The organism is Halostagnicola alkaliphila (assembly GCF_055379965.1).
In genome coordinates, this window is record NZ_AP043826.1 from 1 (window position 1) to 57174 (window position 57174).

Below are 57174 nucleotides of genomic sequence, written 5' to 3' on the forward strand. Positions count from 1 at the left end.
TCCATCTCCGAAATATCGTAGATCGGGGTGATGTCCGATTCGGCCGCCGATTCGACGTGGCTGATATCGTCGACGCGAACCCCGAGGCGGTGTTCGTCCTCGACTTCCTCCTGAACGATGATGTAGTCCCCACCCATGCCGTTTTCGTGGCTGGCGTTCGAGAGGTCGACGATCACTTTCGGATTCAAGACGGCGATGATCTTCCCTCGCATATCCGTCACGCCGTCGATCGGTTCCGGTGAACGCGGGTAGCGAGTCAGTCCCGACAGTTCCTCGACGGAACTGATGCTCTCGAGGGGAGCGGCGAACAGTTCGTCGTTGAGTTCGAAGTACAGCAGCTTCGTCTTCTCCGTTTCTTTCGTTTCAGTCTCCTCGCCCGTAACGAAGTCGATTTCCGTTTTCGTAACGGCCATTCGTTCGCCGGTAGCGACGCTGCCGAGTCCGGCCGTCGGTCCGTCGGCGGGTTCATCAGCGACCGGCTCGGCCGTCGTCTGCTGGGTATCGGTAGCTGTCTCGGGTTCGTGTTCGAGTTCCGCATTCATGTCGTTGTACTCGTAGACTGTCCCCGAATCGGAGCCGGTATCAGCGGCTTCGTTCGGTGACGAGGGGGGCTGCTCGGTCGAATCGCTGGACCCTTCGGGACCCGTACCGGTGACGGCGGTCGGTTCATCGCCGGTTTTCGTCGCTTCGGTAGTTTCGTCGGAGTCTTCAGTGGCTTCGTCGGTTGGCGCTTCAGGTGAGGATGTCGCCGACGTGCTCGGAGAGACGCCGAGTTTCTCGGCCTTCTTCTGTTCTTCCGCCGATAACTTCTCTCGAGTTCGAGAGCCAACGTCGGAGAGTTGATCCTCGAAATCGTCGTCTGGGTCTGTTGGGTCTTCGCTCATGCGTTTGCCTCCTGTTCGTGGTTCCGTTCTCGACGACGGCGGATACCATCGATCGAGAGCTCTTTCGCCGCCTCGACGTCGATACCGAACGCCGGTGGCTCGGTCTGTGCCATGACGAGTTGGACCAACTGATCGTAGGTCTCGAGTTCCGCGTTGGATAAGGACTCCTCGTAGGCGTAGAGCGACTGTTGGTTCTTTTTCGCTCTCGCGAAGGCGGCCCTGTGGTCCGTGACGACGCCTTTCTCCGCGAACGTCTCCTCGAACCAGTCGACGATCCGCTGGTGTTCTTTGGTCATCTTCGTCGAGTTGACCGTCATCAACGAAGCGAGATACTCGATATCGAGGTCGTGCATCATCTCGAGAACGTCGTACTGATCGAACAGCAGATCGACGGAGTGGGGCATCTCCGTTTCCGGAATCATCGGGATGACGATCTTTTCGCCGGCCGTAACTGCGTTCTTCGCGTACGGGGAGAAATCCGGCGGACAGTCACAGATAATATAGTGATACTCGTCCTCGAACTGGTCGAGAACTCGGCCGAAACGATTTTCTCCGGCATCCGCCGCGTCGAGTGGCGTTTTGTTCCCGTTGTACGATTGGTTCGCGGGAATCAGATCGAACTCCTCGTGGTCGGTTTCTACCAGTTCGGTGACCCGCTCCCACTTCGAGGGGTCGAGTAATACCTCATCCAGCGAGAGCGTGTCGAGATCAAAGTACTGCTCGCGTTTGCCGAGGTTCGCCGTCAACGTTCCCTGCGGGTCGAAATCGACCAGAAGAACGTCGAACCCGCGAGCCGAAAGCCCACCTGCGAGGTTCATGGCGGTGAACGTTTTTCCAGTCCCACCCTTCTGGAGCGACACGGCGATCACCTCCGGTGTCTGCTCTTCCGTAGTCATCCTCGCAGTTCCCCCGTTTGGTTGAGTGATAGAATCGTACTGTTATAGTGGTTCGTCATAAAACGACTCCCTCGGACACTGATAGTTGTATTCTCTCCTAATACGACGTTCGTGTGCTGTTACACGAGAACTGTCAGACGCAATCCGGATAACTGTTCTGGCCCCCTCTCCGGGGGATAGCAGGCCGTTCCACGAGACGGTGGTTCGAAGGAGGTGGCCAACCAGTTGTCGTTCAATCGAGTTGATGGATCGCGGATAGAATCAACACCACGATCAGCCCCAGAGAGGGGTTTTCAGGACCTATAGCGGCCGTGGACAGCCAATGCCGAAAGCATATCCAATCTGGTAACTCAGCCAACAAGCCTAAATCATTGGTATTCAACGTACTACGTATCAAGGTATGAGTGACGTTTTTGATACATTCATTCGCGAAAGTCAGGACGACCTTCTCCAACTCAATAACTCCCTGTTGGCTCTCGAGGACAACCCGAGTGACGCAGAAGCCATCGATGCGGTATTCAGGGTGAGTCACAACCTCAAAGGGAACTTCGGTGCGATGGGGTTCAAAGCGCCGTCAAATCTCGCACACGCGCTCGAGGACCTCTTAGACGAAGTGCGTGAGGGCGAGATGGCGGTGACGAACGACCGGATGAACCTCCTGTTCGAGGCGGTCGATTCGCTCGACGAGATGGTCACACAGATCGACGAATCTGGCGAGGTTCAACTCGATCCGAGCGCCACGGTCAATCAACTCCGAGCCGAAATCGACGGGAGCGACGGTGCGGAAGTCACCGCCGAAGCCGAATCCGGAACTGCGGCGGACTCCGATACTGAAACGGAAGCGGCGTCGATCGACATTCCGTTCGAGGCCCTCGCAGAGACGGACGCGACCGAAGCCGATTCGGTCTTCCACCTCGATCTCACCATCGGCGACGGGGAGTCGAATCTCGTCGACGCGATGTTTATTCTGGGGGACATTCAGGACGGCTACACCGTTCATGTGGGAGAGCCGCCGATAACCGACATCGAGTCCGGCGAGTTCGATAACGGGTTCGAGCTGTACGTCTCTCCGGACGAGCAGGCGGACGCCGAGGCGATCTTCGAGGAGTACGACGGCCATCGCTACCTCGAATCGGTGGAAGTCGTCGACGTAACCGGCGACGTCCGCGGCCGGTTCGCGGACGAAGAACCCAGCGACGATGACGATTCGTCGGCGGACGAAAGCGGTGGGTCGGTTCTCGATAATCACGATACGGAGATCGAATCGATCCGCGTCGACGTCACGACCATCGACGAGCTGTACAACCAGGTCGAGGAGATGGTGACGAGTCGGATCAAACTCCGGAACACGATCGAGGATCTGGGGGTCTCCGAAGTCGAAAAGGAACTCAGCGAACACGACAAGATCACCTCCAGAATTCAGGATACCGTCCTCGAGATGCGGCTCGTTCCGGTCAGGACCATCGCGGGACACTTCCCGCGACTCGTTCGCGATATCGCACAGGACCAGGGCAAAGAGATTGACTTCGAGATGACCGGCGTCGACATCGAGATGGATCGGTCGATCTTGAACGAGATGCGCGACCCCCTCGTCCACCTCATCCGAAACGCGATCGATCACGGGATCGAAGAACCGGACGTGCGAGAGGCAAAGGGGAAACCCAGAGAGGGGACCATCGAGCTTCGCGGAACGCGCGAACGGGATACGGTGACGCTGGCGATCGAAGACGACGGGGCGGGGTTGGACCCGGAACGGCTTCGCAAGAAAGCCGTCGAGAAGGACGTGATGAGTCCGGCGAAAGTCCAGTCGCTCGAGCGTTCGGAAGTCTACGAGCTGATTTTCCATCCCGGCTTCTCGACGAACGAAGAGGTCACCGATATCAGCGGCCGCGGCGTGGGGATGGACGTCGTCAACCGCGTCGTCCAGAGCGTCGACGGCGATATCGACGTCGAGAGCGAGCCCGGAGAGGGGACGTGCGTTACGTTAACCCTCCCGGTGAGCGTCGCGATCGAACGCGTGCTGTTCGTCGAGACGGGCGAGGAGGCGTACGGAATCCCGATCAAGAACGTCGACGACATCTCCGTCATCTCGGATCTGGACATTCAGTCCTTCGACGATTCGAAGATCCTCAGTCACGATTCGAAAACGTATCCGATCATCGACCTCGGCGAGTCGCTCTCCGTGCCGGACACCGAAAAACGGGACGACGACCTGATCGTTCGGGTCAAAGACGGCATTCGAAAAGTCGCACTGCGCTGTGACGGGATGAACGGCCAGGAGGAGGTCGTCATCAAGCCGTTCCACGGCTCGCTCAGTAGCACCGAAGGGATCAGCGGCGCGTCCGTCCTCGGGGAAGGCGACGTCGTGATGATCCTCGACGTCGAATCGTTGTAGGCGGTTTCTGAAACGAATCGACGCGATCGGACGGTTCACGACCATCGGTATCTCGTGAGCGGAAAAAGTACCGGGTTCAGGCGGTCTGGGCCAGTAAACCTAAACCCCGATAGTAACCAGATAAACACCAACGACTGACATGAGCGACGATTCATATCGAACGGATGGTGGGGGTGCAGTCGCTGTTGACCAGCTCGAGACGCTCGGAGTCGACGAACGGTCGCTGGCCTGGCGAAAAGAGTTTACGAGGTTCGACGAGAGCGACCGCCAACGACTCGAGGATATTTCTCCCGTTGTTCGGTCGAAGACGGACGAAATCACTCGAAAACTGGCCGACCATTCCGAACGGATGGGGACCGTCGAATCGGACGGTATCAGCGATCTTCGACGACAAGCGGCCGCGTACCTGGACGATATCGGCTCGGGAACGTACGATAAACGCTACTTCGAAAAGCGGGCGAAAACCGGCGAGTACCACGAGGAGATCGGCGTCGGGCCGAGCATCGTGATCGGAACGTACGGTCTGTACTACGAGGTGCTGGCCGAAGAGATCGCAACCGACGTCCTCGAGGAGATCGGCGTCGAGGGAGTCGACGCCGATGCCGACGTTTCCGTCGGCGACGTTCAGGACGGCGTCGAGACGATCGTCCAGCGGATCGTCTCGATGTCGAAGCTACTGAACCTCGACCAACAGGTCGCGGTTGACGAGTACGTCGAATCCTATACCGGCCTCGAGGAAGGTATCGAACGTCGCGAATCGATCGCCCAGAACACTCAGGAAATGATTGCCGAACTCCGAGACGCAACCGAGGACGTTCGGGAAGCGACCACGGAAATCGATTCGATGACGACGAACCAGTCCGAATCGATCTCGACGGTCACCAGCGAGGTCTCGACGGTCTCTGCGACCGTCGAAGAAGTCGCCTCGAACGCCCAAGAAGTCAGTTCGACGAGCGATGAAAGCGCCGAGTTCGTCGAAGACTCGCTCGAGAACGGCGAGCAGGCGATCGAGAGTATGAACAGCGTCGAGGACGCGACAGAACGAGTTTCCGAGGACGTCGAAGCGCTGCGCGAGGGCGTCGAAGAGATCGACGAGGTCGTCGAAGTCATCAACGATATCGCGGACCAGACGAACCTGCTGGCGGTCAACGCATCCATCGAAGCGGCAGATAGCGGACAGACGGGTGACCGATTCGCCGTCGTCGCGAACGAAGTGAAGTCGCTGGCCGAAAACTCGAAAGAGGAGGCCAAAAACATCGAACGCACGGTAAACGAGATCCAGCAGGATACCGAACACACCGCAACGAGTCTCGAGACGGCCATCGAAGAATTGGACGAGAGCGTACAGATGGTACAGAAAACGGTCGACAACCTCTCACAGATCGAGGAACTGGTGAGCGACACGTCCGAGGGAATCAATCAAGTTGCGGAGGCGACCGACGATCAGGCCGCGAGCATCGAGGAGGTCGCGAGTATGACAGAAGAGGCAAATCGTCAGACTAAAGAAGTATCCTCGAAATCCGAGGAGATCTCCGATGTCGCGGGCGAGCAGTTCGAACTCATGAACGACCTCGAATCGGAAGCGAAGCGGCTCACAGAGGACGAATAAGGCGAATACGTTCGGTTCGCAGTCCACTCCAGAGAGCGATCAGTTCCGTCTTTAGAAACGTGATCCGTTGGAATAACAAGTGGATTTATATACGTAACAGAGAATTACAAACGCGTTATTATGACCGGCGATGGGAGTGAGTATAAAATCTCTGATGACGAGAGGAGGAACGTAATCGGATCGCAGTTGACTAACGAACTCGGCATCGATGCGGGCCGAATCGAATGGCGAAAAGAATACACGCGGTTCGACCGGGAGGACGTCGCTCGCCTCGAGTCGATGTCGGGCCTGTTCGACGACATCGCGGACGACCTCGTCGACGAATTCTACGCGCATTTGCAGTCTCACGACGAGACGGTCGCGATAATAGACTCCTCGAGCAAGCAGGTCGAGAGCCTCAAACGAACGCAGGCGGAGTATCTCAGAGACCTCGGTCGCGGGGAGTACGGGAAAGAGTACGTCGACCGGCGGGCCAAAATCGGGAAGCTTCACGATATGCTCGATCTCGGTCCGGAAATCTATCTGGGGGCGTATTCGATCTATTACGAGGGGATTCTGAGCGAGGTCGGCGCTGTAGCCAAAGAGCGACCGAAGCTATCAGACGCCGCTTCGACTTCGGTCACGGACGGCGGCGCGACGACCGCGGAAACGCAACAGGATGAACCGATGCTCACCGCGAGCGAGGCACAAGAGGCGGTCGACGACGCCGTCGACGAGGTCGTCGACCGGGCGCTCTCGGCGCTCAAACTCACCAACCTCGACCAGCAGGTCGTGATGGATACGTACATCCACTCCTACGCGGATATCGAGGAAGAACTCGAGCGCCGGGAACGGGTGACCGAAAGCGTCGAAGAGAGCGTTTCAGAACTTCGTGATTCGGCCGACAGCGCCGTGGCCCAGTCGAACGAAGTCGGTCAGCTCGCCGAGGACCAGGTCGAATCGATGTCGCAGGTTTCGGGCGAAGTCTCGAGTCTCTCGGCCACCGTCGAGGAGATCGCCTCGAACGCGGAGGAGGTCAGTTCGACCAGCGAGAACGCGAAAGATATCGCCGACAACGCCTCCGATACTGCCGAAGACGCACTCGAGAAGATGGAGAGTCTCGAGGAGGCCGCGGCGGAAGTCTCGGACGACATCGAGAAACTCAGAGAACGGGTCGAGCGCATCGACGAGATCGTCAAGGTCATAAACACGATCGCTGACCAGACGAATCTGCTCGCGGTGAACGCGTCGATCGAGGCGGCGACTGCGGGGGAAGCGGGAGACAGCTTCGCCGTCGTCGCCGACGAGGTCAAATCGCTCGCCGAGGAGTCCCAGGAGGAGGCCAAAAACATCGAACAGATGGTCGATCAGATCCAGAAAGATACCGAAAGCACCGTCGAAAGCATCGATCGGGCGGGAGCGGAGACCGACGACGCGGTCGAGCTCGTCGAGGACGCCGCCGAGGATCTCAGTCGGATCGAAACCTCCGTTCGAGAGGCGACGACCGGTATTCAGGAGGTCGCCGATGCGACGGACGATCAGGCCGCGAGTACCGAGGAAGTCGCCAGCATGACCGACTCATCAATGGGGAAAGCCGAAGAAATCTCCGCTGCGAGCGAACAGATCGCGAGGGCCAACGAACAGCAGGCCGAACTCGCAAAGGAGATCGAGGAGGAAATCGACCGATTGCGCGACAACGAGTACTGATCGGCTGTTTCCGATCGGCTTCTCAATCTCACACCGTCTTCATCGATCGGCTTCTCCCACCGTTGTCCCCGGTCAGTCGTCGGTCAAGATATCCGCGGAGAGACCCTGCGCCATCTCGATGTCTTTCGAGTTGTTGAGCGTGAACGCGGTTCGTTCAGTAACTGCTTCGATGGCCTCTCGAGCGCTCGGGTAGCCGTTGCCCGACTTCTTCACGCCGCCGAAGGGGAGGTGGACTTCTGCGCCGATACACGGCAGGTTCGCGTAGGCCAGTCCGACCTCGCCGTCGTCGCGGAATTGGTGGATCTTGCGGTAATCCTCGCTGACGATGGCCCCGGCGAGTCCGTAGTTCGTGTCGTTGTGGATCTCGAGTGCCCGGTCCATGTCGCCCGAGTATTCGATCAGGGCGACGTGCGGGCCGAAACACTCCTCTTGCAGACATCGCAGGTCGGAGTCGTACTCGAGTTCGTAGACGAACGGGCCGACCCAGTGACCGTTCGCGAAGCTCCCGCTTCGCTCACCATCGGCGGCAGTGGCCGCCCCTTCTTGATGACCGTCGGGTATCTCCTCGTCCTCGAGTTCGAATCGATCGACGAGCACCTCGGCCCCTTCCTGTCTGGCCAGTTCGTTGTGCTTTTCGATCTTTTCGACGTGCTGGGACTCGATGGCGGGACCCATAAAGGTCTCCTCGGCTAGCGGATCGCCGACGGAAATGCTCTGTGCGACCTCGACGAAGCGCTCTTTGAACTCGTCGTAGACCTCCTCGTGGACGATAAGTCGCTCGCTCGAGACGCAGCGCTGGCCGGTCGTCTTGAAACTCGACATGATCGCCGAGTGGATCGCGATGTCCATGTCGGCGTCCTCAGCGATGATAATCCCGTTTTTGCCGCCCATCTCGCAGGCCGCGAGCTTGCCGGGTTCGGCGCCGACCTTACCGGCGATCTCGTGGCCGACTTCCGCGGAACCGGTAAAGAGGACGGTATCGACGCGCTCGTCGTCCGTGATGGCCGCGCCGGCGTCGCCGAAGCCCTGAACCATGTTAAAGACCCCGTCGGGAATATCCGCGTCTTCGAACATCTCGGCGATGATCTGACCGCACCACGGCGTCTGTTCCGCGGGTTTCCAGACGACCGTGTTCCCCTCGACCAGCGCGATGGCCATGTGCCAGAAGGGGATCGCGACGGGGAAGTTCCAGGGGGTGATACAGCCGACGACGCCGCGTGGTTTTCGCCGCATGTAGGCGTCCTTCGAGGCGATTTCGCTCGGAACGACGTCGCCGTGGGGATGGCGGGCGTTGGCGGCAGCCCACTCGACCATGTGGTAGGCCTCGATAACGTCCGCTTTTCCTTCCGAAATCTCCTTGCCGCACTCTTTGGTGACGATTTTCCCCAGTTCGTCCGTCCGCTCGCGCAGTTCGTGGTAGATATCCCAGAGGTACTCTGCCCGGTCGATGTAGGAGAGCGCTCGCCACTCTTCGGCGGCTTCATCGGCTGCCTCGAGAGCGGCGTCGACATCCGCCTCGGTTCCCTGCTCGAACGTCGCGAGTGTCTCACCCGTTGCCGGGTTTTCGCTGTCGAACGTTTCCCCTCCGTTACCGTCGGTCCACTCGCCCGCGATATAGTGAGTGTACGTCTCGTTGGTAGATTGCTGATCCATAGTTGTTCATCGGTCTCCAGCGAATAGTAGCCTCCCCTCCCATGGTCGGGAGGGAGGTTTAAACGTACGTGCGTGATACTAGCAGACAATGGCGACGACAGAGCCCGCGGACGAGTATCCGGCGGGGGGTGCACGGCTCACGCTCGAGATCTGGCATCCGGACTGCTGGACGCTCGAGGTAACGGAGGCGACCGACGCCAGTCTCCTCGCACATACCGTCTACAACGCAACCGACGGCCAGGTCAAGGGTCACTTTACGGCCTACGGGGACTCGCTGGCCGAAACGAAGGAACTGATCGAGGCGACTCGAAACTCGCCGCTGACGGACTCCGTCGTCGTAATGCAACGCAGGTACGAGTTCGACGAGTCCAAAGCCGTTCCGGGAAACACCGCCCGCGAACTGTTCGTCGAGTATGATCCGATCCACACGATCAGCGACGCGCTCGCATCGGAGGGGTTCATCCAGGAGTCGGCGGTTCGGATCCGCGACGGCACCGAGTTCTGGTCCGTCTTCGTCGGCGATACCGATCGCGACCGGCTTCACGAGCGACTCGAGGCCGTCAGGGAGAAGGGGTCGGCCGAGATTACGGTCACGAAGATTACCACGAACGACGCGTTCAGCGACGAGAGCCCCGGTCGCGTCGCACTGCTTTCGACGCGCCAACGCGAAATCTTCGAACTCGCGTGCGAGCACAACTACTACGCCTGGCCCCGAGAAATCACGACGCGAGAACTCGCCGATAAGGCGGACGTTTCGAAGACGACGCTGCTCGAGCACCTCCGAAAGGCCGAGGCGAAACTCCTTGACCCGGCTATCGAAGAAGTAACCAACCCACTGTGAGTGAGAGGGACGCGATCGACGGGGATAATTTCTGGAGAAAGTTACTGAATCGTTTGGTCGGTGTTGCGGTTAAGAGTACGCCCCCGCTAGATTACGCTAGATGATTCCACCGATCGCCAGTCGGTTCGTCGCCGGCGAGTCGCCTCCGGAAGCGCTCGAGCACGTCAAAGAGCTCAACGACGACGGCGTCGGGGCGATCCTTAACTTGCTCGGCGAGCACCACGAGGACCCGGACGTGATCGCCGAGGACACCGACGCGTACTGCTCGCTCGTCGAGTCGATCGCACGGTCGGGCTTCGACGCCTGTATCTCGGTCAAACCGTCGCAGATCGGCCTCGATATCGGCCCGGATACGTTCGAATCGAACCTCGAGCAGATCGTTTCGCACGCGGTCGAACGGGGCGTTTTCGTCTGGGTAGATATGGAAAACCACACGACGACGGACGCCACCATCGACGCGTACGAACGGATCGCTCGAGAGTACTCCCCCGCAGAGACGGACGAATCGATGGAATCGGCGGAGCTCGAAGTGGTCGAGACCGTCGACGGCGGGGCAGGCTCCGAAGGAGTGGTGCTCGAAGAGGATGCGGCGCTCGAGGAACGAACGACGGTCGAGGGGGTCGTCGGGCTCTGTTTGCAAGCGAACCTGAAACGCACGCGCGACGATCTCGACCGACTGGCCGACGTTCCGGGAAAAGTTAGACTCGTCAAGGGAGCCTACGACGAGCCGAAAGCGATCGCCTACAAGGATAAAGACCGCGTCGACGAGGCCTATCGAACCCTGCTCGAGGACGCCTTCGAAAACCGCGACGGGGGCATCGCGATCGGAAGTCACGATCCGGCGATGATCGCGTACGCTCGAGAACTCCACGAGGAGTACGGAACGCCGTACGAAGTCCAGATGCTGATGGGCGTTCGGGAGGACGCCCAGCGCGAACTGGCGGCCGAGGGCGTCACGGTCTATCAGTACGTTCCCTACGGCTCGCGCTGGCTCCTGTACTTCTATCGCCGCGTTCGCGAGCGCAAGGAGAACCTGTTATTCGCCGCTCGAGCGATCCTCTCGTGAGTGAGGATGGGGGCTCGAGCGATCGGTGTTGACGAACAGCCAGATCGTACACGCGAAGGCGATCACGCCGGCGACGGTTGCGATCCCGAAGGCTAGCTGGTAGCCGGTCTCCGTGTAGACCCGGACGCCGCCGACGAGTTCGCCCGTCCAGTAGGCGTCGAGCACCGAGCCCATCACCGTCGGGAGCATCGCGGCGCCGAAAAAGGAGGCCCCGTTTATCGTCCCCGTCGAAATGCCGCTCGCACTGCTCGGATGTCTGTCCTTGACGATCGCGTAGCCGAGCAGGAACGAGCCGAACAACACTCCGGTGAGGAAGAAGGCGACGGCGACGATCGGGAGCGGCGGGTCGCCGGTAACGGCGATCACCGCGAGCGTGATCGCGAAACAGGCTCCGCCACCGATCATCAACTCGACGCGGCGCTCGAGGCGGTCCGAGAGCCAGCCGAACGCGGGCGGCCCGACCATCACGCCGAGACCGCCGAGCAGGGTGAACACCGAGGCGTAGGTCACCGAGACGTCGTACAGCTGCACGACGTAGGGAACGCCCCACAGCCCGAAGATGGTGAGGTTGACGCCGTTCGCACAGAACAGCATGATGCTCACGACCCAGATCCAGCGGTCCCGGAGGATGGCCGAGAGGTGGGTGCGAAGTTCGGCGTTGGTGAGCGTCGACTGGCCGGGGACGCCGTCGATCTGCTCGAAGCCGGCCGCCTCGGGCGTGTCTCGAACGAAGACGAACACGGCGATGGCACAGAGGAGCCCGAGAGCGCCGAGCCAGCCGATCGAGACGCGCCAGCCGGTCGCGTCGACGGCGACTGCGAGCGGGGTCGTCGCGAGGACGCCGCCGACGCCGGAGACCGCGAAGCTCAGGCCGCTCACCGTCGCGAACTCGTCCGCGCGGAACCAGTTCGCACAGAACCGAAGGATACAGACGAAGATGACGCTCCCGCCGAGGCCGACTAGCCCGCGGGCGACGCCAGCGGCGAGGTAGCTGTCCGCGAGGGCGAACCAGATCGCGCCGACGTTCATCACCACGCCGCCCGCGGCCGCCGTCACGCGGGGTCCGACGCGGTCCGCGAGGATTCCCGTGGGAATCTGCATGAACGCGTAGACCCAGAAGAAGACGGCGTGGAGCGTCCCGAGTTGGGCACCCGACGTGCCGAAGGCGACCATGAGATCCTCGGCTAACACCGCCGAAGAGAGTCGGTTGATATTGACCAGAAGGAATGTCACGCCGAGCGTTCCCCAGAGTAACCAACGACGTCGGAGCGGATCCTGCCAGAGACGCATTCGGTCGAACTCTCCCTCCGAGCACCGAAAGTCTCTCGAAAGTGAACTCGAAACCGAACGCGAACCGGGCCGCTATCTCCCAGCGGTAGATGGATTACCCTCCCAGCCACAAGCAGTATCCATGCGCGAACTCGACGGCGCGGACGCCGGCGGCCAGTTCGTCCGGACGGCGCTCTCGCTCTCGGCCCTCGAGAACGTACCGATCCGGATCGAGAACGTCCGAGGGGATCGGTCGACTCCCGGGCTCAGGCACCAGCATCTCGCCGTCCTCGAGACGATGGGTGCCGTCTGCGACGCCGACGTTTCGGGCGACGAGGTCGGCTCGGACACCGTGACGTTCGAGCCGAGCGGTGGCTCCGTGGGGGACCGAACCGGCATCTCCGGCGGCAATTACGCCGTCGACATCGGAACCGCGGGGAGCATCACGCTCCTATTCGACGCCGTCTTGCCGCTCGCGACGGCGCTCGAGGAACCCCTTTCGATCACCGCCACGGGCGGAACCGACGTCGCGTGGTCGCCGCCGATCGAGTACTCGAGGGAGGTCAAATTCCCGGTGCTCCGAACCTTCGGACTCGAGGCCTGTCTCGACGTTGACCGGCGCGGGTTCTATCCGGACGGGGGCGGGAAGGCGACGCTCCACGTGGCTCCCTCGAAACTCGAGCCGATCGACCTCGAGACGCGCGGCAGCGTCGACGGCGTTCGGTGTTATTCGACCGAATCGGCGTCGCTCGCTGACAGCGACGTGGCCGCTCGGCAGGTCGAGGGCGCGCTCGAACGCCTCTCGAATACGAGTGGTTCGTCGAACCGGAACGGCGGACCCGAGGTCCGAACCCGACGGGAGACCACCGTCTCGAGCGACTCGCCCGGCTCGGCGATCGTCCTCCGGCTGGAACACGCGGGTGGACTGGCAGGCTTCAGTTCGCTCGGAGAGCGAGGGAAACCGGCCGAGCGAGTCGGCGAGGACGCGGCCGACGCGGCGAATCGATTCCTCGAGTCCGGAGCGGCGGTCGATCGGCACCTGGGCGACCAGTTGCTCGTCTTTCTCGCGCTCGCCGGCGGACGGGTTCGGATTCCGGCCGTGACCGAACACGTCGAGGCCAGTTTGGACCTGCTCGAGCGGTTCGGCTTCGATTTCGGTCGCGAGCGTGCGGACGACGCCGTTCTCGTGAGTCGAGCGTAGGTGGAGGACAGTCCCGACGAACCCCTTCGAGAGATCAGTATACCTTTTATTACACCCCTTCGTTTTGCCAGACATGACCGAATTACGGCGGACTGAACGACCGCTGGGAGGACCGAACCCGTGAGCGAGCTCGTGACGTTCGGCGAGACCATGCTTCGACTCTCGCCGGCTGGAAGCGAGCGAATCGAAACCGCGGGCGAGTTCGAGGTTCGCGCGGCGGGTGCAGAGAGCAACGTCGCGATCGCGGCCGAACGCCTCGGCGCGTCGGCGGCCTGGTTCTCGAAGCTTCCGGACAACCCGCTGGGACGACGCGTTGCCGGCGATCTCGACCGATACGGCATCGACGCCGATCCGGTCTGGACCCAGGAGGGACGACAGGGAACGTACTACCTCGAGCAGGCGGGCAAACCCCGCGGAACGAACGTCGTCTACGATCGCGAGAACGCGGCGGTGACGACCGCCGAAGCCGACGAATTCGACCTCGAGGAGATCCGAAACGCCGAGGTCTTTTTCACCTCGGGGATCACGCCCGCGCTTTCCTCGACGCTCGAGGAGACGACGGCGAGGCTGCTCGAGACTGCAAGCCGGGCCGGGACGACGACGGCGTTCGACCTGAACTACCGGCAGAAACTCTGGAGCGCGTCCGAGGCGAAGGAGACGCTGACGGCGCTCTTCGACGATATCGACGTACTCGTCGTCGCCGCTCGAGATGCCCGGCACGTGCTCGATCTCGAGGGCGACGCCCGGGAGTTGGCGGAGACGCTCGGAACCGAGCACGACTTCGAGACGGTCGTCATCACCCGCGGCGCGGAGGGGGCACTCGCCTGGCACGAGGGCGAGTTCCACGACCACGACGCCTACGAAACCGACACCGTCGACCCGATCGGGACCGGCGACGCGTTCACCGGCGCGTTCCTCGCTCGACGAATCGACGGCGACGGCGTCTCGAGCGCGCTCGAGTACGGCGCTGCGACCGCGGCGCTCAAACGGACGATTCCCGGCGACGTAGCGGTCGTGACACCGGAAGAGGTCGAATCAGTCATCGACGAACAGACATCGGACATTTCGCGGTAACCGGCTGGAAACGGGTTTTGCGTCTCTTTGCGGTCTTCCGGAGGAAGCCATCGTCGCTGCGAGATTGCGTGTGTGCGAATGTCGATCACAATTGGACGGTTTTGTCAGAAACTGCTTTACGGTACCATCGGAAGTTGAGACTGTCATGTCCAGAATAACGGCGATCGCACTCGCAGTATTAATGACGACCGCGACGCTCTCAGTCGCCGCCGTCGGTGGGGCTGTGGGCGCAGGTGCACAGGAATCGACCCAGTCGGTCGACGCGAACGGCGAGGCGTACGTAGGGACGCACGTCGAATTCGGAACCTCGAGTAACGCCGTGACCGGCTACAACGTCGGCGGCGAGACGGTGTTCGAAAACGTCTCCGTCGAGTCCCAGAGCGAACACGAGAGTGAGACGGGAATCGGCGGGAGTTCGAGCGTCGATGCGGTGACGAACGTCTCCGGACTGGGACTCGAGTTGAGCGCCCAGACCGAGACGCGAGCGGAAGTCGAATCCGAAGGCTCGGCTTCGATGACCGCTCACGATAGCGACCGCGGGATCCTCACCGTCGACGCTGGCGAGGAATCACAGTACGTCGAAGCGACGCTCTCCGGCGAGCACAACACGACCGCAGAGAGCAACGGCGACGCCGTCGTGATCGAGAGCGACAACCGAAGCGGGGCGTTCGTCGTCGCCGGCGACGGCCAGGTCGACGTCAACGACAACGGCGACGTGACCGCCGAACTCGAGAGCGACTCGACGCTCGTCTACCGGTCGTACGACGACGGCCAGCGCGACGATGAGGCCCAAGAACAAGAGCAACTGATCGCCGACGGCACGGCGACCGCCGAAGTGTACGTCGACGAGCAGGACGGCGAACGGGTCGCCGACGTGGCCACGTACGGCCAGGACATCGCGATCGAAACCCAGGCCGAAAGCGAGGAGCGTCTCGAGATGACCGCCGAACGCGCCGAAAGTGAAGGAACGGTCATCATCACGAGCATCTCCGAGGCGGCGATCGCGGGTGCCGAATCGGCTGAGAACCTCGAGGTGACCGTCGACGGCGAGGCCGCAGTTGAAGCCTCGTCCTACAGCGAACTCGAGGGTGCCATCGGCGGCGACGAATCCGCGTACATGGTCTCCCAGTCGAGCGAGGCCGACGCAGCGGTCGACGTCCTCATCGGCGTCAACCACTTCTCGGAGCGCGACGTGGCGGTCCAGAACGCGGGCGACGACGACGGCGCACTCGGCGACAGCGTGCCCGGCTTCGGCGTCGGCGTTTCGGTTATCGCGTTGCTCTCGGCCGCGGCCGCTCGAGTCGGTCTCTAATCGAGACGGTGAGTATAGGGACGAATTGATCGGTTGTGTTCGTATTTTCTTCTCGATAGTATCAGGTCTAGAGGTACGAGAGAAGAGTAAACGCCCTCATCGGGCCCGAGGTCCGCGGACTTCGCAACTCCGGGCTGTGGCGCGCGCTGGCGAAACGGCGGGTGTGAGCCGTTTCGCCGAATTTGTGCGAGGGGCGAATGAGCGAACAACGTGAGCGAATGAGTCGGCTGGGGAGGGCGAGGTGCTGGTGGGTGGGATTGAAAGGGGCCAACGGGCTCGAGGAGTCCGACGGCCGTTAGCACTGCAAACGAGCGACTATCGGGAGCGAGTTGGGGAGCGCACGTCGTCAGACGACTCGAGCCCGTCGGGGGCTTTCTGGTTCGTGGATGTGAAGACAGCATATCGGAAGAACACGATCCCAATCTCGACGAACAAACAAACCACTAGCAAACAAACTACTAACAACCAAACTACTCGATTTATACTCTGGCTGTTCGGAGCACGTTCTAGGCGCGGAACGACTTTTTGTATCGCCCCGAAAGAGATGGTATGGTACACGTCGCGATCGTCGGTGGGTACGGGAGCGCGGGCGTCGCCGTCGCCGACGAACTGGTCGAACGCGTCGGCGACGACCCGGAGCGGGACCTCGAGTTGACCCTGATCGACGACGGCGATCCGGGCGGCGGGCTCTGTATTCTGAAGGGCTGCATGCCCTCGAAAGACGTCCTCTCGGCCGGACAGCACCGGTATCAGGTCAGACACGACGACCGACTCGAGGGAACCCCCGAGGTCGTCCCCGAGCGCGTGATCGCACAGAAAGACGAGCACATCCACGGATTCGCACGGCACCGTCGGGATCACGTCCACGACCTGGCCGAGCGGGACGATGTCGAGTTCATCCACGACACCGCTCGGTTCGTCGACGACCGCGTACTCGAGGTGGACGGGCGAACGCTCGAGCCCGACTACGCGGTGATCGCGACGGGGTCGGTCGTCGACGTGCCCGATCTGCCCGGCATCGACGACGTTTCGTTTTCGACCAGCGCGGACGTACTCGACGCGACCGAGTTCCCCGACAGCGCGATCGTGATGGGCTTTGGCTACATCGGCCTCGAGCTCGTCCCCTACCTCTCGGAGGTCGGCGGCGTCGACCTCACGGTCATCGAACACGACGAGCGGCCGCTGGACGAGATGGAGCCCGAGTACGGCGAGACGATTCTAGAACTCTATCAAGAGCACTTCGGCGTGGAGATTTTGACGAAGACCGACGAGCGGCGACTCGAGTCGGTGGAGGAAAATGACGGCGTCCGCCTGCACGTCGACAGGGACGGTATCGAAGAAACGCTCGAGGCGGAGGAGCTGTACCTCTTTACGGGTCGTCGACCAAACGTGGACGGCCTGGGCCTCGAGAAGACGCGACTCGAGATCGACGAGGGGTGGGTCGACTCGACCATGCAGGCCCGCGACGACGACCGCGTCTTCGTGGTCGGCGACGTCAACGGCCGGGAGCCGATTCTCCACGTCGCGAAAGAGCAGGGCTTCGCCGCCGCCGAGAACGTCCTCCGGCACGCTCGAGGGGAGGAACTCGAGCCCTACGCGAACGTCCCCCACCACGTCATTTTCTCGGGACTCGGCGTCTATCCGTTCGCCCGGATCGGCCACACGCCGGCGACGGCGAGTGAGAGCGAGATGAAGACGGTCGTCGTCTCGAGCGAGGCCTCATCCGAGGGCGTGTTCAAATCGAAGAACCACCCGGAGGGGCGGGCGACGCTCGTGGTCAACGCCGAAGACGGCTCGGTGCTGGGGTACCAAGGGTTGCACCTCCACGCGGACGTGATGGCCAAGACGATGCAACTGGCCGTGGAGATGGCACTCGACGTTCGCGAGATTCCGAGCCGCGCCTATCATCCCACGACGCCCGAAATCCTCGATAGTCTGCTGCGGGATGCCTGTTCCGAACTCGCGACGCGTCCCGACTGCGTCGCGACCGATCCGCCGTCGGGTTTCGAGCGGACCGAGTGACGGTCGATCGCCGTTCTGTCGGAACGATGGAACGTAGCCGTACGTCTTAAGCGACCGGACTTTCTTCGTGTGGATAATGTCGGGTTTTTCGACTGATTGGGGCGGGGAGCGTGGGATCCTCCCGGCCGCTGTGGTGGTAGTACTCGCGGTTTCGCTTGCACTCGCGACCGGCCCGGCCGCCGTCGCCGGGAGCGTCTCGACGGCGGGCGCTGGTACTGCAACAGGGACGGAAGCGGGAGCACTCGAGACGAGCCAACTCGAAACAGGCCAATTCGAGTCGAGCCACCTCGAGACGGCGATCGACCCGGCGCTCGAGAACGCCTCCGGGAACCAATCCGTCCTCGTCGGGTTCGCCGACGACGCCGGAGAATCGGACCGGACGGACGACGCCTCGATCTCGACGCGGCAAGCGACCGCCGAGGAGACGCAGGCCCCGCTCGAGACGTACGCGAACGCGACCGGCGGCGTCGATTTCGAAGACGGGTTCTGGATCGCCAACGCGGCGACGGTGACGATCGACGCCGACCGCGCGGATTCGTCGACCGTCGCGAAAGAACTCGCCGAACTCGACGGCGTGACGGAGATAGGACTCGAGGACGAGGTTGTTATTCAGGCGGCGACGGACGAGCAGTCACAGACTGAAACCGACGAAGCCGACCTCGTCTCGACGGGCGGCAACTCGGTCCCGTACAACCTCGAGCAAACCAACGTGACGGACGTCTGGGACGGGTTCCACACGAAAGGCGAGGGGACCACGGTCGCCGTCCTCGATGCGGGCGTCGACGAGAGCCATCCGGATATCGACCTCGAGGCGTGGAAGGACTTCACGACCGATCCGTCGGACGAACCGACCGTCCACGACGAGCACGGAACCCTCGTCTCGGGCGTCGCGACGGGCGGCGACGAGAGCGGGACGCCGATCGGCGTCGCGCCGGATGCGGATCTCATGCACGGCGCCGTCGTCTCGGATTGCGATAGCGGAACGTGTGCAACGTCCGAATCGGCCGTCCTTTCGGGAATCGAGTGGGCCGTCGAGGAGGACGCGGACGCCGTCAGCATCAGTCTCGGCTGGTATCGCTACAGCGGGTCGTTCGTCGACGCGGTCGAAACCGCGAACGACGCCGGAACGGTCGTCGTCGGCGCGATCGGTAACGAGGGAGAAGGGTCCTCGCTCACGCCGGGGAACGTCTACGATACGCTGAGCGTCGGTGCCGCGAACGAGTCGGCGGGAGTCGCCTCGTTCTCGAGCGGTGAGGAGATCGATACCGCCGAGGCGTGGGGATCCGACGCGCCCGATAACTGGCCCGAAACATACACCACGCCGGACGTCGTCGCGCCGGGCGTCGGCATCGAGAGTACGATTCCCGACGGCGAGTACCGAACGGCAAGCGGAACCAGCATCGCGACGCCCCACGTTGCCGGCGCGGTCGCACTCGTCCAATCGGCGACGACGGCGGATCTCGAGGCGACTGAAATCACGGATGCGCTTCGAGAGACTGCCTGGAAGCCCGAGGACGCGTGCTCGCTCGAGGACGAACCCGCGAGCAGTCAGAACGAATCGCCGAGCGATCGAGACGAAAAACCGGACGAGTGCGACGCGGAGACCGACACCCGGTACGGAAACGGCATTATCGACGTGTACGCCGCAATCGACGCGGTCGGAACTCACGCGACCCTTAACGGTACCATAACCGATCAGGAAACCGGCCATCCGGTTTCGAACGCCACGGTTGCGCTCACCGCCGACGACGGGACCGAGTTCGAGACGGCGACGGAATCGGACGGAACCTTCGAGTTCACCGGCCTCGTCGGCGATCGGAAGTACACGACCGCGATCGAGGCGGAGGGGTACGAGGACGTCACCGAGACGAACGACGTTCCCGCCGACGAGACGACGACGATCGATTCCTCGCTGCGCGGGGACGGCGAAGCCGAACTCGCGCTCACGGACGACCACTTCGGGGCCGGAATCGACGCCGCGACCGTCGAACTCGTCGGCGATCACGGAACCTACACCGCGAGTCACGACGGGAACGGAACGTACACCGCCGCGAGCGTCCCGAGTTTGGGCGAATACGAGTTGCGCGCGATCGCCGAGGGGTACGTAAATGAGGAACGAAGCGTCTCGCTCGAGACGGCGGACGACCGAGTCGACGAATCCGTTTCGCTCGAGGGAGATGCAACCCTCGAAATCACCGCAGAAACCGATGGCGGCGATCCGGTCGACGGCGCAGAAGTCACTGTTTCACGCGAGTCGGGAGACGCCTTCGAGCCCGAAACTCAGAGCGACGAGGACGGGATGATCGAGATTACGGTCCCCGGAACGGGTGAACGGTACTCGATTAACGCGTCAGAGCCGGACGCGGGATCGGGAACGGCCGAGAGCAACCCGGTCGAGAGCCAAGAAACCGAGACGGTGACAGTGGTGCTCTCGGACGGTGTCCTCCCGACGCCAGGGTTTGGGGTTGCGACGTCGGTAATTGCGGTGACTGCGGCAGTTGCGGTGGTTATGACGACGATTGTCCGCCATCGGCGAGCGACGTAGTTGCGAAAATCCAACCCTCACGCGAGCGAACGCGCATTGCGTGGTATTTCTCCCGAGTAGCTATACGCTCGAGGAGCCACTTACGATGCCTGCGTCGCGCCGCTACCTGCCCCAGCCGTCTCGAGGTCGAAACGGGCGAGGCGGGTTTCCATCTCGGCGGCCATCTCGTCGATGGTTTCCGAGATGTCGGCCATCCGGTCGATCGTCTCCGTCTGCTGGTCGATGTTCGTGGAGACGGCCGCCATCCGATCGTCGATCTCGGCGCTCCGCTCGGAGAGGTCGCTCACGACGTCTTGGACGGCCTGAGCGTCGGATGCCTGATCTTCCGCCGCTCGAGCGATGTTCTGGATTCCCCGATCGGTCTCCTGGACCGCGTCGTCGATTTCGTCGATGTGATCGACGACGCCGTCGACGGCCTCGGCGCTCGTTTCGACCGTGTGATTACTCCGCTCGATCGTCTCGACGGTCTCTTCGACGTCCGACTGGATTCCCTCGAGGTCTTTCGAGATCGTCTCGGCGGTGTCTTTGGACTCGTCGGCGAGGCGCTTGATCTCCTGTGCGACGACCGCGAACCGATCGCCGGAGCCGTCGGCGCGAGCCGCTTCGATATTGGCGTTGACCGCCAGCAGGTTCGTCTGGTCGGCGATCTCGCCGACGAGTTCCGCCATCTCTCCGATCGTGCTCATCTGGTCTCGAAGCGTCTGGACCTGCGTCACCGTTTTCCCGGACGCGTCCATCGACTCGTCCATTCGCTCGAGTGCGGTTTCGGCCTCGGTCGCACCCTGGTCGGTTCGGTCGCTCGCCTCGGCGGCACGTTGCTCGATCGTGCCCGCGTTCGCCGTGATCTCCTCGATCGCCGCCGAAAGGTTCGAGACGTTTTCCTCGGCGACGGCCGCCCGTTCGGCCTGTTCGCTCGTTTTGGAATCGACGGCTTCGCTCGCCCGCTCTATCTGTTCGGTCGCACTCGAGGTCTCCTCGGCCGCCTCGACGAGATCGTCGCTGATCTGCGCCAACTGTCCGGAATTGTGTCGCACTTCCGCCAGCGCGTCGTGAATGGTGTCGATCGCGCTCGAGAGATCCTCGGCCATCGTCGAGAAGCGGTCGTAGGCATCTCGAATCTCCTCGGAATCGCCTTCGGGCTCCGGAACCTCCGGATCGATGGTGAAATCGCCGTCACTGAGTCCGTCCATCCACCCCTGGAAGGATTCGACGACGTCCTGCTGGTAGGCCTGGTACTGCTCTAAGGTCTCCTGTCGGTTGACCGCCTCGACCCGTTCGGAAACATTGCGGTTGATTTCGATCGCGCCCGTGAGGTCGCCGGAGGCATCGAACAACGGGAAAAACGTTCGGCTGACGTGGATCGTCTCGTCGTCGACTTCGACGACCCCCTCGAGGTTCTGGATCGATTCCTCCGTCTCGAGGACTTCTTTCATCACGGAGTTGTCGGCCTCGTCGAGGTCGAACAGGTTCTTCTCGAGCAGTTCGCCGGGAACGCGCCCGAAGAGGTCGCGACATTCCTGGTTCGAATGGGTGAAGTTTCCGTCCGAGTCGATGACGAAGATGGGGTCAGTCGACCCTTGCAGATAACTGACGATGATCGACTCGGCGGTGGCCTCCCCGAACGGTGTTTCCCTCGAAACGCGCTCGACGTCGCCAGCGGGGTCTACCAACGCTCCGTCGGTGGCCTCCCAGTTGGCGGTGTGGCCGAGTTGCTCGGAGGAAGCGGTATTCCCGGTCGGTTGCGCGGCGTCCGCAGAAGCACCCTTCGATTCTGCTGAGTTGGTGATCCCGACCAAACCCAGTAACGAGTTTCGCATGACAGGCGTTATGTAGGGCCATTATTTAAATCGGATGGCAGATTTCGTCAATGGGTGAACATATGGGCATATGCCACACGATTTATCCGGCCGATGCTGGGTTCGGTCGTGAGACGGGGAATCAGCCGGCAATACGCACAATCATATTCAATATCTGTTAGCTCTAATTAGTTATAAGGCTGATTTCAGTAGTCACCTACGTCGTCGGATGAGTTGGTAACACAGGGGATACCTGATAACCATAACATCAGGAAGAGTATATGTTCATCGGGCACTGACGTTGGTACCGTAATGCAACTGTTATACGAGACAATGGAGAGTTGGATGAAGTCGAACAGTGCCGTCGCCCAATCGCGGGTGAGCAACTGATGGTGCTCGAGAATTCCATGAGCGGGGAACTGCTGTTGGTCGGGCGAATCTTGTTCGGTCTCGTGATCGCGTTTACCGGACTCAATCACTTCCTCGACATGGAGGGGATGATCGGGTACGCCGAAGCGAAAGGAGTGCCGGCACCGTCGATCGCGATTCCGGTATCGGGTGCGATGTTGCTCTTTAGCGGATTGGGGATCGCCCTCGGCGTCTTCCCGGTTCTAGCCGCAGCAGCCCTCGTCGTCTTCTTCGTCGTCGTCACGCCGAAGATGCACGACTTCTGGAACGCCCCTGAGGAGCAAAAACAAGGCGAAGTGAACAGTTTTCTGAAGAACGTCGGCCTGCTCGGTGCGTCGCTCGTGTTCCTCGCACTCGGTGCCGCTTCGTGGCCGTACGCGGTCAATCTCGGTCTCTTCTGATCGTCGGTCGAAGCTGAGCCCCCGACCGTTCCGAATCATCGGTTAGTTCTACGTAGCTCGTACGACGTTCTGACTCGAGGTTCGAGCCCATCGATCGAGTCCGCAGACGACGGTTCGTCGTCGGTAGCGCTTTCCACACCACCAGAACTTGTTTATCAGTTCCCAGCGATATTCGAACCGAATGCCACAGGTTAGACCGGTGACACTCGAGGACGTTTCGGCTGTTCGTCGGATCGCTCGCGAGAGCTGGCACGCGGCCTACGACGAGATACTCGGTCCCGAGGGAGTCGAAGCGCTGATCGACAAATGGTACACCGAGAGCACCCTCGAAGAAAGCATCCAGCGAACGGCTCGTCGTGAAACGGACGTCTTCCTGACCGGGTTCCTCGAAAATACCGCTACGGGTGGGGTCGGGACGGCAGTCGAACCCGATGAAGACGACCGATTGATGCCGCCAGTCGGCTTCGCACAGGCAACTCCTGCACGCTGCGGAGACGGCACAGATCAGCGCGCGGAGACGACCGCCGAACTCAATCGAATCTACGTCGACCCGGACGCGTGGGGCAACAGCGTCGGTTCGACGTTACTCGAGGGCGTCGAGCAAGCGCTCGCGGAGTCGTTTGAACGGCTCCAATTGAAGGTGCTCGCGGGCAATACGGTCGGAATCTCGTTCTACGAATCGACCGGATTCGAACGTCTCGAGACTCAGACGAGTGATCTTAACGATATCATCGATGACGGAGACTCGATCGACGACCCGATCGAGGAGCACGTGTACGAAAAGTCGCTGTAGGTGCATGTCTACGAAAACCGCTATCAGAGAGCGTTTGGAAAAACCATCTCGGGATAGACAAACTCGGAAGAGGCTACCTCGAGAGCAAAGTCCTCTCAGAGCGTGTTTTCGGCGTCACTCCCCTCGACGATTTCGATGCCGCGGTTGTTGACCGCCGTCGGATCGAGGCCGACCTCTTGCAGGAACGTCTTGTACTCGCGTTCGCACTGTTCGGCGTCCTTCTGCCTGTCGCTGGCTCGATCGCAGAGTTCGATGAGGTTCTCCGGCACGTCGTTCTGGTAGACGATCCAGTGGTTGATCAGATCCGATAGCCGCCGGATCGGGCTCGTGAAGTGGCCGTAAATCTCGAAGTTCAGCGCGTGGTGACCGCCGAAGGGGTCGTTCATGTATCGAGCGCGTGGCATGACCTTCATCACCGCCCACTGAATCTTATCGAGCTGTCGGGCCGGGGCGTCCTCGAGCGTCGCGTTGACCGCCATCCGCGGATCCTCCCACTTGTCGCCGGGGATCGAGACGCCGTCGAGATCCTGAATCTCCTGAAGCGCCTTCGACCACTCGTCGGGGCTGGGCTGGGGATGAACGCGGTACATCGCCTCGACGCCGCGAGACCACATGAGTTCGTGCGTGACGGCCTTGTTCGCTTTCAGCATGCACTCCTCGATGATGGTGTGGGCGCGATCCCGGCTCGGATTTAACACGAGGGAACCGTCTTCCTTGCGGATCTCGTGCATCCGGTCGGCGAGCTTGTGAACGAGTTTGTTCACTTCGTGTAACGGCGCATCGGGGTCCTCGAGCCGGTTTTCGGCCTGCGAGTAGGTGAGTCGCTCGTCCGATTCGATGACGGATTTGTAGATGTCGATCGTTTCGTAGGAGAGGTTCTCCTTGTCGAGGTGCATCTCGACGGTGTGGGCGAACCGCTCCTCGTTGGGAACGAGCGAGCAAACCGATTCGGCCAGAACCGGCGGCAGCATGTGGATGGTGTATGCCGGGAGATATACCGTGTTTCCGCGCTCAACCGCCTCGTCCCACATCGCCGTTTCCGGGTTGACGTAGTGGGTCACGTCGGCGATGTGGACCCAGAGGACGTACTCGTCCTCGCGCTCTTCGACCGAAATTGCGTCGTCGAAGTCCTGTGCGTCGATCGGATCGGTCGTCCAGGTCGTCAGGTCCCGAAGATCCTCGCGGTCGTCGATCTCGTCGCTAATTTCGGCTTGAACGTTCTGCGTGCGTTCTTCGGCTTCGTCGAGGACGTTCTGTGGGAACTCGTCGCGGATCTCGAACTTCTCGAATAACTCCTCGCGCTTGTTCTCGAGGTGACGGGCGAGATCCTCAGAGATCTCGACCGGGCCCTGCCCTTCGGCCGTCCCTGCGTCGGCCTGTGTCTCGTCGCTCATACCGGTTCGTACGGACGTGTCCCTGAAAGCCGTGTCGGGACGACTTCCCCGCATGCCGAAAAACGACTTCCCTGCGCGCTGAAAACCAAAACCGCACGAACTGAGCCGCTCACCGCTCCTCGAGCGGCCCGTACCGATCCTCGACGGTCGCGACGTAGCGAGTCAGAAACTCGAGTTGGGAGCACTCTCCCGCGTCGATTTCGACGAGCAGGTCCTCGAGCTCCGTGCGGGCGTGGTGGCAGAGATCGTCGTGGCAGGGCGAACAGAAGTGCTCGAACTCCTTTCCGTCGCGCTCCCAGCGATTGCCGTACTTGTCGTACTCTCGAGCCATCTCACGATCGACGGTCTCGCCGCAGGCGATGCAGGTGACCGTCTCGGTATCGGTGCTGACGGACCACATACGAATCGGGTGGGTACGAGTCCACTTAGCGATTACCACACCCGTTGGTGGTGGCGATTGTCCGCCGGAGCGAGCATTCGGGCGGTCTATAGCGCCGGAGAATCCAGGGCCCGAGAACGGTCGTTTTATACACGAACCGCCCGTCCACACGAGCATGGAGGTCAAATCTCGACACCATCTCCGCAGCGATGCCGTCTCCGATCTCGAGACGACGCTTGCCAACCAGCTCGGCATCGAACTCGACGGTGACACCTACGAGCGCGTCGAGTTCGAAACGGTCGACTGGGAGGTCATCCTCGTCGACGGCGAGCCGCGAATCGCGTACTTCGACGAAGAGCCGTTCCTGACGGTTCGAGGGGCCAACGTCTACGAACCCGAGAAACGACTCGTCACCGTCGACTCCGGTGCGATCTCGTTCGTCAGCGACGGGGCGGACGTCATGCGACCCGGGATTACGGAGGCAAGCGGCGATATCGACGACGGCGACCTGGTCGTCATCGCCGAGGAATCACACGGGAAAATACTCGCGGTCGGTCGCGCCCGCGTCGACGGCACGCAGATGGTCGGAGACGAAGGAAAGGTCGTCGACTCGCTCCACCACGTCGGCGACGATCTCTACGAGTTTTCGGGATAACCTAAAAAATAACCGCCGACAATCGCGACTCTCGAGGCCGGTTTCGCTTACTCGTGAATGCCCATCGCTTCGATCTGTTCCTGATAGCGATTTCGGATCGTGACCTCGGTAACCTGTGCGACCTCTGCGACCTCGCGTTGGGTCTTCTTCTGGTTACAGAGCAGTGAGCTGGCGTAGATAGCCGCAGCGGCGTAGCCCGTCGGCGACTTGCCCGAGAGCAGTCCCTTCTCGGTCGTCGTGTCGATGATCTCGTTCGCTTTCCCCTGTACCTCTTCTGAAAGCTCGAGCTCCGAGCAAAAGCGCGGGACGTACTTCTTCGGATTGACCGGCTCCATTTTCAGCGACAGCTCCTGTGCGATGTACCGGTAGGTCCGGCCGATCTCCTTGCGATCGACTCGGGAGACGGCGGCGACCTCCTCGAGACTGCGTGGGATCCCCTCCATACGACAGGCGGCGTACAGCGTGCTCGTCGCCACGCCCTCGATCGATCGACCGCGGATGAGGTTTTCGTCGAGCGCGCGACGGTACATCACGCAGGCGACTTCCCGAACGGAACGGGGAATCGCGAGCGCAGAGGCCATCCGGTCGGTTTCCGACAGCGCGAACTGCAGGTTGCGTTCGCCGGCGTCCTTGGTCCGGATCCGTTCTTGCCACTTGCGAAGACGGCGCATCTGACTGCGCTTGTCAGCGGAAAGCGAGCGGCCGTAGGCGTCCTGATTTTTCCAGTCGATCGACGTCGTCAGTCCCTTATCGTGCATCGTCTTCGTCGTCGGCGCGCCGACGCGGGACTTGTTCTGGCGTTCGGAATGATTGAACGCGCGCCACTCCGGACCGCGATCGATGTTCGTCTCTTCGGCGATCAACCCACAGTGATCGCAGACGAGTTCGCCCTGATCGTCGCTGTTGACGAGTGTCCCGGATTCACATTCGGAACACACCCGTTCTCCATCCGACTCGTGCGCTTCCTGCTCCGTTTCGGTTTCACGCTCGCGCTGACGGGTGGGACTTTCCATTTCGTATTGGTACTCGCCTTCTGGTACCTTAACACCTCGCCACCGAAAGACACCCGAATCGACGCATGCTCGAGAGCGAAAAGAACCGGCCATCGCCAGTCTGTAGCGATGTTGAACGACATCGGTACCGCGATATATTGACAGGGGGCTCTGCGTTCGGCTCGTAATAGCACCGGCCTCGAAGAATTGTTCGCGCTGCAGTAATTCGTTCAATCCAGACGGTGTCTGACGTAAGAACTATACTCACGGCGAGGCTGGATTTTGTCAATGGGACTTATGACCAAAATTCTCGGCGGGGACCAGTCCCGATCCGCTGGGGATTACGTCGAATTGAACCTCGACGACGTTACCGATAACACGACCGAAGCGGCGATGCAGGTACACGTGGCAGAGGTCGATGGACAAGAGGCTGCCATCGATATCAAAGATACCGTCTACGACGGCGACATCGTTATCGCCGATATCACGCGATTGCGAACCAACGATAAGACGGTCGAACACATCGTTGACGAACTTCGACAGGTCGCGAACGAAGTCGACGGCGACATCGTCCGGAAAGGTGACGACCAGATTATCATCACCCCGACCGGCGTGAAGATCGGACGCGAGAAGCTCGGACACTAGTATCGGTTGGACCTTGTATCGGTTCTGTAGGATTCGGTCTGGTGCTTGCGCCATCGCTTCGTTCGGTGGCTGTCTCGAACGATCGGAATCGGTCTGTGCGTTCAGTAACCCTCGGTTTTCGTCTCTTTCGACACGTATTTGCGTGCTGTCGAACGAGCGAGAATCATGACGCTGACCGATTCTGTCCCCGACTATCTCTGGCAGGCGGCCATCTTGTTGCTCGCGATTCTCGTCTTCCAGATCGTCGTTCGCGGCGAGCTAACGCTCTCGATCGCCGTCATCGCTGTCGTCGGGTTTCTCTTCGTCTCGTGGGCGGTTGAATCACTCAGAAACGAGTAACACGCACTCGACGCACGATTGCTTCACATCCACACGCTTTTCGTACGATTAACTCGGGAAACAGTTCTATTCATGGCAAAGTCGACGAAATCGAGATATTCACGAAAAATCCGGTGTTCCACCCAGTAACCGGAACATCGCCCGCGTTCGGCCGTCACAGCGGACAAACGACAATACTTTTCCATCGGGGTCCGAAACGACAGGTATGGCAGACGACCTCAAGAAAGGGCTGGAGGGAGTGTTGGTCGCAGAGTCAGGACTCAGCTCCATCAACGGCGACGAGGGTCGCCTGGTTTATCGCGGGTACACCATCGAAGACCTCGCCCGCGGGGCGAGCTACGAAGAAGTCGCGTACCTCCTCTGGCACGGCGAACTTCCGGACGGGGATGAACTCGAGGAGTTTTCCGAGGCGATGGCCGCAGAGCGCACCGTCGACGACAGCATCCTCGAGACGGTTCAGGCGCTCGCCGACGCCGACGAGCAGCCGATGGCGGCGATGCGCACCGCGGTTTCGATGCTTTCTGCATCCGAGCCCGAACCCAACGCGGATCCGGCCGATCGCGAAGCGTCACTCCGAAAGGGTCGTCGAATCACCGCCAAAATCCCGACGATTCTTGCGGCGTTCGAGCGGTATCGACAGGGCGAAGAGCCCGTCGATCCCGATACGGAACTCGGTCTCGCGGCGAATTTTCTCTACATGATGACCGGCGAACGGCCGGACCAAGTCGCCGCAGAAACGTTCGATCAGGCGCTGATCCTTCACGCCGATCACGGCCTCAACGCCTCGACGTTCACCTCGATGGTCATCGGCTCGACGATGGCGGATATCTACTCCGCGGTCACCGGCGGCATCGGTGCCCTCTCGGGACCGCTCCACGGCGGCGCGAACCAGGACGTCATGGAAGTCCTCATCGAAATCGACGAGAGCGGACTCGACCCCCTCGAGTGGGTCGAACAGGCGACGGAGGAAGGCCGACGCATCCCCGGATGGGGACACCGCGTCTACGATGTCAAAGATCCGCGGGCGAAGATCCTGCAGGAACGGAGCCGTGAGCTCGCCGAAACCGGCGACTCGAAGTGGGACGACATCACCAACACGATCGAGGACTACCTCACCGAGGAAAAGGGACTCGTCGAGAAGGGGATCGCCCCGAACGTCGACTTCTACTCCGGCTCGGTCTACTACCAACTCGGCATCCCGATCGATATGTACACCCCGATCTTCGCGATGAGTCGCTCGAGCGGCTGGATCGCCCACGTCCTCGAATATCAGGAGGACAATCGGCTCATCCGGCCACGCGCACGCTACACCGGCCCCGAGGATCAAGGCCTCGTGGCGATCGACGAACGATAGAGCGACTTTCGGACTGATTTTTGCGAGCAGGAGGCTTCTGGGCGATACGAGCAAGGTCCTCGAGAGTGAGGTGTAAAATACATGTACGTCTTCGTCTACGGAACACTCACAAATACCGCCCGAGCCGAAGCGGTGCTCGGCGAGATGGCTCGAGGAGCCGGAACGACCGATCCCATCGAATACGAGTTCGTCGGCAACGCGACCCTCGAGGGACTCCATCGCGTCGAGGGAGAGTATCCGACGCTCGTTCCCGGCGGAAGCGTCGACGGGCGAATACTCGAAGTCGACGAACGCGGTCTCGAGGCGCTCGACGCCTACGAGGGAATCGATCAGGGGCTGTACGTTCGTGCAGGAATCCCCCGGATCGATGGACCCGAGAGCGCAGTGTCGAAGGACATGGTCCCCGTTGAAGATCACGAGGTGTCACCGAACGTCGAGTCCGGTAGCGGTGACGTACAGGAAACGGACACCGAGGACATCATCTGGACCTATATCGGTGATCCCGACCGGCTCGAAGTCGGGGGCGAACGCGAGGACGGCCAATACTGGCCAGAAAACGAACCGTTCCGTAAACGGGTCCGTCGGCATCTGGCGGAGAACACCGTCGGCGTGTACAGCTTCGAATGACGACCGTCTGCTCAGTGTCAGACATCAGTTTCACCACGCTTCCCGCTTGCGGTTACACTTCCACCGCGGAGGCATGAGATTTATATGTTCCCGGTCCTCCTGTATAATCGCACGTCACACGCCGTGCATTCCCTGTATTCCCGTAGTGCTGTTCTTTTGACGGCACTACCTTCCAACAATTCTGGCGAGCGATGTGTAGTGATCGGGCGACGATAGACAGCATTCGACAGCAATCCTTACAATTCGTCCCGAGTACTCGAGTATATGCTCGGATTGGACGCTATTCTCGACGCCCGGCCGCGAGTACAGGAGACGTCACGACACACCCCGTGTGAGTACTCGCACACGTTTTCTGCGATGACCGACGCCGAGATCCACCTCAAACTCGAGAACCTCCAGCGAACGGGAGCCTTCAAGATTAGGGGGGCAACGAACCGAATCGCGACGCTCACGGAGGCTCAGAAAAACGCCGGCGTGGTCACCGCGAGCGCGGGAAACCACGCCCAGGGAGTCGCTCTAGCCGCCACTCGAAGCGGCGTCGACTCGAAGATCGTCATGCCCGAAAACGCACCGATCGCGAAAGTCAAGGCAACCAAAAACTACGGCGCGTCGGTCGTCCTCCACGGCGTCGACTACAGCGAGGCCGCCGAACGTGCACACGAGATCGAACGCGAAGAGGACAGAACCTACCTTCACGCCTTCGACGACCCGGACGTGATGGCTGGTCAGGGAACGATCGGCCTCGAGATCCTCGAGGACTGTCCCGACGTCGACACCGTCGTGGTTCCCATCGGCGGCGGCGGACTCATCAGCGGCATCGCGACGGCGATCAAAGAACAGCGTCCGGACGTCCGCGTTATTGGCGTGCAAGCCGATGGAGCCTCGAGCGCGGCCAGTTCGCTCGAGAAGGGCGAACTCGTCACGATCGATGCGGTCGACACCGTCGCGGACGGCATCGCGACCCGAAGCATCGGCGAACAGACGTTTCCGATCATCCAAGAGCGCGTCGACGAGGTGGTCACGGTCTCCGACCCGCAGATTGCGACCGCGCTAGTGCAGTTGCTCGAGCGCTCGAAGATCCTCGTCGAGGGTGCCGGGGCGGTACCGCTCGCTGCCGTTCTCTTCGAGCAGTTCGACTACGACGAGGACGAGGTCATCGTGCCCGCACTCTGTGGCGGAAACATCGATATGAACATGCTCTCGACGGTCATCGTTCGCGGGCTGGTCGAGACGGGACGCTACCTCAAGATCCGAACCGTCCTCAAGGACCGCCCCGGGGCGCTCGAGGACCTCCTCGATATCTTCTCGGCTCACAGGGCGAACATCTACGGCATCCAGCACGATCGCACCTCTCGAGACATCAGTATGAGCGACACCGAAGTCGAGATCGACCTCGAGATGCGCGGGCACGACCACGTCGAGGAGTTCCTCGAGGATCTTCGGTCAGAGGGGTACGAAGTCGACGTGCTGGTGTGAGGATCACCACGGCTTGTGGGTGCGCCAGTTCTCGTTCGTTACGCTTACGGTCGCTCCGGGATACCGCTCGATCGAGCGACGTGAATCCACGAACTAAATCTGCTCTGCTCTGGGGCGCAGTCGGTACGATGGCGTTTCTCGTGTTGATTCAAGGCTACGCGCTGGCTCGAGGGCCGCTCCTTTCGATCGCGCAGGCGATGCTCGTCGCCGTGCTCGTCGGCTGTGGGACGGCAGCGCTCACGTACGCGCTCGAGCATCACATCGCCGAATGGTCGGCTGCGCGGGCGAGAGAATAAGCTTCTCGAGGGGTTTAGAAGGCGACAGTCTCGCAATCGGATCTGAGTGAGATTTCCGATGATGCCAACACTCAGCATACTGACCGCAGTGGGACGAACGATTCTCCGATCGTAGTCTTTAAACGACCGACCCGGTTATCTACGAGTGAGCCAGGATGGCCGAATGGTAAGGCGCACGCCTGGAAAGCGTGTTCCCTTTGGGATTCAGGGTTCAAATCCCTGTCCTGGCGTTTTTGTCGAAATCGATCGACGAGCGAAGCGAGTCGCGATTTCGGCAAAACCCGAAGAAGGGATTTGAATCAGGGAGGTCGCGCACAGCGAGAGCGCGGTCGCAACGCGACCGCGATTGCGAACGGCGAAGCCGTGAGCGAGCACGTCCGACCGTGGTTCAAATCCCTGTCCTGGCATTCACAACCGTATCGGATCCCTCGAGGCAGAGTATCAGAGAACCGTCCGACGCTCAATGGTGAGACAACTGTGCTGGTAGTACGGCAACGAAAGTCATCCAAACCACTCGCTATTGAGGCTATCGTCGGCGTTCAAATACCACCGAACGCACGTATAGCCGAAAGCGAGCAACACGGCGACACCCACAACATTTGCTATCATATCCATGCTTTAATCTACCTCGTTATATTAAATTGACTTTTGGTAATAAGTGACTCTGTCGGTTTGAGCGTACTTGGCTCACGAACAACGGCATTTGTCCCCTCGCAACCGCTCTTCGGCAGCTCTCGAGAGAAAAGACACTCCCACCCGCCGCTCGAGCCGCTCAATTCCCAGTCATTGTTTGATCTCGAGCGGCGAGTCGGTCGCGATCCAGCAGTCGGGGTCGTCCCGGTCGCGCAGTTCGAGCAGTCCGTCCTCACACACGACGAGTTCGTATCGATCGTCCATAGCAATCATCAGTCGATCCACCGAGATCGATTATGGTAACGGGGCACCTACCATCCGAAATCGAGGGGGTACGGACCCCATACCGTTTCGGCCGATCGTTTCACGAACGGGAATCAGCGGGTGGCTCCCGACGATGGGTCGATGAAAGGATCTTATCGGTGCAACCCGTTGTGGACGGTATGTGTGGCCGCTATACGCTCTTCGTTGATCAGGACGACCTCGAGGATCGGTTCGACGCCCGGTTTTCGGAGCCGTTTGGACCGCGATACAACATGGCTCCGGGCCAGCGACTGCCCGTAATTACGAACGAGGAGCCGGAATCGATCCAGTCCCTCGAGTGGGGGCTGGTTCCGTCGTGGGCCGACGACGATAGTGACGGGCTAATCAATGCGCGTGCAGAGACCGTCGACGAGAAGCCGAGTTTTCGCGAGGCCTACGAACAGCGTCGAGCGCTGGTGCTCGCCGACGGGTTTTACGAGTGGGTGGAAGGTGACGACGGCCGGAAGCAACCGTACAGAGTCGCCTTCGAGGACGATCGACCGTTCGCGATGGCCGGGCTCTGGGAGCGCTGGGAACCGTCGACGACCCAGACCGGACTCGAGGCGTTCGGTGGCGGGAGCGAGGACACCGAACACGGCGGCGAGAACGGTCCGCTCGAGACCTTTACGATCATCACGACGACGCCGAACGATCTCGTCGAAGACCTCCACCATCGGATGGCGGCAATTCTCGAGCGCGAGAGCGAACAAAAGTGGCTACGAGGCGAAGAGTCGCCATCGGCGCTCGAGCCCCATCCCGACGAGGAGATGGTCGCCTATCCGGTTTCGAGGGCGGTGAACAGCCCGGCGATCGACGACCCGTCGCTGGTCGAACCGGCGTAACCGACAGCCCAAGAAGAGGAGTATAAAAGTAGCACGGATAGGGAGACACGCGTTTCAGTAAACGTATGTTATATTGTAACACACATTCCGGATCACACCAACGTTGTACGGCGGTTTCGTAGCTCACGCGGTCGACTTGTCATCACCTCGCGGTATCGAAGGAAGTTAAGATTTATATAGAAGGACAAACATAGAATCAGCTGACTATGAGTCAGCGAATGCAACAGGGACAGCCGATGATCGTGATGAGCGAGGACTCCCAGCGCGTCAAAGATCAGGACGCGCAGGACTACAACATCAGCGCCGCTCGAGCGGTCGCGGAGGCCGTTCGCTCGACACTCGGTCCGAAGGGAATGGACAAGATGCTCGTCGATTCGATGGGATCGGTAACCATCACGAACGACGGCGTCACCATCCTCAAGGAGATGGACATCGACAACCCGACGGCCGAGATGATCATCGAGGTCGCCGAAACCCAGGAAGACGAAGCCGGCGACGGCACCACGACCGCCGTTGCGATCGCGGGCGAACTCCTCAAAAACGCCGAGGACCTCTTAGAGCAGGATATTCACCCGACGGCCATCATCAAAGGATTCCACATGGCCGCGGAGCAGGCTCGAAACGAAGTCGACGATATCGCCGAGGATATCGACCCGACCGACGAGGACCTCATCCGGAAAACCGCCGAAACGTCGATGACAGGCAAAGGTGCCGAGGTCAACAAAGAGCACCTCGCACAGCTCATCGTTGACGCCGTCTCCGGCGTCACCGTCGAAACCCAGGACGGCGAGAACGTCGTCGACCTCGAGTTCCTCAACATCGAGACCCAGACCGGCCGCGCAGTCGGCGAATCCGACCTCCTCGAGGGCGGCATCATCGACAAGGAACCGGTCCACGACAACATGCCGACCGAGGCCGAAGACGCGAACGTCCTCCTGCTCAACGATCCGATCGAGATCGAGGAAACCGACGTCGACACCGAAGTCTCGGTGACGGACCCCGATCAGTTGCAGCAGTTCCTCGACCGCGAGGAAGAACAGCTCAAGGAGAAGGTACAACAGATCGTTGACCTCGACGCCGACGTCGTCTTCTGTCAGAAAGGGATCGACGACCTCGCACAGCACTACCTCGCGAAGGAAGGCATCCTCGCCATCCGTCGCGCCAAGAAGAGCGACCTCGAGTTCCTCTCGGAAGTCGTCGACGCCGCGGTCGTCTCGGACCTCGCGAGCGCGACCGAGGCCGACCTCGGCTTCGGTGACGTTACCCGCGACGAAGATGACGAACTCTTCTACGTCGAAGGCGAGGACGCACACGGCGTTACCCTCCTCCTTCGGGGCTCGACCGACCACGTCGTCGACGAACTCGAGCGCGGCGTCAACGACGCACTCGACGTCGTCGCACAGACCGTCTCCGACGGCCGCGTTCTGGCCGGCGGCGGTGCGATCGAGGTCGAACTCGCATCGCGTCTCCGTGACTACGCTGACTCCGTTTCCGGACGCGAACAGCTCGCCGTCGAGGCGTTCGCCGACTCCCTCGAGCTCGTCCCGCGCGTGCTCGCCGAGAACGCCGGCCTCGACAGCATCGACACGCTCGTCGACCTCCGCGCGGCTCACGAGGACGGCGACGTGCAGGCCGGCCTGAACGTCTTCTCGAGCGGCGTTGAGAACACCTTCGAAGCTGGCGTCGTCGAACCGGCTCACGCCAAAGAGCAGGCCGTGACCTCCGCAAGCGAGGCCGCGAACCTCGTTCTCAAGATCGACGACATCATCTCCGCCGGCGACCTCTCGACAGACAAGGGCGGCGACGAGGGTGGCGCACCCGGCGGCGCAGGCGGCATGGGCGGCATGGGCGGCGGCATGGGCGGCATGATGTAAACTCGGCCCGCAAACCCATCCATCGCCTCACCCGCTCGAGTATCGCACGGGCGATCAGTTTGCGACGCATTTTTTGTGAACCGGCGATCGTATTCGTTACGTGATCGGGAGAGCGTTCTTTTATCTTGGGCCACGAACGGTTCCTATGGCCTACCAAACCACGATCGGCTGGTCGCTGTTCTCCTCGGGACTCGTCACGCTCCTCCTGTTCGTCCTTCCCGGCGATTCCCTGTGGTGGGGCATCGGCCTCCTCGTCCTCGGCTTGCTCGTCTTGTACGTCAGATGAGGATAGCCGGGTCGGTTCACACCGGAACCGATCACCGATAGCAACGAGAACCGTATCTGGTTTACGTTTCGAAATAGTACGCCGTGGGTAGTGAGCACCCACGACGACGAGACGCCATTCGACGCCTACCGCGAGGAGGTCGAGAGACCGCTCTCGAGGCTATTCCTCGAGTACACGCCCGGCCGCGCCGGCTGGTTTTCCGCGGGGATGGTCGCGAATTTTATCGCCCGGATGGCGAGTCTCGTGCCGCCGTTGTTGTTGGGTGTCGCAATCGACGCGTTGTTTACCAACGAAGGACCGTTCGAACTGCCGCTCGTCCCCGACGCCTGGCTCCCAGCGGGGGAAGCCGAGCAATTCTGGTTCACCGTTATCGCTATCGCCGGCTCCTTTCTGATCGTCGCGCTCTTTACCTGGATCTACGGCGTCACGGCAAACATGTTCGCCCACGGCGTGATGCACGCGGTGCGGGTCGACACGTTCGAGAAGATGCAACGGCTCGACATGACGTTTTTCGACGACAAGCAGACGGGCGAGGTTATGGCCGTCTTGAACAACGACACCCAGAACCTCGAGATGTTCCTGGATAACGCCCTCATGAACTCCGCGCGCCTGATCATGATGGTCGGGGGCATCACGGCCGTGCTCTTCTATTTGAACTGGCAGCTCGCGTTCGTCACCCTGTTCGCGATTCCGGCGATGGTCGTCTTTACGGTCTGGTTCATGCGCGTCGTCGAACCGAGATACGTCCGCGAGCGATCGGCCGTCGGGCGGCTGAACACCCGCCTCGAGAACGCCATCGCCGGGATGGGTCTCACCAAGACGACCTCGAGCGAGGAGTACGAGGTCGGTCGCGTTCGAAACTCCTCGAGAAACTTGTTCGAGAAGACGATGGACGTGCTCAAGCTGAGCTACCTCTACCGGCCTGGAATGGAACTCCTGGCCGGCGTTGCGTTCGCCGCAACCTTTCTCGTCGGCGGGCTCTGGCTCGTCAACGACGCCGCGCCGGGGCCGCTCACCGGGACCCTTTCCGTGGGCGACTTCGTCGTCTTCTTGATGTTGACCCAGCGAATCGTCGACCCGCTCGCGGAAGTGTCGAACATCGTCGATCAGTACCAAAACGCCAAGGCCTCAAGCGAGCGCGTCTTCGGACTGATGGACATCCCCGTCCACGTCGAGGATCCGGACGACCCGGTCCCCCTCGAGAACCCCGAGGGCCGGGTCGAGTACGACGACGTCACCTTCGGCTACGTCGATAACGCGTCGCGGTCTGGCGAGAGCGACGGGTTGGAACTCGAGGAGACGGTCCTCGAGAACGTCTCCTTCGAAGCCGACCCCGGGGAAACGATCGCGTTCGTCGGACCGACCGGTGCGGGGAAGTCGACGGCGCTGAAGCTCCTGCTCCGACTGTACGACGTACAGGAAGGGGCGGTGCGGCTCGACGGTCACGACATTCGAGACCTGACCCTCTCGGATCTCCGCTCGACCGTCGGCTACGTGAGTCAAGATACGTTCCTCTTTGACGGCACGATCGCCGACAACATCCGGTACGGTCGCTTCGACGCCGACGACGAGGACGTGCGAGCGGCCGCGGAGGCAGCACAGGCTCACGAGTTCATCGACGATCTTTCGGAGGGGTACGGGACGCGCGTCGGCGAACGCGGCGTCAAGCTTTCGGGCGGCCAGCGCCAACGGATCGCCCTCGCGCGGGCCGTTCTCGTCGATCCCGAAGTGTTGATTCTCGACGAGGCGACGAGCGCGGTCGACACGAAGACCGAACTCCTGATTCAGCGCTCGATTGATCGGCTGACCGAAGATCGAACGACGCTTGTCATCGCTCATCGGCTCTCGACGGTCAAAGACGCCGATGCGATCCTCGTCCTCGAGGACGGCCGGATCGTCGAACGCGGAACCCATGAGGAGCTACTCGAGGCGGAAGGGAGATACGAGACGCTCTGGGGAGCACAAGCCGGCGACCGAGAAACGGCGGCGGATACGCTCGTCGAGTAAGAGAAAAACCGCACGAGTCGGAACGCGATTACGCGTCTTCGTCGACTTCGAGCTCGAACTGTTCGTTTTCCGAAACCGAGTTGAGCACGACGCTCGTGTTCGAGGCTTTGATGTCGGGGTCGGTAAGCAGCGCTTTGATCTGATCGTTCATCCCGTCGGTGTCGACAAACTTGCCGATGGCGATCACGTCGTAGTCGCCGGTGACCTCGTAGACGCTGGTCATCTGCTTGTGGTCGCGCAGCGTTTCCGTGATATCGGGAAGCGCGTTCCCCTCGACTTTGAGCTGGATGACTGCCGTCACGTCGTATCCAACCGCGTCGTAGTCGACGCGCGGGGTGTAGCCGTCGATTACGTCCTGATCCTCGAGATCCGAAAGGTGGTTCGAAACGGTCGTTACAGACACGTCGAGCTCTTCGGCAAGACTTCGCAGACTTGCTCGGCCATCGCCGAGCAGTGCATTCACCAACTTTGCATCGAGATTTTCGTACGTCATCACATCAACCCACTCGCCCATCACATTAGAACTTTACGAATATCCAGTTTCCTCGGAAGAGTAGAAGATTTGCTCGATACAGTAGGGTTTTAGTAGTAGGGATCCTCGGATAGGACGACGAGAAAGATGACAAGCGGAAACATCACATCTGCAGAACAGGACGTATTGGACGAGATCGAAGCGAAGGATGTCGACTTCCTTCGTCTCCAGTTTACCGACATCCTCGGCACCGTCAAAAACGTCTCCGTTCCGGCCCGTCAGGCGGAGAAAGCGTTCACGGACGGTATTTACTTCGATGGATCCTCGATCGAGGGCTTCGTTCGTATTCAGGAATCGGACATGCGCCTCGTCCCCGACCCGGACACGTTCGCAGTTCTCCCGTGGAGAGATAGCGAAGAGAGCGCGTCCGCTCGAATGATCTGTGACGTGTATAACACGTCTACGGGTGAACCCTTCGAGGGAGACCCACGTTACATCCTCAAACAGGCGCTCAAGCGGGCAGACGAGATGGGCTACACCGTCAACGCCGCACCGGAACCCGAGTTCTTCCTGTTCGAAGAGGACGAGGACGGACGTGCGACGACGAAAACGAACGACGCCGGCGGCTACTTCGACCTCGCACCGAAAGACCTCGCGAGCGATGTCCGACGCGACATCATCTACGGCCTCGAGGACATGGGCTTCGAAATCGAAGCCAGTCACCACGAGGTCGCACAGGGCCAACACGAGATTAACTTCGAGTACGACGACGCTCTCTCGACGGCCGACAACGTCGGAACGTTCCGCACCGTCGTTCGCGCAATCGCTGCCGAACACGACCTGCACGCGACGTTCATGCCGAAGCCGATTCCGAAGATCAACGGCTCGGGCATGCACACGCACCTCTCGCTGTTCACCGAGGACGGCGAGAACGCGTTCCACGACGGCGACGACGAGTTCGACCTCTCGGAGGAGGCCCACGCCTTCACCGCCGGTATCCTCGAGCACGCGCCGGCGATCACGGCCGTCTCGAACCCAACCGTTAACAGCTACAAACGGCTCGTTCCCGGCTACGAGGCACCCGTCTACGTCGCCTGGTCCGACCGCAACCGCTCGGCACTGATCCGGAAGCCAGCCGCACGCGTCCCAGCCGCCTCGCGTGTCGAGGCTCGCTTCCCCGACCCCTCGTGTAACGCGTATCTCGCGTTCGCCGCGCTCATCCACGCCGGCCTCGAAGGGATCGAAAAGGGTCTCGAGTGTCCGGATCCAGTTCGAGAGAACATCTACGACTTCGACGAGGAGAAACGAGAAGAGTACGGTATCGAGACGCTCCCAACGAACCTCGGCGAAGCCGTCGACGCGCTCGAGGAGGACGAGGTTATCTACAACGCGCTCGGCGACCACATCGGACCGAAGTTCGTCGAAGCTAAGAACCAGGAATTCAAGGAGTACCTCGTCGACGTCTCCCAGTGGGAACTCGACCGGTACCTCGAGACGTTCTAAGCCACAACCCTCTCGGATAACGGCTCCAACCTAGCTGCTGTGGCCGCTTGCTGTCTTTATTCTTTTCTTGCGTTGCACTCGAGAGAGAGCGCCGCGACCTATCGAATCGTTTCCGGAGCGCCGCTCGTCGTCGACGAAGCGGCGTCATCCGTAACGAACCGTGGTAGCGCCAGGACGATCCCGCCCGCGGCGAGTCCGACGACGAACCAGACCAGATAACTCTCGAACAGGCTCAAAAGCCCTGCAGCAGCGCCCAAAACTATGAATCCCGCGAGTAGTTGCACAACGGCCCGCGCCGTCATCGGCCACCCAGTTTGGGGTGGTGTCCCGAACTGCCAGACGAGCAACGAACCGATCGCACCACCGAGAAGCGCTGCCGCATCCAGCCGATTCCCGATAACCAACGAACAAAGCGAAATCGCGGCGACGGTCACGAAAACACCGGTCGTCGCTGCGTGCGTTCCACGGTCGGCGAGCCGCCGTTTAATCGAGAGGACGACGAGCAGGTACGCAAGCGCGACCCCCGTCCCGACGACCACGTCGATGGGGTAATGAAGCCCGACGCCGATCCTCGAGAACCCGACGAGTGAGATCATCGCAGCCCCGGCCGCGTATCGAGCGCGCTTAGAACCGATATCGGTCTCGAGGGCGATCATCGTCCAGATCACCGTTCCGGCGATCGCGTGTCCGCTGGGGAAACTCGTCGTTCCCACCTCGACGGCAGGTGCGTACAGATGCGAGAAAACCGGCGAGAGACTCTCGGGAGCGATTGCCGGACCGACCCCCGGTCGTTCGACGGTAAAGTAGCCTTTCAGACCGACCATGATCGCGTACCCACCCATGACGATTCCCAGCCACGGCGCGAACCGATGGCGGTCGACGAGCCAGTACGTGAGAACGACAGCGGGCGCGACGAACCAGACACTGCCGAGATAGGAGAGAAACGCGAAGAAAAACGCCATCCACTCCGGGAACGCGTTCTGCACGGCCTCGACGTGCGCCGATTCGAACACCATATTCTCACCGATCACCCCTTGGAACACTATAGCTTTCGGCGGGTTTCTCGCTCAGAGCTGAAACGGCCTCGAACAATCTTCGAGGGTAGACTCACCCCGGCAACCCAACGGCCAGTAGTAATCGATAATTCTTTAGGACCGCCACTCGCCGATTCGGTTGCGTATCCGGCCCGGGATCCCGAGAACCGAGATGCCGGTACCGAACAGTACCATCAGGACGTAGACGCCCAGCGTCGACGTCCAGACGACGAACATGGCCAGGATAGCCCATCCCCCCTCGAGGAAGTAAAACGCCGCAATCGCCATCGCAGTTCCATAGAGCAAGACGAGGTACGGACCCCACCCGACGAGGTGTCCGCGCCGCACTCGTTTTCGGACGTAGCGTTTGAGTTCGCCCTCCAGGGAGTCACGCTGGACCGTCCGCTGGTCGACATCCTCCTCGAAAGACTCGAGGCGATCACGAAGCCGCTCGATCTCTTCTCTGAGCGCCTCCGGATCGTCGGATCTGTCCCGCGTGCGGGCGCTTTCGCGGTCTTCCGATCGATCTCCGTCGGCACCCGTGGCGTCGTCGGTCATCGCTTCTGTCGAAACCTGTCGCACGCCGGGACTTTGTAGCTGCCGATCCGTATCACGGCCCGCAAGGACGGCGTTCAACACCGCGCCGGAGATGATGATAATCGAGCCGATGTAGAGCCAAATGAGCACGAGTAACACCGCACCCAGCGCGCCGTACACGGCGTAGTCGTCCACGAACCCGGCGTAGACGGAAAACGTCCGGCTCAAGAGAAACCAGCCGATCGAAGCGACGACGGTTCCAGGAATTGCTTCGCGGAGACTAATATCGACGCCTGGGAAGATGAAAAACATCGGGAGAAACGCGGCGAACAATCCGAGCACCACAAGCACCGGGCCAATTACGCTAACGCCGACGAACGGAACGAAAGCGACGACGACCTCCACGATCGCAACGGCCGCGAGCCCGACCGTCACGGCGGCCGCGACGAGTAAGGCGTCCCAGAACGTGTCGATGAGCGACTTCGACGCGGCGGTTCCGTAGATCTTCGAAAACGCTCGGTCGAGCCCGCGCAGGACTCGACTCGAGCCCCAGAGCAATCCGAGCGCACCGACGAGGGTCGCGCTTCGACGCCCCGTCTCATCGACGAGCGTCTCGCCGAGCAGTTGCTGTGCCGATGGCGTGAGGACATCGCTGACCGCTGTCGTCACGTAATTCGCTAACGCTTCGCCGCCGATGGTCGCTGCGAGCCCGAGCGCGAGCAGCATTAGCGGGACGAGTGAAATGAACGCGTAGAAGGCGACACCGGCAGCTAACAGCGTCAACTGCTCGGTGCGCGAAAGGTGAACCACTCGTCGAGTCACCTCGAACACCCGTTTGCGGTCGATCACGTGGCACTAGTGGTTGCGGAGCGGCAAATATCGAGAGGCCCAGATTCTGTGCGTGATCAGTGAGACGTAGCGTTTTGTGTCTCCTCTCGAGAGAGACTCCATGAACGAATTTCGGTGCCCGGATTGTTCCGTATCGATGGCGGAAACGACGCTTCGATCGCAGGACGGGTTTTCGTTGACCATCGAAACCGGCAAACGAAGCGGACTGCTCGGAAAGCTCGGCGTCGGGTCGACGACAGGCGTCGACGCGTTTTGCTGTCCGGAGTGTGGCCTCGTTCGCCTGTACGCCGATCTCGAGTAGGCGATCACAAGGAACCGGGTATCTCGCAACTGGTGGCACCCTCGAGAGGGGGTATCGGTCACTACCCCGTGAGCCTCGCCGCAGTCGCGTCGAAAATCTCCTCGACGGTCGCGTCGGATTTGAACGTCGTCCCGCCGTAGTGGGTCTTCGACGCCCGATAGCCCGCGCCGCGAAGGTCCGCGATGAAGTCGTCCATCGCGTTCGCCGGAAGCCCCCAGTTCTTGCACAGTTTGTGTTGATCGTAATGGGTCGGTTCCTCGAGTTCGGCCTCGAGCGTGCGGAGTAACTCCCGAGCGGTCTCGGCAGTCTCGAATTCGTCGGTGAGCTCCCCGCGAACCGCCTCGAGAAACTCGTCGTCCTGAATCGCCCCGAGCCAGACCGGTCCCGCGACGAGGATCCGCTCGCCGCCGCAGTTCGGACACGTCTCGAGCGGATCCGCGATCAGTCCCGCAGACGACTCGCGGTGGAGACAGTCCTCACAGTGAGAGAGGTAGCCCAGCTCCTCGAGCGCTCGATCCGCGGCGGTCGATTTCCGATCGAGTTCGAGATACGTTCGAACGTAGTGACTCGTCGCGTGGGTCAAGATCGGCGTGACGCCGACGTCGAAGCGAGCGGCGCTTCGGGAGAGCGCCGAGAGGAGCGTCCGAACGCCCATCTCGGTGTGATAGTCGGTGTTTCGCGGCACGGCGCTGTAGGAGCGGATTCCGCTGTTGAGATGGGCACCACAGAGCGGTGCGGTGTCGGTTGCGGTGACGCAGACGAGGTTGTGACAGTTCGCGAAGGCCGCGTCGGCGAAGGGCATCGGCGTTCCGAACGGGTCGAGGTCGATCACGTCGAACATCGACTCGTGCATCAGGGCGTTGGCGTTGGCCCGCTCGACGGTCGCCTCGCAGTCGTTTCGTTCGAGGTTCTCTCGAGAGAGCGACACGGCCTCTGGGTCGATATCACAGCAGGTAACGTCCCACCCGTCGCATGCGGCGCGAACACCCCGGACGCCGCTCGCGGCCATCGCATCGAAGTACGTCTCGGCTCGCGGTTCGCGCTCGCGAAAGGCGCGAAGCGTCGCGATCGTCAGATCCCGGTTCATCTCCTGGCGCGGGTTGTAAAAGACCGACTCTTCGAACCCCTCCGTCTGTTCGCCGGGAACCTCGAGTTCGACGTTTCCCTCCGTGACGCGCATGGTCGTATTCCGTGGAGCGGGGCGAAAAACGGCGTGGTCTGACTCGAGTGGCGTTCGTACACGGCGAGGACTGACCTCGAATACCCTGTGCCCGTTCTCGGGGTGCTCCGGGATCTTCGCACCGAACGAAACGCCACGACAACCAAACGGATTTTACAGTTCGGAACAGAGATTCGGTCGTGCCCGATTCGAATCCCGTCGAGCAGTGGGAAGCCCGACTCGAGGAGTCGGGGGAACTCTCGCCCGATATCGTCGAGCAGATCACGAGGCTGCACGACGACCGCGGGGTCCGCGCCATCGAAGCCGTCGGCGAGCGACGGGTGAAATCCTATCAGGACTTCACGATCGTCGTGGGGTACGACGACGAGTACATCGTCGAGGGCCGGGGCTGTACGTGTAAGGACAGCGAGTACAACCTCGACGACGACGATCCGACGGACATCTGCTGGCACGCCTTGGCGGTCGCCATCGCTCGGCGCGTCGGCCACGTCGATTACCACGACATGTGGTACTCCGAGGTTCGGGAGTTTCTATAAGATCGCGAACGGGAGGACGGCGACTCGTCAGACGGACTGCTGTAAATCATTTCCGGTGCAACCGTGACCCGTCCTGTGGTTGCACCGGTTGACTCGCTTCGCTCCTCCACCGAGACTCGTCTCACACGGTTCGACTCACCACCGGTAAATCGTTACAGCAGACCGTATCAGTCCTCGGCGCAGATTTCGACGAAGTTTCGCAGAATCTGGAGTCCCGTCTCGCCGCTCTTTTCGGGGTGGAACTGGGTTCCGAAGACGGTTCCGGCGTCGTTTGCGACGATCGACGGGAACTCCTGTTCGTAGTCGGTCGAGGTGACGGTCGCGTTCGCCGCGTCCGGCACGGCGTAATAGGAGTGGACGAAGTAGGCGTACTCCCCATCGACGCCGTCAACCAATGGGTGGTCGCGCTCGACGGAGAGTTCGTTCCAGCCCATGTGGGGCACCTTCTGTCCGCCGTCGAACCGAACGTTGGTTCCGGGGATCAGATCCAATCCTTCGACGGCTTCCTCGCCGTCGGTTTCGGCCTCCTCGCTCGAGGTGAGCAGCATCTGCATTCCGAGACAGATTCCGAACAGGGGTTGTCCGCGCTCGACGACCGCGTGGAGGTCCTCGCGGATCGAATCGGCGTTCTCGACGCCCTCTCGGAACGCGCCGACGCCGGGGAGGACGACCCCGTCGGCGGCCTCGAAGGCCTCGGGGTCGTCCGTGATTTCGACGGCCGCGCCCGCGCGCTCTAACCCGCGGGTCACGCTCCGGAGGTTCCCGAGCCCGTAGTCGACGACGACGACGGAGGCGAGTTCCTCCTCGGGCGGCGATGGCATCGTACTCATACGGATACGTCGGAGGCGTGGCGGCAAGTGCGTTACTCTTCGAGCAAGCCACTTGCTAAAATCTCCTGATCACTTTAGCTGGGGTTGAGAAACCGATCGCAAACGACGGTTATTTCGCGAGCGACTCCGCCATCCGTTTGGGGAATCCTTTCAGTAACTCCACGATTCCCATCGCTTCGTCGCCCTCTCGAATGTACGACCGAGTTCGTTGGCTAATGATTTCGACGGTGATGATCAGCAGCAAGATCACGAGGATCGTCGCCATCATCTCGGTGTAAGCGAACAACCGCTGTTGGGTGCTCAGTACGAGTCCGATCCCGCCCGCACCGATGATACCCAACGCGACGGCGATTCGGATGTTGATCTCAAAGATGTACAGCGTCCACGCGATGAACGGCGTGTACACCTGCGAGAGCATGCCGAAGACGATCACTTGAATTCGGCCGGCACCCGTGGTACGGATAGCTTCGATCGGGCCGTCTTCGATCTCTTCGAGTTCGTCAGTGAACAACCGGCCTAAATTACCAACCGTGTCCGTTGCGACCGCGATCGTCGCAGTGAACGGCGAAACGCCGCCGAGCGGGACGTAGATTAGCGCCCAGACGAGTGCCGGGATCGCGCGGATAGACGACATTACGCCGCGGAACAGGAAGTTAAACGGAAACGGCGTCACGCGACCTGATCCGAGCACAGCAAACAGCAACGCGAGCGGAAATCCGAGGATGGTCCCGCCGAATCCGATCGCGAGCGTGATTGCCGCCTCATGGAAGAGGTTTCGCTCGAGGATGAAATCGACGTACTGCATGAAGTCGATAAACGGCAAAAACCCGAAGTAGGTCGTTCGCGGGAAGTACTGATTGAGCGCGTCGGCGAAAAACGGTGCGTAGTAGTAGAGGTCGTGAAGCGAAAAGCCGACCATCGTCAACGCGTAGTTAAACGCGAACAGCAAGACCGCAACGGCACCGCCCGTGAAAATCCACCGACGCCGCCGGGCGCGGTGAATGGCTTCAAGCTTTTCTTCGACGGCCGTTGAAACCGTTTCTGAAGACTGTTCCGTGTCCGTACTCATACGTCGACGACCCCCGTTGTTCCCGAGTCGCTATCGCTTTCATCTTCCTGACGAGCGCCGAGGCCAGTCAGTTGATCGATGTTAACGTCTTCGTAGATCCGTTCGATGACATCGAGATCGAACTCGTCTTTGTAGCCATCGAACACGACCTCGCCGTGTTTCAGCCCGATAAAGCGCTGACCGAACTCCTGGGCGAGGTTGACCTGGTGGAGACTGACAGCCGTCGTTAGCCCGTGTTCTTCCGTTGCTGTCAAGAGGTATTCCATCACCTGCTGGGCACTACCGGGATCCAGACTCGCGACGGGCTCGTCAGCCAGTAACGTCTCGGGTTCCTGAACGAGCGCGCGAGCGATTCCGACTCGCTGTTGTTGACCGCCACTCATCCGGCGTGCGCTTTGCTGAGCCTCGTCGAGCAATCCGACGGTTTCGAGCGCCTCAAGTGCGCGGTACTTGTCTTCGGTATCGTTGCGTTTGAGAATGCTACTGAGCAATCCAGTGCGTTTGAGCGACCCGGTGAGTGCGTTAGAATAAGCGGACATCTGTCCGATGATATTGTGTTGTTGAAAAATCATCGCGGTATCGGGGTGGGGCTCGTGAATCTCGGTGCCGTCGATGATTACCTCGCCGGATGTGGGCCGAGTCAGTCCGTTCATACACCGGAGGAGGGTAGATTTGCCAGATCCAGAAGTTCCTAAGACGACAACGAACTCGCCATCGGGTATCTCAAACGAGACATCGTCTAAGGCCTGCGTTTCGCCAAATTGTTTACTGAGATTGTTTACTTCAATAGTACTCATCTGTTGTAAGCATCCATAGTGTTCAATTAGTTACGTGATGCTGGATCGAGAGACGACCTGACGAACGAGTTATTCGTCAGCCACGTCTTCGAACTCGAGATCGAGGGCGTCCATCGCGTCTTCGATCGGTTCGTAGTCCTCGATTGTGGCTTCTTCAACACCAGTGAACCAGAGCGGATCCTCGGCATCTTCATCAACTAAGTCTTCTTCTTCCGCTTCCAACAAGGCCTCTTCGATTTCTTCGACGACGGGATCGTCCCAGTTTGACCGTGCGACGATAGGTGCGCGGGGGATCGGGTCAGAAACAGCGAGCAACTGCAACTCTTCGTCGCCCGTGTCGAGATTGTCGACTTCGGCGGAGTGTTCCATGAAATCGTCGGACATCTGATCCTCAGTGAGGTACTCGGACGAAACGAACGCACCGGTCCCCGCTGCGACGACGTCTTCGCGTTCGAAGACCTCGTTCAGCGCGGTGTCGTGGTCCGAGTAACTGACCTCGAAATCATTGGGGGAGCCGTCGGGTGCGTCGCCGACATCCAACCCGCCGTCGTGGAGCATTGTCAGTGGATAGAGTCCGCCGCTGACCGAGAGTTGGTCGGCGAGGGCAACTTCCTGGTCCTCTTCGATGTCCGAGAGTTCATCGATCGGACTGTCGGGCGTCGTCACGATCGTCGAGAAATACACTGCGGCACCGTGTTGGATGCGCATTCCGAGGATGTCCATCGAATCCGGAGCGGCGACGACGCCGGTCGGCGAAATGTCGGCCAGTTCGGCCTGTTCGTTCTCGATGGCGGCAACCGTCGCGGTGTAGCTTTCGGCCTCGCTGTAATCGACCGTAATATCGGCTTCGTCCTCTACGTACTGGAAAAACTGTGCGTACTGTTCGGACATATCGACGCCGCCCTCCGCCGGATTGAGGACCATATCGATCACGTCGTCATCGTCGTCACTGCCGACGAGATCCCCGATACACCCCGCAAGTCCAACGGTTGCAGCAACACCAGTGCTTGTTAAGAAGGCGCGTCGATTACCACCCATTCGGCCACGTTCTGACATAGTTTCTACTGAGGTGGAACACATTTAGTGTTTTCTATGTCACGAACAGAGTACTATAGAGAAATTAAGATGAGGACATTAATATTTCTGGCACACAGCGATTAAAAACCGTCTAATCGCCGTTGGTTACTCGAGCTCCCGTCGACGCCGGCGAGATCCGCGGCCGTCTCGAGGGCCTCCTCGAACGTATCCTCCTGACTTCGATCGTACAGCGTCGCCGCAGGATGTACGGAGAGCACGACCCGACGAGCCGTCTCGTTGACCCGTATCTCCTCGACGGTTCCAGCCTCCGAAGTCACCGAAACTGACCGACCGAGCAAATGTTCGCTCGGGACCTTTCCGAGCGTGACGATCACGTCAGGATCCATCCGGTCGATTTCGGACTCGAGGTAGCCGCGACAGTTCTCGAGTTCCGATTTCGTCGGGTCGCGGTTCTCGGGTGGCCGACACCGAACGCAGTTGGTGATTCGAACGTCTTCGCGCTCGAGGCCGACCACGAGCAACGTATCGTCCAGCACCGAGCCGCTTCGGCCGACGAACGGCTCGCCTTGTTCGTCCTCGTTCGCTCCCGGTCCTTCGCCGACGAACAGGATATCGGCGTCTTCGGGGCCCGTTCCGTTGACGATCTGACTCCGCGAATCAACCAGCTTCGGGCATCGTTCACAGGCAGTTACCTCGAGTCCGTCCATCTCCTCGTCCATGGTCGTCGCTTGGCCGCCCCGGTACTACGTGTTTCGGGTCGCAGTTGCGTGGTCGCCGCCGGAGTGTCCGTCTCAACCCGGAGGAGGAAATCGCCCTCGGTCACCAAATCCGCAGATTGCTCTCGATCGACAAACCAGCACGGCCGCTACCGGTCGCCAAATCGATACTCGTGACCCGCACGCGCCGCCGCTCGAGCAACGCGGATCGGCTCGGGTCGACCGCCGTCGGGCGTGAACGCGCGTACGAGTTCCGCCGCCCTCGAGTGCTCGACCCCGACTGTACGCACGTACACCGTTTCGTCGTTGACCGACACCGTCCGCCGCGGCGGGAGCGAGCGATACGTCTCGAGGCGCTGTTGGAGGTGGTCACCGGAAAAAGCGTCCCTGAGGTCGTCTTCGAGGCCGTCGCTATCTTCGAACGTCGCCGCGATAACCGATCGATTAGTTGTTCTCGCGATACGTGAGAGGTTGACGATGTTGAACCATGCGGGGGCGACGGCACCAAGTATTACGTCGTCGACGTCCGGCCGATCGAACCCGTCGACGAGCGAAATGATCGCGTCGGTCGCATCCGTTCCGCCGACCGTACACGAGGCAAATGCGAACTCCTCGACGATCCGATCGGCCCGAACGACCGCACCGGCGAGCGTACTTCGCTCACCGGTGGCCGAGTCGGCGATACCCAGCGCCCGCACCCCGGCTTTCATCAGGAGTCGTCTTCGTCCTTGATCTCCTCGAGGCGGTCGAGCAGTTCGTCGCTCGAGGCACCGTTTTCGAACTCGAGTGTGCCGTCGTGGTGGCTCTGTTCGGATTCTACCGCGTCATCATCGTCAAAATCTGCGTCAACCTCTTGCTGTTCGGATTCGTCGTAGCTTCCGAATCCCATACAGTAGTCTATACGTCCCGGGGCATCAAAAGTTCCATGGGTGATTGAGTGTGTCAGATTTCGAGAGTATCGACGCCAGTATTATATCGCCAGATGCCGAGAACCCGTCCATGGAGGTTCATCACGTCACCGAGGATGCCGAGACGTTCACCTGCAACGCGTTTCTCGTTCGTGGCGATGAGACGACACTTATAGACGCCGGCGCGTGGGACGGCGTCGTCGAAGAGATTCGAACGCATCTCGACGGCGAACCGGTCGACAGTATCGTCCTGACCCACCAGCACGGCGATCACGTCGCCCAGCTCGAGGCCGTCTGTGAAGAGTTCGATCCAGACGTGTACGCGTACGGGGACCACTCGCTACGAACGCACGGGATCGACGACGGCGATACCGTCCGGATCGGCGACGAGTCCTTCGAAGTCGTTCACACGCCCGGTCACGCCGACGACCACGTCTCGTTCGTCTCCGACACGACGCTGTTTTCCGGCGATGTCGTCGTCCACGACGACGGCGCGTTCGACTACGGGAGCTTCGGCAGAACCGACATGGCCGGACAGTCTCGCGAGACGCTCATCGAGAGCCTCGAGGAACTGCTCTCGCGACTGCCCGATTCGGTCGAACACATGTACGCGGGACACGGCGGCGTCTTCCACGGCGACGTCACGGACGTGGTCGAGACGGCGCTCGGGCGAGCCGAAAAACGCGAGCCGAAGTATCCGGACGAATAGCGCCGCCGCTCGGGAGCTGATTTCGGAAATCGAAACCGCGATACCGCCGCTCGAGAATCTGTTGATCGGACGAAAATCGAACCGTTTGACTATGTCGCGCGGGCTTCCTTCGCTTTCGGTCGAAGCTTCTTGTATCCGCACTTGCGACAGCGGTTCGCTTCCTTCGAGTTGCGAGCGTTACAGCGCATGCAGATCATCTTCTCGAGCATTCGTTTTTCCGCAGCGTCGAAACTGGCCATACAGATCGGTTGTCCGGTGGCGCATATAATGCCTGCGGTCCGGACTCACAGGAGTTCCCGCGGAGTTTCGTCGCACGGAGTTTTCGGTCGAGCCGGCGGCGTGATTGCGATTGACCGCTCACTCGTCGGCTAGATAATCGTCCTGCACGGCGACAATGTCGCTCGAGTCCGCACACTCGGCGTACCGATCGAGTGGCTCTTCGTTGAGCGTCAGGAACGTTTCCCCCCACCGAAACGGCTCGAGGAGGTCCTCGGCCGCTTCGTCCTCACCGAAGATGCGGAGCGCCCCGGCGAGCGCTTCGACCGTCGTCAACTGGAACGGGTTGCCGTAGTTTATGGGGTTGGCGGCGACGAGAAACGGGAGCGCGCGGTGAACTCCCTTCATCGAGAACGACGCTTCCTCGGCGGACTCCCACGAGCAGTCCAGCGCGACGAGGGTCCCGAGCCCGTCGTCGGCGTCCGCGGGCGAAAGCGCCTGCTCGGCGTGGGGGTTGAGAACGACCCCGTAAGGAACCTGTCGCATCGACCGATGGAGGATCGCTCGGTCGAACTTCTCGAGGCGACGAGCGGTGCACTTCTTCGGGTCGTCGTCACCTTCGTAGTAGACGTGACACTCCACACTCGGCTTTCGACGGGGTGGGAGAAAAGGCGTGTGACTCGAGTCAGTCCGTTTCGCCGAAGCTGTCCGTGACGATGAACCAGGCGAAGGTGAGAACGACGACGAGGAGGAACGCGCCGGCGGCGAAGCCGAAGGTTTCCGTGCCGCCGACCATTCCCTCTCCGAAGGCTCCGGCTACCCATCCCGCCACCAGCCCCACGAAGACGGTGGCGGTTACGAGGATAATTACGAGGTTTCGGTCGGCCATCGAGCTCGGATTATCCCGGGTGTTGGATAAGGAGCGTGCCTGAATTCGCCAAGTCTCGCGGACAACTATCGGAACGATCGGACTGTCTCACATCGGAGCGGCTACGCCTCGTGGATCGCCTCGCCGCGGTTCAGTCGCGCGGCGATGGTAAACGTCTGTTCGGCCTCTCGACGGGTCGGAAAGTGCGCGGCCAAATATCGAGCCGTCGCGATCAGTGGAACCCACTGCCGGACCTCGTCGCCGTCCCCGTCTCCGTTCCGTTCTCGAGCCAATTCGAACTGCCGAAACGCGACCTCGAGGTTCTGGAGCGTGTGAAATCCGGCGTCTTCGCGCAAGAGGGCATGGCCCAGCGTCCGTTTCAGGTCAGCCACGTCGCCGTCGCACCCGACGAACTCGGCGACGAGACGACCCGCGCGGTTCACCTCGCCTTCGGCGTCGAACGTCTCGAAGAGCTCCTCAAGAATGTCGTCCGGATCGCGGCCCGTCTCGTTATCGGCGGGTGACGGAACGGGTGAGGGCGGCGTGTTAAGGAAGCGATCGAGGTAGACGTTGAGAGCGACGTCGAAGACGCCCCGATAGAGTTCGATCGCGTCGGTCCGGCGCGTCGACTGGTGGACGGCGTTCGCGTAAGTAACGGTGTGGTGGACGGTGTTCCAGTCCGAAAACTCGTTCGCCGTGCCGAACTGGGCGACTCGAGTCGCGGCCGCCTGGGCCGTCTCCCGTGCGAGCGCCTCGGTACCTGCGCCTGCGCGAATCGCGTCGGCAAGGCTCGAGACGATCGCCTCCGGATCGTCGGAGAGCAAGATTTCCTGGAAGTCCGAAGGCGGTTGCCAGTCGCCGCCGTCGCGACCGGCCGTCGCATCCTCGCCCTCCTCGAGAAGTCGCTCGAGGCCGCTCGTTTCCGTCACGTCGCCGCCGTAGACATCCTCGAGAAGCGCCACGAGGTCGACCGGCTGTCGCCACGAGGACCGCTCGTCGCTTCGGGAGGCCGTCGCGAGTGGTTCGACCAGGCTCGCGAGCGTCGTCGGAGCGTGTTCCCAGCCGACGTGTTCGAGGGTCTCGAAGGCCTTGTTTGCGAAATCGAGGACGTGGCCGGTCGAGAGGTAGGGATGGTCCGTCATGGCCGCGAAGATCAGTTCTGCGACCTCGGCCTCCGAGTAGTCGGCCTGGATCGCCGTGCGAAGACAGCGCTCCGCCCCGTCGGCGTCCCGGACTTCGATGCACTCGCGGAACCAGGATTTCAGCCGCTCGAGGGAGACGTCGGTCGTCGAGAACGCGGGCTGGGAAACGGTCGGCGCCTCGCCGTCGCAATCGCTCGCGACGTGACGAGCGCCGGTGTACAGCGCCCGCTTTCGATCGTCGGCCTCGAGGTCGTCCATCACGTTCGCCATGCAACCGAGAATAGTCAACCCGGAGCTCCACCCGGACTCGCGATAGTGGGTGCCGAAGTCAAGCGTCGTTTCCACGGGCGAACGATAGTCGACGCCCACGTCGACCAACCCGATCGTCGATTTGGCGATGACGAGCCGGAGGTTCTCCTCGAGTCCCGTCTCGAGGCGGTCAGCCCAGTGTTCCGCGGGCGGTTTTTCTCGCTCCGGCGTGGGATCGACGTAGACCGTCCCGTCCCGAACCTCGACCGGATACGTTTGGACGTCGTCGGCCCACGGATCGAACGTGTCGCCACAGGAGAGTTCGAACCGCGCGTGGTGCCAGTGACAAGTGAGGATGCCGTCCTCGACAGTGCCCTCCGCGAGCGGAAATCCCATGTGCGGACAGCGGTTGTCGACCGCGCGTATCTCGCCCTCGTGGGCGAAGACGGCGAGCGCCGTCCCGCCGCGGGAAACGAGCGTTCGGCCCTCCTCCTCGAGCGTCTCGAGCGAGGAGACTTCGTACAGGTCGTCGGAATCGGTAGCCATGCGAGTTCCCACCACGGCATAGGTGAAAACCGTTCCCTGAACGAGGTTTTTGTCCGGACATTGATCGGTTTCCGAACGACTTTCGAGATGTCTGTCCCTCCAAGACGCTTGCACTTTTCACCCGTGAGAGCGAACCCGTTCAGATATGGACGGCGAAGCCCTCGTAAGACGGTACTACGACGCGCTCGACGACCACGAGTACGAGACGCTCGAGGGATTCCTGGATCCGGCGTTCGTCCAGCGGCGGCCGGATCGGACCTTCGACGGCCGCGAGGCGTTCGTCGAGTTCATGCGAGAAGGACGGCCGAATCCCGACACGAGCCACGAACTCGACGCTGTTGTCGTCGGGGATGAAGGTGACCGGGTCGCCGTTCGAGGGCGGGTGCTCGAGGGCGAGACTGAGTTATTCGAGTTCGCCGACTTTTTCGAACTCGAGAACGGCTCGATCGTTCGATTAGAGACGTACAGTCGGTAAGTACACGTGCATACCGAACTTTTGCTCTGCGGGCGCGACTCCGTCGCGCCCTCGGCAAAACTTCGATGAAAAGCACTCCTCCCTCCCCTACAGGTCGGTCGTCGGCCCGCTCGCTCACTTGGCTCACGGTATCCCGTTCGCCTACTCGCGGCGCGTTGCGCCGCGCACCCGTTCGCTCGCGGATGCAAGCGGTAACGTCTCCGCCTGTACGTACCGTCTCCTTCAAAGTGACACCTCCACCGTTAGGCCGAGCAGTTGTTCGGCCCCAACTCGAGTTCGACCCGGTCCTCCGAATCCAGTTTCTCCCCGAGCGTGCCGCGGTTTCGGTCGATGATCTCCTCGTAGTTCGAGGGCTTTTCGCCGGCGTCGGCCATCCGCTCGACGAACTCCTCTTCCTCGAGTTCGAGAATATCGATCCCGGTTCGGGCTTCTCGGATCGTCGTCGATATCGCTTCTCCGGGTGCGCCGTGGGCGAACTCGCCGTCGGCGGTGACGGTGACGTGGCCCGGACAGACGACGATCGACTCGGGTTCGGCGAGCACCGTTCGGTGGAGCGTTTCGTAGAGCATCCGCGCTCCCCTCTCGCCTTCGTCCTCGTTGAACTCGAGTTCCGTTCGCCCCGTCGAATCGACGTGGAGCGTGTCGGCGGTCAGCAGCGCCCGGTCGTCGATCAGCACCGAAATCATCTCGCTGGTGTGACCCGGCGTCTCGAGGGCCTTTAACTCGAGCGTCCCGACCTCGAGCACCTCGTTTCGCTCGAGGGGCGTGTAGGAGACTTCGACGCCGCGTTCGGCCGCCCGCTCGCCGAGATAGTAGGGGACCTCGAGCCTGTCCGCGAGCTCCCGTCCGCCCGAGACGTGGTCGGCGTGGACGTGCGTATCGAGGACGCCCACGACCGAGAGTCCGGCTTCTTCGGCGGCGACCGCAAACTCGTCGGTGTCTGCCGTGGGATCGACGACGAGCGCCTCGCCCGTCTCTGGGCAGCCGACGACGTAGGAGAGACACCCCTTCGCCCGTCGCTGAATCTGGAGGAGGGAGACGGAGTCGCCGACGTTGATCTCCGCCCGGTCGTAGACCCGACTCCAGCCTTTCATCCCGCCCTCGATGGCGGCGACATCGTACTCGTCGGTCGCCGACTCGAGTTTCGTCGCGAGATTGGCCGACGAAATCCCTTTCGCACAGATGGTGAGGACTCGGTCGGTGCCGTCGAGAAGACTCTCGAGGTCCTCGAGGCGGCCGTCGAGTTCCTCCTCGGGCCCAAAGGGAAAGTTGATCGCGTCGGCGACGTGCCACGACTCGAAGCTCTCCTCGGGGCGCGTATCGACGAGCGCGTACGACTCGTCGTCGTCCTGTAGCTCCGCGAGTCGCTCCGCCGAGAGTGTGGTAACCATACCTGTTCCTAGGCGGGCTGGGACCTAAATATCGACCGCCAACTGCGGTGTAAGAGAGCAGCCGGAACGATCACAGGCGTCCCGAAAACAAAGGTGTCACATCGTTCGATACGTCGTCACGACAGGGTTGGGAAACCCAACGTTGCGAAACCGAATGGTAGACTGGGGCTACACTCGGCCGGAACGTCGTCCGCGCTCACCGAATCGAAGCGCTCGAGAGCGATTACTCGAGGTCGAACCGATCGAGCTTCATCACTTTGTCCCACGCGTCGACGAAGTCGTGTACGAACTTCTCCTCGGCGTCGTCGGTTCCGTAGACTTCCGCGATGGCTCGAAGTCGGGAGTTCGAACCGAAAACGAGGTCCACGCGACTCGCCTTCCACTTCACGTCGCCCGTTTCGCGGTCGCGAACCTCGAAGATCTCTTCGGATTCGGATGCCGCTTCTACCTCCGTGTCGTTGTCGAGCAGGTTCGCGAAGAAATCGTTGGTCAGCGTCTCGGGCTGATCGGTGAAGACGCCGAGGTCCGAGTTCTGATAGTTCGCGTCCAGCGCGCGCATGCCGCCGACCAGAACCGTCGTCTCGTCGGGCGTCAGATTCAGGAGTTCCGCCTTGTCCACCAGCAGTTCTTCCGTCGGACGATCGGCCTCGTCACTGCGGTAGTTGCGGAATCCGTCCGCCTCGGGTTTGAGCGCCTCGAAGGACTCGACGTCGGTCTGTGCCTGCGAGGCGTCGGTTCGGCCGGGTTCGAACGGAACAGCCACGTCGTAGCCGGCGTCCGCTGCCGCATCCTCGACAGCCGCCGCGCCGCCCAGCACGATCAGGTCCGCAAGCGAGACTCGCGTCCCGTCGGAGCGCGAACCGTTGAACTCCTCCTGGATCTCTTCGAGGGCCTCCAGTACCGTTTCGAGTTCCTCCGGATCGTTCACGTCCCAGTTTCGCTGTGGCTCGAGGCGAATACGGGCCCCGTTCGCGCCGCCGCGCTTGTCGCTGTCGCGGTAGGTCGAGGCCGCCGCCCAGGCGGTCTTGACCAGCTGGGAGGTGGATAGATCCGTGCCGAGGATCGTCTCCTTCAACTCGGCGACCTCTTCGTCCCCGATCAGGTCGTGGTCGACATCGGGGAGGGGATCCTGCCACAACATCTCCTCGTCCGGAACCTCGGGACCGAGGAACCGGATCGGCGGACCCATATCGCGGTGGATCAGCTTGTACCACGCCTTCGCGAAGGCTTCCTGGAACGCCGCCGGATCCTCCCGGAACCGCTGTGAGATCTCCCGGTAGTCCGGATCCTCCTTCAGCGCGAGGTCCGTCGTGAGCATCATCGGCGGGTGCGATGCCGACGGATCGTGCGCGTCCGGCACGTCGTCGTCGGCCGACTCGTCCGCAGGACGCCACTGGTAGGCTCCGGCGGGGCTCTGCTCGAGTTCCCACTCGTACTCGAACAGGTTGTCGAGGAAGCCGCTGTCCCACGAGATCGGCGCGTCGGTCCACGCGCCCTCGAGGCCGCTGGTGATGGTGTCGTTCCCTTTGCCGGTCCCGTGTTCGTTGTCCCAGCCGAGACCCTGCAGATCGATGGGGGCCTCTTCGGGCTGTGCACCGAGATTATCGTCGGGGGCAGCGCCATGAGTTTTCCCGAACGTGTGTCCGCCAGCGATGAGCGCGACCGTTTCCTCGTCGTTCATCGCCATGCGATCGAACGTCTGTCGGATGTAGTCCGCAGCCTTCTCCGGGTCGGGGTCGCCGTTCGGCCCCTCCGGGTTCACGTAGATCAGGCCCATGTGGTCGGCCCCGAGTGGCCCCTCGAGGTTGCCCTCTTCGTCGTGGCGCTCGGATCCGAGCCACTCGTCCTCTGGCCC

The 57174-nt window shown here is 61.2% G+C and carries 53 protein-coding genes and 1 tRNA gene (1 of these 54 only partly in view); 29 read left to right on the forward strand and 25 right to left on the reverse strand.

The genetic code is table 11. The features are described 5' to 3' along the window. Together ACZ5C7_RS05055 and ACZ5C7_RS05060 are read right to left on the reverse strand one after the other, a co-directional pair. Window positions 1–884: chemotaxis protein CheW (locus ACZ5C7_RS05055; RefSeq protein ID WP_464375264.1), on the reverse strand; the 884-nt coding region annotated here is incomplete at its 3' end. Then, entirely contained in the window at window positions 881–1780 is a 900-nt protein-coding gene (locus tag ACZ5C7_RS05060) for a ParA family protein (protein ID WP_464375265.1), read from the reverse strand. The genes ACZ5C7_RS05055 and ACZ5C7_RS05060, both read right to left, overlap by 4 nt. 400 nt (window positions 1781–2180) lie before the next feature. Between ACZ5C7_RS05060 and ACZ5C7_RS05065 the strand changes: the two genes are divergently transcribed. The 3 genes from ACZ5C7_RS05065 (at window position 2181) to ACZ5C7_RS05075 (ending at window position 7470) form a co-directional block, all read left to right on the forward strand. Then, entirely contained in the window at window positions 2181–4175 is a 1995-nt protein-coding gene (locus ACZ5C7_RS05065; RefSeq protein ID WP_464375266.1) for a chemotaxis protein CheA, read from the forward strand. A 139-nt stretch (window positions 4176–4314) separates the two neighbouring features. Next, on the forward strand, window positions 4315–5784 hold the full coding sequence (locus tag ACZ5C7_RS05070) for a globin-coupled sensor protein (RefSeq protein WP_464375267.1): 1470 nt from the start codon (window positions 4315–4317) through the stop codon (window positions 5782–5784). A 186-nt stretch (window positions 5785–5970) separates the two neighbouring features. Beyond that, window positions 5971–7470, forward strand: a complete 1500-nt coding sequence (locus tag ACZ5C7_RS05075) for a globin-coupled sensor protein (RefSeq protein ID WP_464375268.1) — start codon at window positions 5971–5973, stop codon at window positions 7468–7470. 72 nt (window positions 7471–7542) lie between these two features. Here the strand turns inward: ACZ5C7_RS05075 and ACZ5C7_RS05080 are convergent, their stop codons facing one another. Next, window positions 7543–9123, reverse strand: coding sequence for an aldehyde dehydrogenase family protein (locus tag ACZ5C7_RS05080; RefSeq protein WP_464375269.1), 1581 nt, complete (start codon window positions 9121–9123; stop codon window positions 7543–7545). An 88-nt stretch (window positions 9124–9211) separates the two neighbouring features. Between ACZ5C7_RS05080 and ACZ5C7_RS05085 the strand changes: the two genes are divergently transcribed. Both ACZ5C7_RS05085 and ACZ5C7_RS05090 read left to right on the forward strand, forming a co-directional pair. Next, window positions 9212–9964, forward strand: a complete 753-nt coding sequence (locus ACZ5C7_RS05085; protein ID WP_464375270.1) for a helix-turn-helix domain-containing protein — start codon at window positions 9212–9214, stop codon at window positions 9962–9964. 100 nt (window positions 9965–10064) lie between these two features. After that, window positions 10065–11030 carry a proline dehydrogenase family protein gene (locus ACZ5C7_RS05090; protein ID WP_464375271.1) on the forward strand — a complete coding sequence of 322 codons (966 nt, stop codon included), beginning with the start codon at window positions 10065–10067 and terminating at the stop codon, window positions 11028–11030. Here the strand turns inward: ACZ5C7_RS05090 and ACZ5C7_RS05095 are convergent. Then, window positions 11001–12320 (reverse strand): MFS transporter, encoded by a 1320-nt coding sequence (locus ACZ5C7_RS05095; protein ID WP_464375272.1) that lies wholly within the window; start codon window positions 12318–12320, stop codon window positions 11001–11003. The two genes, ACZ5C7_RS05090 and ACZ5C7_RS05095, sit on opposite strands and share 30 nt — an antisense overlap. Before the next feature lie 121 nt (window positions 12321–12441). Here ACZ5C7_RS05095 and rtcA point away from each other — a divergent pair, with 121 nt between their 5' ends. The 5 genes from rtcA (at window position 12442) to ACZ5C7_RS05120 (ending at window position 20453) form a co-directional block, all read left to right on the forward strand. Next, window positions 12442–13500, forward strand: a complete 1059-nt coding sequence (gene rtcA / locus ACZ5C7_RS05100) for an RNA 3'-terminal phosphate cyclase (protein ID WP_464375273.1) — start codon at window positions 12442–12444, stop codon at window positions 13498–13500. 120 nt (window positions 13501–13620) lie between these two features. Next, window positions 13621–14574 (forward strand): bifunctional 2-dehydro-3-deoxygluconokinase/2-dehydro-3-deoxygalactonokinase, encoded by a 954-nt coding sequence (gene kdgK1 / locus ACZ5C7_RS05105; protein ID WP_464375274.1) that lies wholly within the window; start codon window positions 13621–13623, stop codon window positions 14572–14574. Between the two features lie 145 nt (window positions 14575–14719). Continuing rightward, on the forward strand, window positions 14720–15886 hold the full coding sequence (locus ACZ5C7_RS05110; RefSeq protein ID WP_464375275.1) for a hypothetical protein: 1167 nt from the start codon (window positions 14720–14722) through the stop codon (window positions 15884–15886). Between the two features lie 549 nt (window positions 15887–16435). Beyond that, window positions 16436–17908: a dihydrolipoyl dehydrogenase family protein gene (locus ACZ5C7_RS05115; protein ID WP_464375276.1), complete on the forward strand. Its 1473-nt coding sequence runs from the start codon at window positions 16436–16438 to the stop codon at window positions 17906–17908. Window positions 17909–17984: 76 nt separating this feature from the next. Then, complete coding sequence (locus tag ACZ5C7_RS05120) at window positions 17985–20453, forward strand: S8 family serine peptidase (protein WP_464375277.1); 2469 nt, start codon at window positions 17985–17987, stop codon at window positions 20451–20453. Window positions 20454–20533: 80 nt separating this feature from the next. Here ACZ5C7_RS05120 and ACZ5C7_RS05125 read toward each other — a convergent pair whose 3' ends face one another. Continuing rightward, window positions 20534–22270, reverse strand: coding sequence for a methyl-accepting chemotaxis protein (locus ACZ5C7_RS05125; RefSeq protein WP_464375278.1), 1737 nt, complete (start codon window positions 22268–22270; stop codon window positions 20534–20536). A gap of 368 nt (window positions 22271–22638) precedes the next feature. On the opposite strand from ACZ5C7_RS05125, the gene ACZ5C7_RS05130 reads away from it, so the two are divergent. Further along, window positions 22639–23058, forward strand: a complete 420-nt coding sequence (locus ACZ5C7_RS05130; protein ID WP_464375279.1) for a DoxX family protein — start codon at window positions 22639–22641, stop codon at window positions 23056–23058. Between the two features lie 181 nt (window positions 23059–23239). Then, on the forward strand, window positions 23240–23851 hold the full coding sequence (locus tag ACZ5C7_RS05135) for an N-acetyltransferase family protein (protein WP_464375280.1): 612 nt from the start codon (window positions 23240–23242) through the stop codon (window positions 23849–23851). A 95-nt stretch (window positions 23852–23946) separates the two neighbouring features. Here ACZ5C7_RS05135 and ACZ5C7_RS05140 read toward each other — a convergent pair whose 3' ends face one another. Both ACZ5C7_RS05140 and ACZ5C7_RS05145 read right to left on the reverse strand, forming a co-directional pair. Beyond that, window positions 23947–25245, reverse strand: a complete 1299-nt coding sequence (locus ACZ5C7_RS05140; RefSeq protein ID WP_464375281.1) for an RNB domain-containing ribonuclease — start codon at window positions 25243–25245, stop codon at window positions 23947–23949. 109 nt (window positions 25246–25354) lie between these two features. Further along, window positions 25355–25645 carry a DUF7562 family protein gene (locus ACZ5C7_RS05145; protein ID WP_464375282.1) on the reverse strand — a complete coding sequence of 97 codons (291 nt, stop codon included), beginning with the start codon at window positions 25643–25645 and terminating at the stop codon, window positions 25355–25357. Between the two features lie 154 nt (window positions 25646–25799). On the opposite strand from ACZ5C7_RS05145, the gene ACZ5C7_RS05150 reads away from it, so the two are divergent. Further along, a complete protein-coding gene (locus tag ACZ5C7_RS05150) occupies window positions 25800–26279 on the forward strand; it encodes an RNA-binding protein (protein WP_464375283.1) in 480 nt (159 codons plus the stop codon). A 47-nt stretch (window positions 26280–26326) separates the two neighbouring features. Here ACZ5C7_RS05150 and ACZ5C7_RS05155 read toward each other — a convergent pair whose 3' ends face one another. Continuing rightward, the gene (locus ACZ5C7_RS05155) at window positions 26327–27292 is read right to left on the reverse strand and encodes a transcription initiation factor IIB (RefSeq protein WP_464375284.1); all 966 of its coding nucleotides are present in this window, start codon (window positions 27290–27292) and stop codon (window positions 26327–26329) included. Between the two features lie 267 nt (window positions 27293–27559). Between ACZ5C7_RS05155 and ACZ5C7_RS05160 the strand changes: the two genes are divergently transcribed. From ACZ5C7_RS05160 to ACZ5C7_RS05210, 11 genes are all read left to right on the forward strand, one after another. Next, window positions 27560–27916, forward strand: coding sequence for a cell division protein SepF (locus ACZ5C7_RS05160; protein ID WP_464375285.1), 357 nt, complete (start codon window positions 27560–27562; stop codon window positions 27914–27916). A gap of 165 nt (window positions 27917–28081) precedes the next feature. Continuing rightward, window positions 28082–28255, forward strand: a complete 174-nt coding sequence (locus ACZ5C7_RS05165; protein WP_464375286.1) for a hypothetical protein — start codon at window positions 28082–28084, stop codon at window positions 28253–28255. A gap of 205 nt (window positions 28256–28460) precedes the next feature. Beyond that, window positions 28461–29609 carry a citrate synthase gene (citZ, locus tag ACZ5C7_RS05170; RefSeq protein WP_464375287.1) on the forward strand — a complete coding sequence of 383 codons (1149 nt, stop codon included), beginning with the start codon at window positions 28461–28463 and terminating at the stop codon, window positions 29607–29609. A gap of 81 nt (window positions 29610–29690) precedes the next feature. After that, window positions 29691–30236 (forward strand): gamma-glutamylcyclotransferase family protein, encoded by a 546-nt coding sequence (locus ACZ5C7_RS05175; protein ID WP_464375288.1) that lies wholly within the window; start codon window positions 29691–29693, stop codon window positions 30234–30236. 264 nt (window positions 30237–30500) lie between these two features. Beyond that, entirely contained in the window at window positions 30501–31712 is a 1212-nt protein-coding gene (ilvA, locus tag ACZ5C7_RS05180) for a threonine ammonia-lyase (RefSeq protein WP_464375289.1), read from the forward strand. Window positions 31713–31792: 80 nt separating this feature from the next. Then, window positions 31793–32008: a hypothetical protein gene (locus tag ACZ5C7_RS05185; RefSeq protein WP_464375290.1), complete on the forward strand. Its 216-nt coding sequence runs from the start codon at window positions 31793–31795 to the stop codon at window positions 32006–32008. A gap of 149 nt (window positions 32009–32157) precedes the next feature. Then, window positions 32158–32238: transfer RNA gene (locus tag ACZ5C7_RS05190), tRNA-Ser, on the forward strand. A gap of 846 nt (window positions 32239–33084) precedes the next feature. Continuing rightward, the gene (locus ACZ5C7_RS05195; RefSeq protein ID WP_464375291.1) at window positions 33085–33786 is read left to right on the forward strand and encodes an SOS response-associated peptidase; all 702 of its coding nucleotides are present in this window, start codon (window positions 33085–33087) and stop codon (window positions 33784–33786) included. A 206-nt stretch (window positions 33787–33992) separates the two neighbouring features. Then, window positions 33993–35660 carry a thermosome subunit beta gene (gene thsB / locus ACZ5C7_RS05200; RefSeq protein ID WP_464375292.1) on the forward strand — a complete coding sequence of 556 codons (1668 nt, stop codon included), beginning with the start codon at window positions 33993–33995 and terminating at the stop codon, window positions 35658–35660. Window positions 35661–35805: 145 nt separating this feature from the next. Continuing rightward, window positions 35806–35946, forward strand: a complete 141-nt coding sequence (locus ACZ5C7_RS05205; protein WP_464375293.1) for a hypothetical protein — start codon at window positions 35806–35808, stop codon at window positions 35944–35946. A 90-nt stretch (window positions 35947–36036) separates the two neighbouring features. Next, complete coding sequence (locus ACZ5C7_RS05210; protein ID WP_464375294.1) at window positions 36037–37953, forward strand: ABC transporter ATP-binding protein; 1917 nt, start codon at window positions 36037–36039, stop codon at window positions 37951–37953. Window positions 37954–37981: 28 nt separating this feature from the next. Here ACZ5C7_RS05210 and lrp read toward each other — a convergent pair whose 3' ends face one another. Continuing rightward, window positions 37982–38446 (reverse strand): HTH-type transcriptional regulator Lrp, encoded by a 465-nt coding sequence (lrp, locus tag ACZ5C7_RS05215; RefSeq protein ID WP_283836026.1) that lies wholly within the window; start codon window positions 38444–38446, stop codon window positions 37982–37984. Between the two features lie 126 nt (window positions 38447–38572). Here lrp and glnA point away from each other — a divergent pair, with 126 nt between their 5' ends. Next, a complete protein-coding gene (glnA, locus tag ACZ5C7_RS05220; protein ID WP_464375295.1) occupies window positions 38573–39928 on the forward strand; it encodes a type I glutamate--ammonia ligase in 1356 nt (451 codons plus the stop codon). A 98-nt stretch (window positions 39929–40026) separates the two neighbouring features. On the opposite strand, the gene ACZ5C7_RS05225 is transcribed toward glnA, so the two are convergent. Both ACZ5C7_RS05225 and ACZ5C7_RS05230 read right to left on the reverse strand, forming a co-directional pair. After that, on the reverse strand, window positions 40027–40944 hold the full coding sequence (locus ACZ5C7_RS05225; protein WP_464375296.1) for a phosphatase PAP2 family protein: 918 nt from the start codon (window positions 40942–40944) through the stop codon (window positions 40027–40029). Between the two features lie 132 nt (window positions 40945–41076). Next, entirely contained in the window at window positions 41077–42348 is a 1272-nt protein-coding gene (locus ACZ5C7_RS05230; protein ID WP_464375297.1) for a YihY/virulence factor BrkB family protein, read from the reverse strand. A 136-nt stretch (window positions 42349–42484) separates the two neighbouring features. On the opposite strand from ACZ5C7_RS05230, the gene ACZ5C7_RS05235 reads away from it, so the two are divergent. Further along, window positions 42485–42649 (forward strand): hypothetical protein, encoded by a 165-nt coding sequence (locus ACZ5C7_RS05235; protein WP_464375298.1) that lies wholly within the window; start codon window positions 42485–42487, stop codon window positions 42647–42649. 61 nt (window positions 42650–42710) lie between these two features. Here the strand turns inward: ACZ5C7_RS05235 and ACZ5C7_RS05240 are convergent, their stop codons facing one another. After that, a complete protein-coding gene (locus ACZ5C7_RS05240; RefSeq protein ID WP_464375299.1) occupies window positions 42711–43829 on the reverse strand; it encodes a tRNA (guanine(26)-N(2))-dimethyltransferase in 1119 nt (372 codons plus the stop codon). Window positions 43830–44008: 179 nt separating this feature from the next. Between ACZ5C7_RS05240 and ACZ5C7_RS05245 the strand changes: the two genes are divergently transcribed. After that, a complete protein-coding gene (locus ACZ5C7_RS05245; RefSeq protein WP_464375300.1) occupies window positions 44009–44365 on the forward strand; it encodes a hypothetical protein in 357 nt (118 codons plus the stop codon). A gap of 167 nt (window positions 44366–44532) precedes the next feature. Here ACZ5C7_RS05245 and hisH read toward each other — a convergent pair whose 3' ends face one another. The 7 genes from hisH to ACZ5C7_RS05280 form a co-directional block, all read right to left on the reverse strand. Further along, complete coding sequence (hisH, locus tag ACZ5C7_RS05250; protein WP_464375301.1) at window positions 44533–45195, reverse strand: imidazole glycerol phosphate synthase subunit HisH; 663 nt, start codon at window positions 45193–45195, stop codon at window positions 44533–44535. A gap of 109 nt (window positions 45196–45304) precedes the next feature. Further along, window positions 45305–46264 carry a phosphonate ABC transporter, permease protein PhnE gene (gene phnE, locus ACZ5C7_RS05255; protein ID WP_464375302.1) on the reverse strand — a complete coding sequence of 320 codons (960 nt, stop codon included), beginning with the start codon at window positions 46262–46264 and terminating at the stop codon, window positions 45305–45307. Continuing rightward, window positions 46261–47061, reverse strand: coding sequence for a phosphonate ABC transporter ATP-binding protein (gene phnC / locus ACZ5C7_RS05260; RefSeq protein WP_464375303.1), 801 nt, complete (start codon window positions 47059–47061; stop codon window positions 46261–46263). The genes phnE and phnC overlap by 4 nt, the downstream gene beginning before the upstream one ends. Window positions 47062–47130: 69 nt before the next feature. Next, window positions 47131–48117, reverse strand: a complete 987-nt coding sequence (locus ACZ5C7_RS05265; RefSeq protein ID WP_464375304.1) for a PhnD/SsuA/transferrin family substrate-binding protein — start codon at window positions 48115–48117, stop codon at window positions 47131–47133. A 101-nt stretch (window positions 48118–48218) separates the two neighbouring features. Continuing rightward, window positions 48219–48818 (reverse strand): uracil-DNA glycosylase, encoded by a 600-nt coding sequence (locus ACZ5C7_RS05270; protein ID WP_464375305.1) that lies wholly within the window; start codon window positions 48816–48818, stop codon window positions 48219–48221. 146 nt (window positions 48819–48964) lie between these two features. Then, window positions 48965–49525 carry an endonuclease dU gene (locus ACZ5C7_RS05275; RefSeq protein WP_464375306.1) on the reverse strand — a complete coding sequence of 187 codons (561 nt, stop codon included), beginning with the start codon at window positions 49523–49525 and terminating at the stop codon, window positions 48965–48967. After that, window positions 49525–49704 (reverse strand): DUF5786 family protein, encoded by a 180-nt coding sequence (locus ACZ5C7_RS05280; protein WP_283836013.1) that lies wholly within the window; start codon window positions 49702–49704, stop codon window positions 49525–49527. Before ACZ5C7_RS05280 ends, ACZ5C7_RS05275 begins: the two co-directional genes overlap by 1 nt. Before the next feature lie 110 nt (window positions 49705–49814). On the opposite strand from ACZ5C7_RS05280, the gene ACZ5C7_RS05285 reads away from it, so the two are divergent. Beyond that, a complete protein-coding gene (locus ACZ5C7_RS05285; RefSeq protein WP_464375307.1) occupies window positions 49815–50432 on the forward strand; it encodes an MBL fold metallo-hydrolase in 618 nt (205 codons plus the stop codon). Window positions 50433–50521: 89 nt separating this feature from the next. Here the strand turns inward: ACZ5C7_RS05285 and ACZ5C7_RS05290 are convergent, their stop codons facing one another. The 4 genes from ACZ5C7_RS05290 to ACZ5C7_RS05305 form a co-directional block, all read right to left on the reverse strand. Then, window positions 50522–50671: a 50S ribosomal protein L40e gene (locus ACZ5C7_RS05290; RefSeq protein WP_464375308.1), complete on the reverse strand. Its 150-nt coding sequence runs from the start codon at window positions 50669–50671 to the stop codon at window positions 50522–50524. 118 nt (window positions 50672–50789) lie between these two features. Further along, the gene (locus ACZ5C7_RS05295; RefSeq protein WP_464375309.1) at window positions 50790–51290 is read right to left on the reverse strand and encodes a DUF367 family protein; all 501 of its coding nucleotides are present in this window, start codon (window positions 51288–51290) and stop codon (window positions 50790–50792) included. A gap of 43 nt (window positions 51291–51333) precedes the next feature. After that, entirely contained in the window at window positions 51334–51537 is a 204-nt protein-coding gene (locus tag ACZ5C7_RS05300) for a hypothetical protein (RefSeq protein ID WP_464375310.1), read from the reverse strand. A 101-nt stretch (window positions 51538–51638) separates the two neighbouring features. Further along, window positions 51639–53453 carry a Rieske (2Fe-2S) protein gene (locus tag ACZ5C7_RS05305; RefSeq protein WP_464375311.1) on the reverse strand — a complete coding sequence of 605 codons (1815 nt, stop codon included), beginning with the start codon at window positions 53451–53453 and terminating at the stop codon, window positions 51639–51641. A 145-nt stretch (window positions 53454–53598) separates the two neighbouring features. On the opposite strand from ACZ5C7_RS05305, the gene ACZ5C7_RS05310 reads away from it, so the two are divergent. Further along, complete coding sequence (locus ACZ5C7_RS05310; RefSeq protein WP_464375312.1) at window positions 53599–53928, forward strand: nuclear transport factor 2 family protein; 330 nt, start codon at window positions 53599–53601, stop codon at window positions 53926–53928. Between the two features lie 242 nt (window positions 53929–54170). Here the strand turns inward: ACZ5C7_RS05310 and ACZ5C7_RS05315 are convergent, their stop codons facing one another. Together ACZ5C7_RS05315 and katG are read right to left on the reverse strand one after the other, a co-directional pair. Continuing rightward, a complete protein-coding gene (locus tag ACZ5C7_RS05315) occupies window positions 54171–55319 on the reverse strand; it encodes an MBL fold metallo-hydrolase (RefSeq protein WP_464375313.1) in 1149 nt (382 codons plus the stop codon). Between the two features lie 223 nt (window positions 55320–55542). Then, on the reverse strand, window positions 55543–57174 hold the 3' portion of the coding sequence (katG, locus tag ACZ5C7_RS05320; protein WP_464375314.1) for a catalase/peroxidase HPI. The gene runs 507 nt beyond the window's last position; the window shows 1632 of its 2139 coding nt (coding positions 508–2139); its start codon lies beyond the right edge, outside the window; the stop codon is at window positions 55543–55545.

What these genes read in the sequence shown, in the direction of transcription:
- phnE (WP_464375302.1), bottom strand. Translation starts at nt 46,264, where the DNA reads ATGAGTACGGACACGGAACAGTCTTCAGAAACGGTTTCAACGGCCGTC.
- ACZ5C7_RS05110 (WP_464375275.1), top strand. Translation starts at nt 14,720, where the DNA reads ATGTCCAGAATAACGGCGATCGCACTCGCAGTATTAATGACGACCGCG.
- ACZ5C7_RS05225 (WP_464375296.1), bottom strand. Translation starts at nt 40,944, where the DNA reads ATGGTGTTCGAATCGGCGCACGTCGAGGCCGTGCAGAACGCGTTCCCG.
- ACZ5C7_RS05085 (WP_464375270.1), top strand. Translation starts at nt 9,212, where the DNA reads ATGGCGACGACAGAGCCCGCGGACGAGTATCCGGCGGGGGGTGCACGG.
- glnA (WP_464375295.1), top strand. Translation starts at nt 38,573, where the DNA reads ATGACAAGCGGAAACATCACATCTGCAGAACAGGACGTATTGGACGAG.
- ACZ5C7_RS05270 (WP_464375305.1), bottom strand. Translation starts at nt 48,818, where the DNA reads ATGGACGAGGAGATGGACGGACTCGAGGTAACTGCCTGTGAACGATGC.
- ACZ5C7_RS05115 (WP_464375276.1), top strand. Translation starts at nt 16,436, where the DNA reads ATGGTACACGTCGCGATCGTCGGTGGGTACGGGAGCGCGGGCGTCGCC.
- ACZ5C7_RS05315 (WP_464375313.1), bottom strand. Translation starts at nt 55,319, where the DNA reads ATGGTTACCACACTCTCGGCGGAGCGACTCGCGGAGCTACAGGACGAC.
- ACZ5C7_RS05275 (WP_464375306.1), bottom strand. Translation starts at nt 49,525, where the DNA reads ATGAAAGCCGGGGTGCGGGCGCTGGGTATCGCCGACTCGGCCACCGGT.
- ACZ5C7_RS05205 (WP_464375293.1), top strand. Translation starts at nt 35,806, where the DNA reads ATGGCCTACCAAACCACGATCGGCTGGTCGCTGTTCTCCTCGGGACTC.
- citZ (WP_464375287.1), top strand. Translation starts at nt 28,461, where the DNA reads ATGGCAGACGACCTCAAGAAAGGGCTGGAGGGAGTGTTGGTCGCAGAG.
- ACZ5C7_RS05060 (WP_464375265.1), bottom strand. Translation starts at nt 1,780, where the DNA reads ATGACTACGGAAGAGCAGACACCGGAGGTGATCGCCGTGTCGCTCCAG.
- ACZ5C7_RS05265 (WP_464375304.1), bottom strand. Translation starts at nt 48,117, where the DNA reads ATGTCAGAACGTGGCCGAATGGGTGGTAATCGACGCGCCTTCTTAACA.
- ACZ5C7_RS05235 (WP_464375298.1), top strand. Translation starts at nt 42,485, where the DNA reads ATGGCGGAAACGACGCTTCGATCGCAGGACGGGTTTTCGTTGACCATC.
- ACZ5C7_RS05080 (WP_464375269.1), bottom strand. Translation starts at nt 9,123, where the DNA reads ATGGATCAGCAATCTACCAACGAGACGTACACTCACTATATCGCGGGC.
- ACZ5C7_RS05135 (WP_464375280.1), top strand. Translation starts at nt 23,240, where the DNA reads ATGCCACAGGTTAGACCGGTGACACTCGAGGACGTTTCGGCTGTTCGT.
- thsB (WP_464375292.1), top strand. Translation starts at nt 33,993, where the DNA reads ATGAGTCAGCGAATGCAACAGGGACAGCCGATGATCGTGATGAGCGAG.
- ACZ5C7_RS05280 (WP_283836013.1), bottom strand. Translation starts at nt 49,704, where the DNA reads ATGGGATTCGGAAGCTACGACGAATCCGAACAGCAAGAGGTTGACGCA.
- ACZ5C7_RS05125 (WP_464375278.1), bottom strand. Translation starts at nt 22,270, where the DNA reads ATGCGAAACTCGTTACTGGGTTTGGTCGGGATCACCAACTCAGCAGAA.
- ACZ5C7_RS05065 (WP_464375266.1), top strand. Translation starts at nt 2,181, where the DNA reads ATGAGTGACGTTTTTGATACATTCATTCGCGAAAGTCAGGACGACCTT.
- ACZ5C7_RS05290 (WP_464375308.1), bottom strand. Translation starts at nt 50,671, where the DNA reads ATGGCCAGTTTCGACGCTGCGGAAAAACGAATGCTCGAGAAGATGATC.
- ACZ5C7_RS05285 (WP_464375307.1), top strand. Translation starts at nt 49,815, where the DNA reads ATGGAGGTTCATCACGTCACCGAGGATGCCGAGACGTTCACCTGCAAC.
- rtcA (WP_464375273.1), top strand. Translation starts at nt 12,442, where the DNA reads ATGCGCGAACTCGACGGCGCGGACGCCGGCGGCCAGTTCGTCCGGACG.
- ACZ5C7_RS05300 (WP_464375310.1), bottom strand. Translation starts at nt 51,537, where the DNA reads ATGGCCGACCGAAACCTCGTAATTATCCTCGTAACCGCCACCGTCTTC.
- ACZ5C7_RS05195 (WP_464375291.1), top strand. Translation starts at nt 33,085, where the DNA reads ATGTGTGGCCGCTATACGCTCTTCGTTGATCAGGACGACCTCGAGGAT.
- hisH (WP_464375301.1), bottom strand. Translation starts at nt 45,195, where the DNA reads ATGAGTACGATGCCATCGCCGCCCGAGGAGGAACTCGCCTCCGTCGTC.
- ACZ5C7_RS05150 (WP_464375283.1), top strand. Translation starts at nt 25,800, where the DNA reads ATGGAGGTCAAATCTCGACACCATCTCCGCAGCGATGCCGTCTCCGAT.
- ACZ5C7_RS05140 (WP_464375281.1), bottom strand. Translation starts at nt 25,245, where the DNA reads ATGAGCGACGAGACACAGGCCGACGCAGGGACGGCCGAAGGGCAGGGC.
- ACZ5C7_RS05145 (WP_464375282.1), bottom strand. Translation starts at nt 25,645, where the DNA reads ATGTGGTCCGTCAGCACCGATACCGAGACGGTCACCTGCATCGCCTGC.
- ACZ5C7_RS05240 (WP_464375299.1), bottom strand. Translation starts at nt 43,829, where the DNA reads ATGCGCGTCACGGAGGGAAACGTCGAACTCGAGGTTCCCGGCGAACAG.
- ACZ5C7_RS05070 (WP_464375267.1), top strand. Translation starts at nt 4,315, where the DNA reads ATGAGCGACGATTCATATCGAACGGATGGTGGGGGTGCAGTCGCTGTT.
- ACZ5C7_RS05310 (WP_464375312.1), top strand. Translation starts at nt 53,599, where the DNA reads ATGGACGGCGAAGCCCTCGTAAGACGGTACTACGACGCGCTCGACGAC.
- ACZ5C7_RS05095 (WP_464375272.1), bottom strand. Translation starts at nt 12,320, where the DNA reads ATGCGTCTCTGGCAGGATCCGCTCCGACGTCGTTGGTTACTCTGGGGA.
- phnC (WP_464375303.1), bottom strand. Translation starts at nt 47,061, where the DNA reads ATGAGTACTATTGAAGTAAACAATCTCAGTAAACAATTTGGCGAAACG.
- ACZ5C7_RS05165 (WP_464375286.1), top strand. Translation starts at nt 28,082, where the DNA reads ATGACGCTGACCGATTCTGTCCCCGACTATCTCTGGCAGGCGGCCATC.
- ACZ5C7_RS05160 (WP_464375285.1), top strand. Translation starts at nt 27,560, where the DNA reads ATGGGACTTATGACCAAAATTCTCGGCGGGGACCAGTCCCGATCCGCT.
- ACZ5C7_RS05120 (WP_464375277.1), top strand. Translation starts at nt 17,985, where the DNA reads ATGTCGGGTTTTTCGACTGATTGGGGCGGGGAGCGTGGGATCCTCCCG.
- lrp (WP_283836026.1), bottom strand. Translation starts at nt 38,446, where the DNA reads ATGACGTACGAAAATCTCGATGCAAAGTTGGTGAATGCACTGCTCGGC.
- ACZ5C7_RS05305 (WP_464375311.1), bottom strand. Translation starts at nt 53,453, where the DNA reads ATGGCTACCGATTCCGACGACCTGTACGAAGTCTCCTCGCTCGAGACG.
- ACZ5C7_RS05175 (WP_464375288.1), top strand. Translation starts at nt 29,691, where the DNA reads ATGTACGTCTTCGTCTACGGAACACTCACAAATACCGCCCGAGCCGAA.
- ACZ5C7_RS05155 (WP_464375284.1), bottom strand. Translation starts at nt 27,292, where the DNA reads ATGGAAAGTCCCACCCGTCAGCGCGAGCGTGAAACCGAAACGGAGCAG.
- ilvA (WP_464375289.1), top strand. Translation starts at nt 30,501, where the DNA reads ATGCTCGGATTGGACGCTATTCTCGACGCCCGGCCGCGAGTACAGGAG.
- ACZ5C7_RS05130 (WP_464375279.1), top strand. Translation starts at nt 22,639, where the DNA reads ATGGTGCTCGAGAATTCCATGAGCGGGGAACTGCTGTTGGTCGGGCGA.
- ACZ5C7_RS05090 (WP_464375271.1), top strand. Translation starts at nt 10,065, where the DNA reads ATGATTCCACCGATCGCCAGTCGGTTCGTCGCCGGCGAGTCGCCTCCG.